This window comes from Gluconobacter sphaericus NBRC 12467 (genome assembly GCF_006539125.1).
GTDB lineage: Bacteria > Pseudomonadota > Alphaproteobacteria > Acetobacterales > Acetobacteraceae > Gluconobacter > Gluconobacter sphaericus.
The window spans coordinates 286,394-341,392 of the sequence record NZ_BJMK01000001.1; the positions used below are offsets into that span (position 1 = coordinate 286,394).

Sequence of the window (54,999 nt, forward strand, 5' to 3'; positions counted from 1 at the left end):
CGCGTTCGCAGCTTCCTCCGCTCCGCAGGCTGCGCTCCCCGCTATGCCGCCTGTGCCAGCAACCGGACCGATGCCTGCAGCTCAGCCGGCTCCGGCTTCTGCTCCCGTCGCGGCTGCCCCCGTTGCCCAGCTGACGCCTTCCACGCCGCTGCCGACGATGCCGGCTCCCAAGGCATCGCCAGCCCAGCCCGCACCTGTCGCTCCGCTTCCTGCGCACTGATCCGCTCTTCATGGCGCGCGACAGTGACGCCCAGGTAGAGAACAGGCATGTCGAGGCTTTTCTGGAGATGCTTGCCGCCGAGCGCGGCGCGGCGCTGAAAACCCGTCAGGCCTACGCCTCTGACCTTGCCGATTTCGCAACACACTGCGCGCCGCTCTCCCTTTTTGAAGCCCGGGGAGAGGAGGTCCGGTCCTATCTTGCGGAACTCTCCCGTGCTGGACTGGCGGCGCGGACAGCGGCCCGGCGTCTCTCCTGCCTGCGCCAGTTCTATCGTTTTCTGATGCTCGAGTCGGTACGCGAGGACGATCCAACTGAGCGCCAGCAGGCCCCCCGAATAACGTCCTCTCTTCCCAGGCCGCTGGATGAAGACGAAATCCGCCTCTTGCTGGAAATCGGTACGCGCGGACATGAAAATGAGCGCCGGGATATCGTCTCCCGCGCGGCGCTGGAGTTGCTCTATACGACTGGCCTGCGCATTTCCGAACTGCTGGCTTTGCCGGCAACCTGCGTGCTTGTCCGTGGACCTATGCTGCTGGTTCGTGGGAAAGGCGGGCGCGAACGACTGGTGCCTTTGTCCCAGAGTGCGCGGGAGGCGGCGGATCAACTCGTGCATTTCGATCGCGATCTCTGCAGTCCTTGGCTTTTTCCCGGACGCAATCCGCAGAAACATCTGACACGGCAGGGATTCGACAAGATCCTGCTCGCCTGCGCCCTGAAAGCCGGGCTGGACCCTGACCGTGTCAGCCCCCACGTCCTGAGGCACTCCTTCGCCAGCCATCTTCTGGCGCACGGGGCCGATCTGAGGGCGCTTCAGATGCTGCTGGGGCATGCGGATATCGCCACAACCCAGATATATACGCAGGTCATGTCCGAACGCCTGCAACAGGCCGTGGCGATGCATCATCCGCTGGCGCAGAAAGCAGTGCCCCCGATCGACGCGGACTGAACAGATCATTCCACATGTCGGAGGGACTGTTTCCGGACGCGCAGGCGTGCTATCCGGCTGGCCATGCGCCAATTCCTAGATTTCGAGAAGTCGGTCGCCGAACTCGAGACCAAGATCGACGAACTCCGCCAGATGGGCAGCCAGGGCAAGGACTCCGGCACCAGCGGCATTAATATCGATGACGAGATTGCCCGTCTGTCTGAAAAGGCCGACAAGCAGCTCCGCTCGACCTATGCCAAGTTGACGCCGCTGCAAAAAGTGCAGGTGGCCCGTCACGCCCAGCGCCCCAAGGCGCTGGACTACGTTCGTCTGTTGACCACGGATTATACGCCGCTGGCCGGTGACCGCGCCTTCGGTGACGATAACGCCATGATCGGTGGCCTGGCCCGTTTTCGTGGCGAGCCGGTTGTTGTTGTCGGAACTGAGCGTGGTCACGACACCGAAACGCGCCTGAAGCACAATTTCGGCATGGCCCGTCCCGAGGGTTATCGTAAGGCGCAGCGCCTGATCGAAATGGCCGGACGTTTTGGACTGCCGGTCCTGAGCTTCATCGACACCGCCGGCGCGTGGCCGGGAATCGATGCCGAAGCGCGCGGACAGGCTCAGGCTATCGCGAAGTCGATCGATGTCTGCCTCAAGGCTCCCGTGCCGCTGATCGTGACCGTGATCGGCGAGGGCGGTTCTGGCGGTGCCATTGCCATCGGCGCGGGCGACCGCATCCTGATGCTCGAGCACTCGATCTATTCCGTGATTTCGCCAGAAGCAGCGGCGTCCATCCTGTGGCGCGATCCGAAGCTGGCTCCGGCTGCAGCGGAAGCCCTCAAGCTGACGGCACAGGACCTTCAATCCCTTGGTGTAATCGACCGTATCATTCCAGAGCCCCTCGGTGGCGCCCAGCGTGCTCCGGAAGAAGCTGTCAAGGCGGTCGGGAATGCGATTGCTGACGAGCTCGTTTCCCTTCAGGGTCTCACCGGACCGGCACTGATCCAGAAACGCCGGGACAAGTTCCTCTCCATGACCCGCGCCCCTCTGCATTGAGGAAGCCTTCAAAAGCCGCTGCTTCCCTGCAGCGGCTTTGTTTTTTCAGGCTGGTTGCTTGTGCGCCGCTTCACCGGCCAGTGGCTCGCGTCCATGCGCCATGATGAGATCATGCAGCGCCAGGGCCGCTTTCTCGACTAGACCCGCTTCATAGCCCTTGGCGACTAGTGCCACGCCGCTTGCGCCATCAGTCAGATGGTAGGGATAGGACCCGAGATCGACCGTCGGGAATGTTCTCTGCAGCGTCGCCAGATCGGCGGCAAAATCGCCTTCCTTCAGGCCTGCGGCGTGCCAGCTGGCGGAAACGAGCGGTGCGCCCTTTTCCAGCTGCGGCACTAGCCACGCGACCATTGATGCAAAAATCGACGGTACGCCGGCCATGACATGGACGTTGCCGATACTAAAGCCGGGCGCCACTGATACCGTGTTAAGAATCGGCGTGGAGCCCTTCGGCAGATAGGCCATGCGCTGGCGGGCTGCGTTGAACCGGTCCGCACCTAGCGCGGCTTCCAGCAGTTGGAAGCTTTCCTCATGCCGGGCCAGCGGTGCTCCCATCGCGGTTGCGACGCATTCGGCCGTGATGTCGTCATGCGTGGGGCCGATGCCGCCTGACGTGAAAACGAGATCGAATGCCGCGCTGCATTCGCGGAGCGTTCGCACGATCCGCTCTTCGATGTCCGGAATGACCCGTACTTCCATGAGCCGGATGCCCTGCGCATTGAGCGCCTGGGCCAGAACCCGGGTATTGGCGTCTTGTGTGCGCCCCGAGAGGATCTCGTTGCCGATGACGAGAAAACACGCAGTTTTTTGAAGCATCTGTCGTCCGCTCCTGATAGTCTTCAGCACAGAACGTAACGGCTCCCCTCGCGTTGTCGAGGACAAACCCGCTCTGGAATTTCGTTTTCATCAGGAGGAACCATGACCAGCATCATGCTTTACCAGCCCGAATGCATTCTCGATCTGCGAACGACGCTTGGGGAGGGGCCTGTCTGGATTGAGGGTGAAAAAAGCCTGTATTTCGTGGATATCCCCGAAGCGAAGATCCATCGCTTTACACCCGCCAGCGGTGCCCATCAGACATGGTCCGCGCCGGACCGCGTGGCGTTCCTGCTTCCAGTCGCGGACGGAACATTCCTGGCCGGGATGCCGGACGGGCTGCGCCGCTTCGACCCGCGTAACGGCAGCTTCTCCGAGCATACGATCGTGGAAGCCGAAAAGCCCCGCAACCGGCTCAATGACGGCTGTGTCGATCCGCAGGGGCGCGTCTGGTTCGGTACGATGGACGATGGTGAGGAAAATCCCTCCGGCTCAATCTATCGCGTCGTTCACGACGGCAAGGGGCTGAACATCACCCATCACGACGAAGGCTATACCGTCTCCAACGGTCCCGCCGTCTCTCCGTGCGGCAAGGTGCTGTATGTCTGCGATAGCCCGGAGCAGACGATCTACGCCTTCGATATCAAAGCAGATGGCGATCTCGCCAATGAGCGTGTCTTCGCCCGACTGGAGCATGGCTACCCCGACGGGATCGTGACCGACAGTGAAGGGACCATCTGGTGTGGAGCCTGGGGTGGTGGGCGTGTGGCGCGTTTCAAGCCGGATGGTACGGAACTGCCGCCGATTCCCATGTCCGCCACGAATGTCACGAAAGTCGCTTTCGGTGGCGATGACCTGAAAACAGTTTTCGTGACGACGGCGCGCAAGGGACTGGACGCAGAGACGTTGGCGAAAGAGCCGCAGTCCGGCTCCTTGTTCACCTTCCGCACGGATGTCGCGGGTGTTCCGCAGCAGGTGTTCCGCCTGAACGGCTGACCTAGCCCAGAAGTTCCTGCAGAAGCGGGATCAGGGGAAGGTCAGGATCGGGCATGGCATAGCGGCCGAGATCGGCGGCCGCGACCCATTCCAGCGTCTGGCCTTCGCGCGGGGTGGGAACACCCCGCCAGCGTCGCACCACGTAAAGCGGCATCAGCAGATGAAACGGCCCGGCGTTTTCGCTAACGAAGGTGAAGGGCGCCAGACAGGCCCCCGTCAGATCCAGCCCCAGTTCCTCGCGCATTTCCCGAATCAGCGCCTGCTCAGGTGTTTCGTCGCGCTCGACCTTGCCACCGGGGAACTCCCAAAGTCCCGCAAGACGCTTCCCTTCCGGACGCCTGGCAAGAAGGATCCGTCCTTGAGCATCAAGCAGGGCAGCCGCCACGACCAGCAATGTCCGGGGTTTTGGCCGTTCTGCGACGACTGAAATGGCCTCAGCGGGAGGGGGAGCTGGCGCCTCGACTGGCTCCAGCGTCTTTGTGAGAAACGTTGAGCGCGGCAGCTCGAACAGATCGATCGGGCAGTCCTGCCCGCGCGAGACGAAACGTCGGCTGGATGTTCCCGTCTTCACAAAGCCGAGTTTTCCTAGAACTGCCGCTGATGCGACATTGTCCTGTGCGGCGTCGGCCGTGATTCTCTCCAGTTGCAGAACCGTTAGGCCCCATTCCACGACGCGCTGACCCGCCAGCGTGGTTAGACCCTGTCCCCACGCCGTCGGGGCCAGCCAGTATCCGAGCGACCCTGAACGCCGGTCATTAGACAGTACCAGCGCGATTGCGCCCAGCAGGGCTCCGTCGCGGGTGATGGCGAAGTGATGTGCGATGCCCTGGGCGCTGTCGCGGCGAGTGGAGTCGATCCACTGCTCCGCCAGTTCGCGGGGATAGGGGAAGGGCAGACGACTGAGCATCCGCACGACGCTCCAGTCATTGATGAGACGATGGATTGCCGGAGCGTCACCTGGCTGCAGGGAGCGCAGAACCAGTTCCCCTGCCTTGAGTTCTGGTGTCATGTCAGGATGAAGACACCTGATCGTCCGCGGGCTTGTCGGTCGGAACGCCACAGCGGGCCAGAAGCCGGCGTAGCATGTTGATGACCGGGAAGACTTCCTGATTGCGGTCGCCGCCCTGTTCGTTCCACGCAGCCTGTTCCAGCTCCACGATGTCCCGGTCTTCCTTGAAGATCCGCTCCGTGAATGCAACCAGAAACGGCCAGGCAATGTCTAGAACCAGCTTCGCCTTCGGGCGGCGGATCGAGAGTAGTCCGAACACGCGGCAGGTCTTCTGCTCCGCATCCTGCGGGACATAGACGATCCACAGATCCATGACCGGCGGCTCGTCACCCGTCGCGATGCGTAGTGTCTGGTATGGATATTCCGTCCGGATCGTCATGACGTCCTTGTGGGCGTATTTTTCGCTCGCGTCGCGGCGCTCGCCGAAAATGAATGTCTCGCCCCAGGGCTGCTTGCCGCCGGTCCGGGCAAAACTATAGCGCGCTTCGACCAGTGTGGGTTCGTCCCGCCCGCCCAGGAAGCGGGGTTTCATCTGGCCCATCTGCTTCATGTGCATGAACTGATGGTTCATATCCATCAGGTTCTCATGCATGAAACTGTAATGGCACGAGACGGTCTCGCCGAAACGGCGGGTCTTGTATTCGGGGTTGCCTACCGAGCCCAACTGCGGAAACGGTGTACTCTCGGCTTTTGCCGGATCGCCCGGGAAGATGAAGATCAGCCCGCCCTCCTCGCGGCACGGATAGGTCCGCACACCGTTCGGAAGCTTGCCCTTGCCCAGATAAGGCACGTCGATGCAGCGGCCCGAACGGCCATAGGCCCATCCGTGGTAGCAGCACTGGACCGCTTCACCACTGACCTTGCCGAGGCTAAGCGGAACCTGCCGGTGCGCGCAGCGGTCTTCCAATGCGAATACGCTGCCGTCCATGGGGCGTATGAGTGCGATCGGCTGTCCGGCATAACGCGTGCCGATGGTCTTGCCGCGCTTAAGTTCGCGCGACCAGGCAACCGGGTACCAGTAGTCAGGATTGGACAGGACGCGTCGAAGATCCCCGCTCTTCCGGATTACATCTTCTACGGGAGAATATTCACCGATATTCGGGTCGATGACCCGATCCGGGTTCGGAGATGTGCTTTCGGCGGCAGCAGAAGAGGCAGAAATAGTCTGCGACATGAGTATCCTGATCCGTGATGAAACCGCGACGTCGTCTTGTTGAGAATGAACTTAACAGGCAAAGCCCCACCACAGGAAGAGATCATTCTTCACCGACGCAGCGCGTCTTTCCCGCAACATGCGGCACAAAAACCATCTTTCTGGTGTCATTGAAACATCATCTGGCAATGCTGGCGCTTTGCGGGCGGCGCAGGCACGTTTAGGAGACCGCTTCCCAAAGTTTATAAATCCCAGTTTCCGGAGTTTCGGCCACGGTGCGAACCAGATCCCTGTTTCTTTCCTCCATCGCACTGTTTGCAGTCCGTCAGTCAGCCCTGGCTGCGGGTCATCCGCCTCTTCAGGTTGCTGATGATGCGGCGCCGGTTACGGCACATGCTCGCACGCATGTGGTCGCGCGCCATGCCGGGAATACCGCTCAGACTGCGGGAGGCAAAAACACGCCGACCTGGAACGTGCCTGCCCGCCGCCAGAGCAAGGCACTGGAATCCCATGCAACAGAAAGCGTCGCTGTTACCGGCCGTCAGTTGACGGGCCGCGATGCCGAGCAGGCCGTCTCCAAGGCGATCATGCGCCAGTATGTTCCGGGGACCAGTGCTTACAAAATGCTCGACCGCACGCCGGGCGTGAGCTTCAGTTCCACCGATCCGTTCGGAATCGACAGTTTCGGCGCCAATCTTTACGTTCGCGGCTTCTTCATGAACCAGATGGGCGTTACGGTAGATGGTGTTCCGTTGAACGACCAGACGTATCAGTCCGTCAGCGGCATGAGCCTTGCGTCGGCCATCATTCCTGACGATATCCAATCCATGCGCATGTCGCAGGGCGCAGGTTCGGTCGAACTGCCTTCAACCAACACGCTGGGCGGCACGATCCAGATTGGCTCTTCGGACCCCGAGGGCAAACGTGGGGGCAAGGTCAGCCAGTCTTTCGGCAGTTACGGCTCGTATCGTACCTATGTCCGCTTGGACTCCGGAAAGCTAAATTCGACCGGTACGAAGTTCTATACGTCCTATGCCCGCACCGATGAAGGCATGTGGATGGGGAGCGGAGACCAGTTCATGCAGCAGGTCGATGCCAAGCTCGTCCAGCCGATCAATGAACGCAGCCGCATGTCTGCCTTCTTCAACTGGTCCAGCCTGGCGCAGTGGAATTATCCGGATACATCCATCGGTATCCTGAAGAACCTTGGCTGGCGCACGCCGCATCTCTATCCGAATTACGCCCTGGCCTATGGGATTGCCAATGGGACGAGCGCGCTGCCGGCCGGTTATGGGAACGTACCGGGCATCGATGGCGCTAACATCGCCATGTATGACGGTGGTCAAGCCGAAACCAACTATATGGGCGGCCTGCATTTCGATCTTGCTCTGACCGATCATCTGACCTGGAACACCACGATCTATGGTCACAGCCAGACGGGTTACTACAGCTATACGGATTCGGACGATCCCTCGCCGAATGGTGCGCCCTTTTCCGAAGAAGTCTGGCAGAACCGTCAGGAGCGCTACGGCCTCGACACCAGCCTGCGTTACAAATGGGGCCGTCACACCTTCGAAGGGGGTGTCTGGTACGAGAATAACAACCAGCAGGCAGGGCTGTTCAATTATCAGCAGCCGCTTCTGGGGCATGGTGCACCGCTTAAGGCCGTTGGGCCTTATGATGTTTATGGTCCGGCCTTCCTCGAAGGTTACAACTTCCAGTGGACCACGAACGTCATGCAGTTCCACCTGCAGGACAGCATTCAGCTCGCCCAGGGCCTGACCCTGCATGCCGGGTTCAAGTCCATGACGGCGACGACTTCTGGCGGTGCGCAGTACAACAATGCTGACTGGACGGGTGCCGACGCCCTGCCGAACGGCTCTCTGACCGCCTCACAGGCCTTCCTGCCGCACGTCAATCTGGACTGGCACATCAACCGTCACCACGAGATCTATGTGGACGTGGCCGAGAACATGCGTGCCTATGAGGTTTCGGCCTATGGCGTCGCGAACTCGGTCTATTCCGTGCAGGATCAGGCTACGTTCCAGGCCCAGAAGAAGTCCCTAGAGCCCTCCAAGGCTTGGGTCTATCTCGGCGGCTACCGCTACACATCGAAGTTCCTTCAGGCGAACGCCACCGTCTATCATGCCAGCCTGATCCACCCGATCCTGGCGGCAGCTGTCGGCTCCCTGACCAATCCGGTCTCGCAGGTCATTGATTTCGGTCATATCTCCATGACGGGTGCGAATGGTGATATCACGGTTACTCCGATCGACGGCCTGAGCATCAGCAACAACCTGAGCTACAACAAGGGCACTTACGACCGGAATGTCGACACGGTCGGCGGCTACTACGCTCTGGCTGGCAAGAATATCGTCAATTACCCGGCCTGGATGTACAAGGCTGCTATTGCTTATAGCTGGAAGGGCATGACCGCCCATTTCGATGCGAATTACTACAGCCGCCGTTATTACAGCTTCATGAATGACACTTCGATCGGTGGATACTGGTTGGCCAATGCGGGTGCACAGTATCGTTTTGGCAAGCTGAGTGTTCTCAAGGACGTCACGGCAAGCTTTAACGTCTATAACCTGTTCAACACCAAATACATCTCCATGATGGGCGAGAACGACAACCCTGCCGTCGGCGACTATCAGTCGATGGAGCGTGGTGCCGTTCGGGAGTTCTTCGGCACCATCAGCGCGTCATTCTGACCGGTGGACGAGGCAGGCGGCTTTGGTCGTTTGCCCTTATCGTCAGGAGAAAGCTCGCAAAGCTGCCGGATCAGGGGGCGTCGACGTCCCATCAGGCATGCGCGGGCTGCACTCACAATGCGTATTTCCAGGCTCACAGTGCGTTGGAATCACTGCTGCGGAACGAGTACTGCGATTATCATAGTCTTGTGCGAGCAAAAGTAATCGTAAAATTCAGGCCTCCTGTTCGAGTGTGATACCTAGCTCCGCAGCCAGATCGCTAATGAACTGCGAGGCCACGCGACCCGAGCGGCTGCCGCGCGCCATGGCCCATTGCAAGGCTTTCCGGCGGAGCTCATCGCGTGGAACCGGTAGTTTGTAATAAGCCGCATAGGCTTCAACGATCGCCAGGTAATCGTCCTGCGTTGCGCCATACAGCCCGATCCACAGACCGAACCGGTCTGACAGGGAGACCTTTTCCTCAATCGCTTCCGACGGGTTGATCGCACTGCCTGTCTCGTTCTCGATCATGTCCCGCGGCATCAGATGACGCCGGTTTGACGTGGCATAGATCAGGACGTTCTCAGGACGTCCGCCGATCCCGCCATCGAGTACGGATTTGAGGGATTTGTAGTCCGCGTCCTGACTCTCGAACGAAAGGTCATCGCAGAACAGGATGCAGCGACGCTGCGTGGTCCGCAGAACGGCCAGCAGTTTGGGCAGGGAAGCAAGCTCGTCGCGCTGGATCTCGATCAGCGCCAGTGTTCCGCCCCCCTCCGCCCGTTGTTCCTCGTTCACGGCCGCAACGGAGGCTTTCACGAGCGAGGACTTCCCCATGCCGCGCGCGCCCCACAGCATCACATTATTGGCGCTGAATCCCTCGGCAAAATGCCGTGTATTGGCCATTACCTGATCCATCTGCCGCTTCACACCCTGCAACAGCGACAGAGGAACGCCAGAAACTTTCTCCACTGGCGTCAGCACACCCAGTGCGGCCTGCCAGAGAAAGGCGTCGTGTTTATGAAGGATATCTGCGCTCGGCGGAGGCGGGCTCATCCGTTCCAGGCTGTCGGCAATACGTTCGAGAACACTGAGCAGGGCATGGTCGGTCATGGGAAACGGTTCCGGAACGAGAGGTTGAAATCAAAAGACAACAGCGCCGTGCTTGACGGGCAGCCCCCGGACGATATGGTCCCCGCCAGCTTCACTCAAGACTGGACCCTTACATCCATGAGCAGTCTGTTCATTTCTTCCGCCCAGGCCGCCGATGGTGGTGGCCTGCTGTCTAATCCGCAGGTTCTTCAGTTCGCCCCGATGATTTTCATTTTCGTGGTGTTCTATTTTCTGCTGATCCGCCCCCAGCAGCAGCGCGCTCGCAAGCTGCGTGATGAGCAGGGCTCCCTGCGCCGTGGTGATCGCATCGTGACGGCAGGCGGCATCGTTGGCGTCGTGCAGGCCACGCGGGACGACAGCGATGAAGTGGACGTCGAAATCGCACAGGGCGTGCGCGTGAAGATCGTTCGCAGCACGATTACGAACATCACGTCCCGCGAAAAGCCGGCTAACGATTCCTGAGTAGGGTTGCAAAAAAAACCGTTCACGAAAAACGCCCCGCCCGGAGAACCGGACGGGGCGTTTTTTTGTCTGATGAACCCGAGAGGGATCAGGCAGACTTCAGTTCAGCTTCCGCAAACTCGTAGTTGGCGAGCTTGTCCAGATAGTTCGTGATGTAATCCGGACGACGATTGCGGAAATCGAGGTAATAGGCGTGTTCCCAGACGTCGAGGCCCAGCAGTGCCTTGCCCTGGCCTTCGGCCAGCGGGTTGGAGCCATTTGCCGTCTTCGTCACGGCAAGCTTGCCAGACTTGTCCAGTACCAGCCAGGCCCAGCCAGAGCCGAACTGCGTTGTGGCAGCCTGCTTGAAGAGCTTTTTGAACTCTTCGACAGAGCCGAAGTCTTCAGCGATCTTCTTTTCCAGACCGGTCGGGATCTGGCCGCCCTTGGGGGACAGGTTCTTCCAGAACAGGATGTGGTTCCAGTGCTGGCCTGCATTGTTGAAGACCGGAGCGATCTCGGGCTTGCCGTGCGAGAACGCGATGATCTCTTCAAGCGTTTTGCCAGCCAGTTCCGGCTTGCTTTCCACGAAACCATTCAGGGCCGTGACATAGGCCTGATGGTGCTTGTCGTGGTGCAGTTCCAGCGTTTCCTGGCACATGCCGGCACCGGCGAGGGCATTTTCTGCATAGGGCAGGGGGGGAAGTTCAAAAGCCATGATGTCACTCCTTGGCACAATAAGGCGAGGTGACCGTCCTCAGAGACAGCCGCTCCCGCATATCGTTCTCATTTATGGGGAAGATTGGCAACGCTGTGTTCCATCGCGCCGATCAGGGCCGAGTAGTCCTCATTTGCATGTAGACGGTTTGAAAGAGCTAGTGCCTGATCGGCGACGGCCATGCCGGGCATGAACGCGCAGACCTTGCGTCCGGCATCCAGCAGAAGTCCCATGTCCTTGGACATGAGACGTGTGGGGAACTGCGACGGGAACTCCCGGTTCTGGCCCATCTTCAGCTTGCGCTTGTGATGCGGGCTGACGACGGCCACCTGCTGAAGCGTCTCGAATACGACATCGCGGTCCAGTCCTGCGGCAAGCCCGTAAGACACGCCTTCTGCGATGATATTGAGCGTTGCCCCCATCACGCCGTTCACAACAAGTTTCAGCCGTGCAGCCGAACCAGCAGGACCGGCATGGATCGTCAGTTTGCCGATGACATCCAGAATCGGCTGCGCGCGCTTGATCGTCGCCTCATCACCGCCCACCAGCATGACGAGATCGCCGCTCTCGGCTTCAGGCGTGCTGCCGGACATGGGGGCATCCAGAAGGGAAAACCCATGTTCGACAGCAAGACGGGCAAAGGCATCGGCTTGATCGGGGGAGACGGTGGAGGTGTCGAGGACCAGCTTGCCGGGCGTCAGAGCGGCAAGCGCGCCGTTCTCACCATGCAGGGATTCGTTTTCAGCCGCATCATTCGGCACACAGAAGATGATGATCTCGGCTGCTTCGGCAATCGCGCGTGGCGAGGGGAGCATTTCCGTTTCATCCTTGCCACCCGACGGGGCGAACGCCACAACCGGATAACCGGCTTTTCGAAGATTGGCCCCCATACGCTGGGCCATGGCGCCATAACCGATAAAACCGATCTTTGGACTGGACATGGAAACTGGCTCCTTGTGATGCGTTGCAATAAACTCACGCATCATAGGTGCCAGAGTTTTGCACAGTCCGGAAATTGATCATGGCACTTTTTCGCTACCCCCGTCCCCTGCCATCCGAAATCACTCCCAAAGAGATGTATCTCTCCCGACGCAGCCTTATCGGCGGCGCAGCGGCTCTGACGACGCTTGCGGGCGCGGCAAACGCGGCTTCACTCAAAACACATCTCGGACCGTATTCCCGTAATCTCACGCCCACGCCCAAGGAAGACGTGACCCATTACAACAATTTCTATGAATTCGGCATGGACAAGGGCGACCCCGCTGCCCATTCGCAGGATTTCCATCCACTGCCATGGACGTTGGAAATCACGGGTCTTGTTCGCAAGCCGGTCCGGCTGGATGTGGAGCAGCTTCTGCGCTCCCCGGCAATCGAGGAGCGCATCTATCGCATGCGCTGTGTGGAGGCATGGTCCATGGTCATACCCTGGGATGGTATACCACTTGCCACGCTGCTGAAGGATGCCGATCCCGATCCCCGCGCCACGCACGTTGCTTTCGAGAGCATTGTACGCCCCTCTGAAATGCCCGGCCAGAACGAAGCCCTGTCCGGCATCCAATGGCCTTACGTTGAGGGGTTGCGTCTGGATGAGGCCATGAATCCGCTGACCCTACTGGCGCTCGGCATTTACGGTGAGACCTTGCCGAACCAGAATGGCGCCCCTCTGCGGCTTGTTGTGCCATGGAAATATGGGTTCAAGGGTATCAAATCGATCCAGCGCATCCGGCTGTTGGACCATGAGCCTCCGACAACGTGGAACAGGCTCGCTCCTGACGAATACGGCTTCTACGCCAACGTCAATCCGCAGGTCGATCATCCCCGCTGGAGCCAGGCGACCGAGCGGGTCATTGGCGCGCATTCCCTGTTCGGCGCCAAGCGGCAGCCAACCTTGATGTTCAACGGTTACGGGGAGCAGGTTGCAGATCTTTATCGTGGCATGGATCTGCGGAAAAATTTCTGATGCAGGCGCTTCCTCCGCATGCTGTTCCAGAGATATCCGGTGTTCTGAAACGGCACTGGCGTCTGGTTCTGTATCCGATTGGCATGATCCCGGCAGTGTGGCTTGTCTGGCAGGGGCAACACGGTGCGCTCGGTGCTGATCCCGTTAATGTATTTGAACGCTCACTGGGTCTCTGGGCATTCCGGTTCCTGCTGGTCTGCCTTGCTCTCGTGCCGCTGAGGCGCTTCACAGGCCTGAACCTGCTTCGATACCGGCGCCTGACCGGTCTGTTGACGTTTTTCTATGCCAGTCTGCACCTGCTGGCCTATGTCGGCCTCGATCATGGCTTTGACTTGTCAATCCTGTGGGCGGATATGACGCACCGCTATTTCATCATTCTGGGAATGAGTGCGCTCATTCTGCTTATTCCGCTTGCCCTTACGTCTAATGCCTTGTCCCTGCGTTTGCTCAAGCGGCGATGGAAGTTTCTGCACCGGCTGATCTATCCCGCTGCAATTCTGGCGGGTATCCACTTCTTCCTCTCCTTCAAGACCCTGAACAGTGTGTCCGCTCCTTATCTTGCAATATTGGCCCTGATTCTGCTGATCCGTTTCCTGCCGCGTTCACAGACAGGAAACGGGATCTAGCTATTTAGTCCGGAGTTTGATGGCGTGATATTTTTACGTGAATTGTAGGGAAGTATTATTAAGGTAGGTACGTCGCGGCGTTGAGTAAGGAGTGGGGGTAATCCGAAAACCGTTGCAAAATGGCGCAAGAGTCAAACGGTTGAGGATCAGAAGACAGGCCCTGAAGGGCTGCGATCAACGGTCCTTGCCGAAACGGACGAAGCGTCGAAAAAGCCGATCGGAAGGCAACCCTGTCGCGTCCCTTGCGCTTCGACATGATCTGCGAAGCCCAGGGGATCGAACACCGTCTGACAAAACCCAATCATCCCTGGACCAATGGTCAGGTTGAACGGATGACCCGGACGATTAGGGAAGCAACTGTCAAACACTTCCATTACGATAGTCATGAGCGCTTGAGGACACATCTCAACGACTTCATGGCGGCTTATAACTTCGGGCGAAGGCTCAAGACGCTGAATGGCCTCACCCCTTACGAATGCGTCTGCAAACTTTGGAATTCAGAGCCAGAAAAAGTCATCGTCAATCCAAGTCACCAAAGCATGGGACTAAACAGCTAGGCACAGAAGCGGCAGACTGTCGGCCGCAGGGCTGCACGGATTTTTGGGGAAAGTTCCGTCAGGGCAGAGCGCCGCTGTGTCAGTATGTCAGCCGGGATGGGGTGGGTCGGGAAGTGGCATCCGTCCGCCATAAGTAGTCCGTCCGGCAGATAAGTGATTTCGCCGGGCCGAAAATCAAGCCGTGAAAGTGGAATTCCGCATGCTCCGAGAACGGCGATATGCGCGCTAATCCCGAGCGTCAGGACCAGTTTGAGCCTGTGCATGTTTTGCAGTTCGGTACACAGAGCCGCGCTGCACTCCTCAAGTTCGGAAGGAAGGGCCAGCGGCTGCGGAGAGAGAGGCTGCATCACGGTGGTGATGCGTCCTACGATTGCGTTTGGCGATTCGGGTGCTGAATCGAAAACGATATTGTTGGTCCGTAGAAAGGAGCCCAGAGTTTCCATGGCGTCTTCCGGATCAAGGCACACGATCAGCATCTCAGCTGAAAGTGGCCCAATCCCTGACCGCGCCCCTTCTGAAGCGGGAAGAGGCGGCGGCGGGGAAGCGGTCGGTCCGGTAGAAGCCAGAGCTGTCATGAATCGCTGGTCTCGTCACTGTTGATGTCGGCAGGATGACGGACAGGTCCCTGTCTGGGGAGATTGCGCGGTTCCGCAGGACGGCGCGTGAACGAGTGCGCAATGTCGGCTAGTTCCACGAACAGGTCAGCCTGACGGCGCAGGTCGTCCCCGATCATGGGGGGCGTCGAGCGCATCGAGGAAATGACCGTGACCCGGACTCCCCGCGCCTGTACTGCTTCCACGGCGCGCCGCAGGTCGGAGTCACCGCTTACGATCACGGCATGATCGAGGCGGCCGGCCTGTTCCAGAAGATCTACTGTCAGTTCGACATCCATGTTTCCCTTTATACGCCGTCTTCCTGAATGATCCGTAAACTCACGGGCATTTTTCAGAACGAGGTGATAGCCGTTATAGGCCAGCCAGTCGGTCAGGGGGCGAACGGGGGAATATTCGTCCGTCTCGGGTATTGCAGCGTAATAGAAGGCACGCTGGAAAAGGCACTGACTTTCAAACAGGTTGCGCAGGCTGCGGAAGTCAACTTCAAACCCCAGATTGCGGGCTGCATGATGGAGACTGGCGCCGTCGATGAAAAGGGCTGTGCGTTCGTTCTGGCGCAGAAGCATAATGGTAATCCTGGTATGTAAAATATGTTTCCCTGTACGGCAGGGACAAAGGCTGCCTTCCAGCTACGAACGAGCTTGGATGCACTCAGGTTCAATTCCGGGGGTGAGGCAGGTGCGGATTGCAATCGCATGAACCGCATGTTATTGCCAGCATTCTCTCTTATTTTATTCCTAGTCTTACCCGAAGGGGGGCTGTCGCATGGCGCGTGTAACCGTCGAAGATTGCATCGAGAAGGTTCCTAACCGTTTCGAACTGGTTCTGCTTGCTGCACAGCGTGCACGCGGCCTGTCTCGCGGTGAGGAAATTCGTCTGGATCGTGAAAACGACAAAAACACGGTCGTCGCCTTGCGCGAAATCGCTGAAGACAAGGTAAGTCTGCCGGTTCTGCGCGAAGGTATCATTCGGTCCCTGGCTCGTGCGCCGGAGCCGGAGCCCGTCGACGAGGAAGTGCTGGATCTTATTCCGACAGACCAGAACATTTTCGGTCTACAGGATGTCTCCGCCGAGGAAGAGCACGCCCACATGGCAGAGAATATGTCTGCTGACGAGGCTGCCGCGATCGAAGCTGAACTGGGCGGTCGGGGTCGTCGCTGATTTCTGCCCAATTCTACTGAAAGGGGGATATGCTTCATGCCTGATGCATCTTCCCCGATTGCGCCTCCACCCGTAGCGAGCGGGGACTTCAAGCCGCCCATCGCCGGACTGCTCCGCCGGATTGAAAGCTACGATCCGTCCGCCGATCTGATTCGGATCGAAGCGGCCTATGATGTGGCTGCCAATGCCCATAACGGGCAGCGTCGCGATAATGGCGATGCCTACATCACTCATCCTATTGCTGTCGCCAATATCCTTGCTGGTTTTCGCATGGATGCGACCTCAATCATGGTGGGGCTGCTTCACGATACCGTCGAAGATACGGGCGTTTCCTGTGATACGCTAAAAGCCCGTTTTGGCGAGGATGTCGCGGCCCTTGTCGATGGCGTGACGAAGCTTACCCGGCTTGAACTCCAGTCCGATCGCACCAAACAGGCTGAGAATTTTCGCAAGCTCGTTCTGGCCATGTCGCGGGATATCCGTGTCCTGATTGTCAAGCTGGCTGATCGTCTGCACAATATGCGCACGTTGCATTACGTGCAGCGCACAGACCGCCGGCAGCGTATCGCCCGTGAGACAATGGACATCTATGCGCCTCTGGCTGAGCGCATCGGTATGGATCGCGTTAAGACGGAGCTTCAGAACCTTTCCTTCGCCCAGCTTGAGCCCGAAGCCGACGCTACGATCCGTGCCCGCCTGAACTTCCTGCGAGGGCAGGGGGCGGATGTCATTGAGCAGGTCCGTCAGGAACTGATGGCCCTGTGCGCCGAAAGCGGAATCGATAAGGTTGAAGTGACCGGGCGTGAAAAATCGCCTTATTCGATCTGGGAAAAAATGCAGCGTCGAAATGTAGCGTTCGAGCAGCTCTCGGACATTATGGCGTTCCGTCTGCTCGTTCCCACACGCGACGCTTGCTACATGGCGCTTGGCGCGATTCACGGCGCTTATCCGATGATCGCCGGGCGCTTCAAGGATTACATTTCTACACCCAAAGCCAACGGATACCAGAGCCTTCATACTGGTGTGACTCTGCGTCATCCACGCAATCAGAAAATCGAGGTCCAGATCCGGACCGCCGAAATGCACGATCTGGCTGAAAACGGAGTGGCGTCACACTGGGCGTACAAGGAACATGCGACACCGAGCGAGCGTGAAGCTGCTGCACTGTCGTCTGCGTTTGGGGCGCCGACCCGCAAGCTCCGCTGGGTTCAGGATCTGCTGGAAATCCTCGAGGATAGTCAGGCTCCCGACGAGTTTCTCGAAAATACCAAGCTTGAACTCTATCAGGACCAGGTTTTTTGCTTCACCCCCAAGGGGCAGCTGATTTCCCTGCCACGTGGTGCAACGCCCGTTGACTTTGCCTACGCCGTGCACAGTCAGGTCGGCGATACCTGCGTGGGGGCGAAGGTCAATGGCCGTCTGATGCCATTGCGGCACGAATTGCAGAACGGCGATCAGGTCGAGATCATGACGGCCCGCGGTGGTACGCCATCCCCGTCCTGGGAGCGGTTCGTCGCAACTGGCAAGGCCCGCGCCCGTATCCGACGTTTCGTGGCGCAGCAGCAGCGTCAGGTCCATCTGGACAACGGCCGCGCCGCCATAGCCAAGGCGTTCCGTCAGGAAGGTGTGGATGGTTCCGAAAAGATCCTCGATGGGATTCTCAAGGAGTTGCGTCAGGCGTCGGTAGAAGACCTGTACGTCTCGGTCGGAAACGGACAGCTTGGCCCCAAGGATGTGGTCAATGTGGCCTATCCGGAGCTGCGTCAGAGCGTCCGGGCACCGAGAATGGTGCCTGGCCTGTCCCCGCGCTTCGGGCAATCCCTCATGCTTGGTGCTGGACATGTCGGGGCCAAGAATGCGGCGGCCCATTCGGGAAGCACAATCAAGGGAATCGGTTCGGGCATTGCCGTCAGCTTCGCAGGATGCTGCCGACCTTTGCCGGGTGATCCGATTGTTGGCATCATTGCCCAGGGCAAGGGTGTCACCATTCATCGTCGTGGCTGTCAGAATCTGTCCAGTTTCGCTGATACGCCCGAGCGTTTTCTGGAAGTGGACTGGGACTACGAGGCTCTTGGCCGCCGTCAGGGCGCTGAGCCCTATACTGCCCGGCTTTCGGTCGTGGCCGCGAACGAACCCGAAGTTCTGGCAACGCTTACCAACGCCGCAGCCAAGCATAATGGTAGCGTCATCAACCTCAAGATCGTCAACCGGCAGCTCGATTTCATGGAAATTCTGGTCGATCTTGAAGTGAAGGATCTGCGTCATCTCTCGTCCATGATTGCGGCGTTCCGGACGGCGGTGGGCGTCATGCAGGTCGAGCGGGCCAAGGGATGACGTCATGATCCTCGGCATGGGTACGGACCTGTGCATGATTTCGCGCATTGAAAAAAGTGTAGAACGCTTTGGGGACCGTTTCCTGAAACGCGTCTTTACCGAAGCCGAGCGCGCCTATGCCGACCGCTTTAAGGGGGTTGCGCGCATGGGTAGTTACGCCAAGCGCTGGGCGGCCAAGGAGGCCTGCGTGAAGGCGCTGGGCACAGGCTTCGCTAATGGGGTCATGCTTCAGGATATCGGGGTCTTCAATGGGCCGGGCGGCGCGCCGGAACTACGGCTTTCAGGTGGCGCGAAAGAGGTCCTTCAGCGCCTGACGCCCCCAGGGCAGGTGGCCCAGATTCTGGTCAGCATGAGCGATGATCCGCCCTTTGCTCTTGCTCAGGTCATCATCCAATCGATCCCTCTGGCGGTCGTACAGTCCGCGTCACAACCCTTCGTCCGGATTGAACCGCTCGCCAACGCCGTCAAGCTGCGTTAAGAGCGTCTCATGACCAAGGAGAACAGGCCCGTGCAGGGTTCAGAAAGTGCCGGCGACAAGCCTGCGCGCCGCGAAGAGTCGCTTGGCGAGAGCATCCGTTATTTCTGCGTACTGCTGCTGGCCGTATTTGCAGTGCGATCTCTCGTGGTGGAGCCTTTCAACATCCCGTCCGGCTCGATGATCCCGACGCTGCAGATCGGCGATTTCGTTTTGGTCTCGAAGTTCAGCTACGGCTATTCGCGCTTCTCGTTTCCGTTTTCGCCGAATGTCTTCAGTGGCCGGATCCTGAACTCCACGCCTCATCGTGGTGACGTTGCGGTTTTCCGTTTCACGCGTGATACGTCAGTCGATTATATCAAGCGTATCATTGGCCTGCCCGGAGACCATATTCAGGTCACGGGAGGCAAGCTGATCCTCAATGGCATCGAAGTTCCGCGTACGGCGCTTGGTCATTACGAGGTGCTGGACGAAAACAACCGTCTTCTCAGCGGAGAGCGTTATCGCGAGAGCCTTCCCGGAAGCGCTGGTCGTCCCACTGTCGAGCATGATATTCTCAAGCTGACGGATGAAGGGTTCGCCAACGATACGCCCGAATATGTCGTGCCGGAGGGTTCCTTTTTCGCTATGGGCGATGACCGTGATGACAGTGCCGACAGCCGTTTTCAAGGCGATGGCCCGGATGATCTCGGCTTTGTCCCTATGCAGAACCTTGTCGGCCGCGCGCCTATCGTCTTGTTCTCCATGGATATGCGTCATCCCGCCTGGCAGTTTTGGTATTGGCCGACCGAGATTCGTTGGAACCGCTTCCTGCATCCCGTCAGATGACACTTTCCTCCACAGAAGCCCTGGCCTCGATGCAGGTTGCCTTGGGGCATGATTTCAAGAAGCCTGAACTGCTGAGCGAGGCCCTGACGCACCGTTCTGCCGTCTCCGGGCGTGACCCGCGTCGTGCCCGCCGGAACCAGCGTCCCAAGGGGAGTGGATCGAACGAGCGCCTCGAATTTATCGGGGATCGTGTCCTAGGCCTATTGATGGCTGAGTGGCTGCTGGAGCGCTATCCGGACGAGCAGGAAGGGGCTCTCGGTCCCCGTCACGCTCATCTGGTATCGCGAACCGTCTTGGCCGAAATCGCCGATCAGGTCGGTCTTTCGGCCTCGCTCCAGATTTCGCCACATGAGGAAGATGCCGGTATCCGGCGTTTATCCAGCATCCGTGCGGACGCAATGGAAGCCCTTCTCGGCGCGTTGTATCTCGATGGCGGTCTGGAACCGGCCCGTCGTGTGGTCCACCAGTATTGGCAGTCCCGCATCGAAAGCGCCGACCGGCCCCACAAGGAGCCCAAGACGTTGCTGCAGGAATACATGCTCTCGCAGGGGTTGCCGCTTCCCCGTTACGAACTCCTGTCTTCGGATGGCCCCTCACATGCGCCGGTCTTTCGCGTCAGCGTCACGACTATGGGGCACACGGGAACGGGAGAAGCCGGCAGTAAGAGGCTGGCAGAAAGCGCAGCGGCAACCGCCCTGCTGAAACACCTCGGTCAGAATGTGGCGTCCTGAGATGTCATTAATAAAGGATCAGAACATGACCACGCGCTGCGGTTTCGTGGCTCTCGTCGGCGCCCCGAATGCGGGGAAATCCACCTTGCTTAACCGGATTGCCGGAGCCAAGCTGTCCATCGTCAGCCCTAAGGCCCAGACGACCCGTTTTCGGACGCTGGGCATCGTCATGCAGGACAATGCTCAGATCATTCTCGTGGATCTGCCAGGTATCTTCAAGCCGCGCCGCCGTCTTGACCGGGCGATGGTCAACGCAGCCTGGTCTGGGTCGCAGGATGCGGATTTGACCTTGCTGCTGGTGGATGCAAAATCCGGCCTGCGCGAGGATGTCCGCGAGATCATCGCCAAGCTGGCCGAAAGTAAGAATCGCATCTGGCTCGTTCTGAACAAGACGGACCTCGTCGAGCGTGGTGAACTTCTGCCTCTGACGCAGGAAATCAACGGTCTCATCAATGTCGAGCATGTCTTCATGCTGAGCGCCCGTTCGGGTGAGGGCGTGAGCGATCTGATGGCCCGTCTGGCTGCCGAACTGCCCGAAGGTCCTTTTCTCTATCCCGAAGACGACCTGACGGACCTTCCGGACCGTCTGCTCGCCGCCGAACTGGTCCGTGAGCAGATCTTCATGCAGACGCATGAGGAAATTCCCTATCAGGCCACTGTCGAGACCGAGAGCTTCAAGGAACGTCCGGACGGATCGGTACGGATCGAGGTGACGATTTACGTCTCCCGTCCTGGACACAAGGCCATCCTGATCGGGGAGGGCGGTCACAAGATCAAGTCACTCGGTGCGCGGGCGCGTATGGAGCTTCAGGAGCTTCTGGACCGCAAATGCCATCTTTTTCTGAACGTCAAGGAACGTGCGGGATGGGACGAGGAAAAGGCCAGGCTGCGCGCCATTGGTCTCGACGATTGAAAAAGACAGGTGCCGTAGTGTTTGAAATCCGGCATTCTGACATCGCTTGTTCCAATCCCGCCACGTCTGTATGACAGGCGCACTTCAAGACACATCCAGCCAGAGACGGGCATGATGACCGAAATTCGAGAACAGAGCCCCTCCTACAAGCGCGTCCTTCTCAAGGTGTCCGGTGAGGCACTTATGGGTAACGGACCGTCAGGGGTAGACCCCGTAATGGTGGACATGGTTGCCGCCGACATCGCCGATGTGGTGGCTTCCGGAGTGGAAGTTTGCCTCGTCGTCGGCGGTGGCAACATCTTCCGCGGCCTCGCCGCCGCCGCCAAGGGTATGGACCGCGCGCAGGGTGACTATGCCGGCATGCTGGCTACCGTCATCAATGCGCTGATGCTGCAGAACGCGCTTGAGCGTCGCGGTATGGAGACGCGCGTGATGACCGCCATCCAGATGGCCTCCATTGCAGAGCCCTATATCCGCCGCCGCGCCGTGCGCCACATGGAAAAGGGGCGCGTCGTTATTTTTGCAGCCGGTACTGGTAATCCCTTCTTCACGACGGACACGGCCGCCGCCCTGCGCGCCAACGAGATGGAGTGCGATGCCCTCTTCAAGGGTACGCAGGTGGACGGCGTATATTCCGCCGACCCGCGCCGCAATCCGGACGCACAGCGCTATGACCAATTAACTTATCTCGAGGTCCTGGCCCGCGATCTGAACGTTATGGACGCCGCAGCCATCAGCTTGGCGCGTGAAAACAGATTGCCCATCGTGGTCTTCAACATGCATGCTCCCGGCTCCTTCGGGGCCGTGATGCGTGGGGAAGGGCTCTTTACCAAGATCATCGAAGCGGATTGATCTCCGTATTTTCAACGAAATCTTCAGGCTCTCTCCTGAAAACCACGCCGAACTGAAAGGAACAGCTTATGTCCGCTGCCCTGAATGACCTTCTCACCGACCTGACCCGCCGTATGGACGGTGCGATCGAAAGCCTGCGTCGGGACCTTTCCGGTCTGCGCTCGGGCCGGGCAAGCCCAAATCTCCTGGAGCCGGTACGCGTCGAAGCCTATGGCTCGGAAGTTCCGCTGTCGCAGGTCGGGTCCATCGCCGTTCCCGAAGCCCGTATGCTGACGGTGTCCGTCTGGGACCGTACGGTTGTCGGCGCCGTCGAGCGTGCCATCCGGGACAGCGGTCTTGGCCTCAATCCGTCCACGGACGGTCAGACGGTCCGCGTTCCCATTCCGGCCCTGACCGAAGAGCGCCGCAACGAACTGGCCCGTGCCGCCAGCCGTTATGCCGAGAACGGCAAAATTTCCGTGCGTGGCGTGCGTCGTGACGGCATGGAGCAGACCAAGGCCCTGGAAAAGAAGAGTGAGATTAGCCAAGACGACATGAAGACTTGGACCGACGCCATCCAGAAGCTGACGGACCAGTACATCAAGAAGGTCGACGATATTTTCGCGGACAAAGAACGCGAGATCAAACAGGTCTGATTGCGCATTTGTCTGCAGGATCTCTTCCCCGTCACGACCGCATCGTCTCCTCTTCATCCGGGGGCGGCGTGAGCGTCGTTCCCGTCCATATTGCCATGATTATGGACGGGAACGGCCGCTGGGCACGCGCACGCAAACTCCCTGTGGCCGCAGGGCACCGTCAGGGTGCGGAATCCGTACAGCAATGCGTTCGCACGGCCATCCGGCAGGGCGTACGATACCTGACGCTCTATGCGTTTTCGTCGGAAAACTGGCGCCGCTCCGCAGAGGAAGTTGGGGATCTGACGTCCCTGCTGCGCTTCTATCTGCGTCATAAGATCAACGAGCTTCATACCCAGGGTGTGCGCCTGCGGATCATCGGTGAGCCCGAGCGTTTCGAGGGTTCCCTGCGCGAAGAACTGCGCCGCGCCGAATCCCTGACGCTCCACAACACGACCCTGACCCTCACGCTCGCGTTGTCTTATGGTGGCCGTGCAGATATCGTGCAGGCTGCCCGCCGGCTGGCTGAAGATGCCGTTGCCGGTAAAATCGCGGCCGAGAGCATCAGCGAAGCCATGCTCGACGATGCGCTCCAGACCTCCGACATGCCCGATCCCGATCTGGTCATTCGCACCAGTGGCGAGTGTCGTCTGTCTAATTTTCTGCTCTGGCAGAGCGCCTATGCCGAGCTGGTTTTTATGGATGTGCTCTGGCCCGATTTTGGCGAAGTCGAGTTTCTCGAAGCTCTCTCTCGCTTTGCGAGCCGTCAGCGCAGGTTTGGCGGCCGCCCCGCATGAGTGCCTCTTCTAGATGGTCTGACCTGCGCCTGCGCCTGCTGTCCGCTGCGGTCCTGATCCCGATTGCGGCCTTCTGCATCTGGCAGGGTGGTCCGGTCTATGATGCTCTGATCCTGCTGGCGATGTTTGGTCTGGCCTGGGAAGGCGAAACCCTCATCCGCCAGCCCCTCAAGACATGGCGCGGCTGCCTTCTGTTGGCCTGGCCCGTCATCGCCGGTTTCGCGGCGCTGAAAGGGGAGTGGAGCGCAGCTTTCTGGATGATCTGGCCAACCCTGATTTTCGGCTTTCCGGCCAGCGTTCCCGTCGTTGTTGCCATCATCGGGGGGCTGTCGCTCCTGTGGCTGAGACACCTGCCGCTTGGTATGGCGTCAGTTCTGTTCGTCATCTCCGTCGTGGTCGCGAGCGACAGTTTTGCCTATCTGGCCGGTCGTATTTTCGGCGGCCCCAAGCTGGCGCCTTCGATTTCACCGGGCAAGACACGCTCTGGCGCAATCGGTGGCCTCGTTGGTTCGGCGCTTGCCGGTGGCCTGGTCGCTTGGCTGACTGTGCCGGGCACCCAACTCGGTGGTCTGCTATGTGGCGCTATCCTTAGCGTATTTTCCCAGAGCGGAGACCTTCTGGAAAGCGCCGCCAAGCGTCGTCTCGGCGTCAAGGATTCAGGTCGTCTGATCCCTGGACATGGCGGTCTTCTGGACCGCTTTGACGGTCTTCTCGCGGCAGCGCCTGCCGCGGCACTGCTTTCGCTCGCGGTTGCCGCGCAGCCTTTCTGGTCCATCCTGCCTGCAGATCTGACAGGCGGTTCTGTACATCCACCCATTCTTCAGGGGAGTTCTTCTCATGACTGACGGTTCTGCGGGCCAAACACGCCGCCGCATTACGGTGCTCGGCAGCACTGGCAGTATCGGAACTTCGACGGTCGATCTTCTTGCCCGGATTCCTGATGAGATCGAGGTGCGGGCTCTGGTCGGCGGCTGCAACGCCGCGCTGCTGGCCGAGCAGGCGCGTCGTCTGAACGCCGAAGTCGCCGTCATTCATGACGAGAGCCGTCACGAAGAGCTGAAATCTTGCCTCGCTGGGACGGGCATCCGGACCGCGGCTGGTCGTCAGGCCGTCATTGAGGCTGGCGCTATGGAAGCCGACTGGACCATGGCAGCCATTACGGGTGCTGCGGGCCTCGAACCTACGCTCGCGGCTACCCGCAACGGTCATGCCGTGGCGCTTGCGAATAAGGAAGCGTTGGTTTGCGCCGGTGATGTCATGCTGCGCGCCGTTGCTGAAGCGGGTGCGACGCTGCTACCAGTCGATTCGGAACACAATGCTATCGCCCAGTCTCTGGGCGCCTGTGACATGGACAGCGTCGAGAAGATCATTCTGACGGCTTCGGGCGGACCGTTTCGCAAATCCTCGATTGAGGAAATGCGTGCCGCCACGCCAGAAAAGGCTCTGAAGCATCCGACTTGGACGATGGGGGCGAAGATCACGATCGATTCCGCCTCCATGGCGAACAAAGGTTTGGAAGTCATCGAGGCAGCCCGTCTTTTTGGCCTGACCGAAGACCGGATCGATGTTCTGGTTCATCCCCAGTCGGTTGTGCACGGACTGGTGCAGTTCCGCGACGGCAGCCTCGTTTCCCAGATGGGCTCTGCTGATATGCGTATTCCCATCGCCCACACACTCGCCTGGCCGAAGCGCATGGTGACACCCTGCGAGCGTCTTGATCTTGCCGCCTACGGGCGTCTGGAGTTCGAGGCGCCGGATGAAGTGCGCTTCACTCCCTTGTGTCTTGCCCGTCAGGTTCTCCGAGCCGGTGGTGCGGCACCAGCCGTTTTCTCCGCTGCGAACGAAGTTGCCGTTGATGCTTTCTTAAACAGACGCATCGGCTTCCTCGGTATCGGTGAGACAATCGACGCTGCGCTGCAGGCCATGGATGAAAATCCGGAACTCAATACCCTCGATGACGTGCTGCACTGGGACGCGCGGGGCAGGGCCCTCGCCGAAGCCTATATCCTGAGGCAGAGTGGGGGACTGCGAAATGACGTGAGCGAGAACGCCCTGAATGCATGATCTTCTGCGGACCATTCTGGCCTATGTCCTGATTCTGGGGGTCCTCGTCTTCATCCATGAACTCGGGCATTACCTCGCGGCACGATGGCGTGGTGTGAAGGTCGATACCTTTTCCATCGGCTTCGGGCCTGCCCTGCATCGCTGGTACGATCGTTCAGGCACGGAATGGCGTATCAGTGCCATTCCCCTGGGCGGGTTCGTCAAGCCGCACGGCTTTGAAGGTCCGGAGGATGCAACTGACGAACAGAAAGCTGCCTGGATTCCGGGCCGGACTTTCCATGACAAGCCCGTAGGATCCCGGGCCATCGTCATCCTCATGGGGCCGGTCTTCAATTTCATCTTCGCGATCCTGGCCTTCACGGTGCTGTTCGCGGTGGTGGGCAAGCCTGAGATCCGCGGGGATATCTCGCAGGTCACAGCCGGAAGTCCTGCGGACCGTGCGGGCGTAAGGCCTGGTGATGTGATTACCCGGATCGGCAATACGCATATTCTCGGTGCCGAGGATGTCATGGCGACTGTCGCATCCCATCCCGGTCAGCATACGGTTCTGGGCATCCATCGTGGCACGGAAGACCTCAGTCTTCCGGTTACGCTCGACACCCTGAAGAACGGTGGCCACGACATGGGGAGTCTCGGCGTGGCATTTGCCGTCTCGAGGGGACGTCCCGTTTCCTTGCCTTCGGCCTTCATCATGGGGATGCAGGAGACCTGGGACAAATCGGTCATGACGCTTCAGGGTGTCTGGCAGATCCTCAGCGGGCAGCGGAGTGCGAAGGAACTGGGAGGGACGATTCGCATCGCGCAGCTCTCAGGTCAGGTCGCCAGTTACGGTCTGCCCAGCATCATTTCCTTCATGGCGCTGCTTTCGATCAATCTTGGGCTGATTAATCTTTTCCCAATTCCCGTGCTCGATGGGGGGCGTCTTGTGTTTTATGTCTGCGAGGCTATCCGCGGCCGCCCGGTTTCACGCAGGGTGCAGGAGGTGAGTATGCAGGTCGGAATGGCTCTGATCGGCGCTCTTTTCCTATTCTCAACGTTAAACGATCTATCCAACATCGGACTGTTTCACTGGCTTTTTCACGCGGTAAGCTAAATATTCTGAAAAGACTTGTGATACAGTTGAACACGTCAGGGCATCTTGCGCGGGACAGGGGTTATCGGATACCTCCGCAAATGGCGTAACGTGTCAGTCGCCTGCAAAAAATATGTTACAAGGAAAGCCGGTTTGTCAGGATCACGGTCAAGAGGTTCCCGGTCTTCGAACAAGCGTCTGGTGCTTTTCGCATCAGCCTGTCTGCTGCCCGTTGTCCTCGGAACGGCTCAGGCGCGTTCCGTTCGTCATCAGGCCCCGGCATCAGTCCCCGGTGGAAACATCATCCAGGCCATCTCGGTAAAGGGAAACACCCGCATCGAGACGAGTACGGTGCTATCCTATATGGTCGCCCAGCCTGGTGACACGTTCAATCAGGATGACCTCGACCGCTCGCTGAAGACACTTTATGCCACGGGTCTGTTCAAGGACGTGACGTTGCATCGTGACGGCAACACGCTTCTGGTGGACTTGGTCGAGAACCCGATCGTCAACCGTATCGTGTTCGAGGGGAATCACGCGCTGAAGGACGAGGACCTCCGTAAGGAAATCAGCCTGCGTCCTCGCGCCGTGTTTTCTGCTCAGACGACTGCCGCCGATCGCCAGAAGATACTGAACCAGTATGCCTCCAAGGCCCGCTTCGGTGCGACCGTCACGCCGCAGATCGTCAAGCTTTCCCATAACCGTGTCGACGTAATCTTTAACATCAACGAAGCGCAGCAGACGCTCATCAAGAAGATCGTTTTCGTTGGAAATCATGCCTTCAGCGAAGCACGCCTCGCACAGGTCATCTCGTCCAAGGAGACGATCTGGTACCGCTTTTTCTCGTCTTCGGATGAATACAACCCCGAGCGCGTGAAGTACGATGCAGAGCTGCTGCGTCGTTTTTACCTGCACAACGGCTTCGTCGATTTCCACATGGTGGATGCCACAGGAGAGCTGGCTCCCGACCACAAGTCGTTCTACATCACCTTCACCATTCATGAGGGCGACCGCTACCGTCTGGGCAAGATGGATGTGCGTTCCAGCGTGAGACACGTGACGCCCGAGATGCTGCGCCCGCATATCGAGCTGTTTCCGCATCAGATCTATGACGGCACGGCGATTCAGAATAACACGAAGAATATGCAGGAATGGCTCCAGGCATCAGGCCATCCCTTTGCGATGGTTCGTTCAGAGATCGCCCGAAATCCGGAAAAGCACATCGTTGACCTGCTGTTCGACGTCACGGAAGGTCCGCATGTCTATGTCGAGCGTATCGACATCAACGGTAACACCATCACCCATGATGACGTGATCCGACGGAACCTTCCGATGGCCGAAGGGGACCCGTACACTCCGTTCGACCGCAAGTATTCCAAGCTTGGTCTCCAGGATCTTGGTTATTTCAGTTCGGTCTCCGTCGATCAAACGCAGGGTTCTGCACCCGACCGTGTGAACGTTTCCGCAAACGTAGTCGAAAAGCCGACCGGTGAGTTTTCCCTTGGCGGCGGTTACTCGACGGACGTTGGTATTCTTGGTAACGCCTCGATCAAGCAGCACAACCTGCTCGGAACGGGTGTGGATGCCGGTATTTCGGGGACGGTCGCCTACTATGAAAAGCAGGCTGACATCTCCGTCACCGATCCGTACTTCTTGAACCGTAACCTTGTGGCCGGTGCGGATTTCTACTTCATCCAGAACAATTACCAGACGTATCAGAGCTATAAGGAATCCCAGTACGGCATGAGCTTGCGTCTGGGGTATGCCTATAACCGATACCTATCCCAGTCCTGGAACTATACGCTCGTTGACCGTCAGGTCGGCAATTTCTACGACGCCGCTGCCGTTGCTGAAGATCCGAGTCTGATCCAGTACGTTCCGTCGATCTACGTTCAGCAGTCGGCCGGCTGGTCGCTTCTCTCGCAGATCAGTACGTCCGTGACGTATGATCGTCGTGATCGCCGCATGAAGCCGCATTCGGGGTACATGTTCAAAGTCGGTGGCGATTTCGCAGGTCTGGGCGGTAACTCGAAATATGCTCGTGTGAAGGCGGATGGTGCTTATTATCTGCCGCTCGATGACCTGACAGGAAACCATGACTGGACCTTCCAGTTCAAGGGTGGCGTCGGCTACATGGGTGACTGGAGTTCGAGCGGAAACCGCAACATTATCGATAACTTCTATCTTGGTGGTGAAAACCTGCGAGGCTTCCTTCAGGGTGGTGTCGGTCCGCGTTCAGGCCATCTCAAGATCAACGGTGTCTATATCCCGGCCCAAGGTCAGGAAGATCTGCTCGGTGGCCGTTTTATGTATACAGCTTCCGCACAGCTCAACTTCCCGCTGCCCATGGGGGACGATCTTGGGGTTTCGGGCCGTGGATTCATTGACGCAGGCAGCCTTGCGGGCGTGCGCGTTAAGCATCTTTATACGAACCGTACGAATGATGGGGACAACTATACCCCGATCACTGGTGACAACCTGATCCCACGTGTCTCTGGTGGTCTCGGTGTGTCCTGGAAGAGCCCGTTCGGCTTGGTTAACATCGATGGTGCCGTGCCGATCCGTAAGGAACATGGTGACCGTCTCTATCCGCTGCGTTTTGGTTTTGGTCAGCAGTTCTGAACTGTTCGAGGCCTTGTCGTCCTGTTTCTCAACCCCTTGCCGAGAGGTGGTCATGACCCTCAATTCCCTGATGCGCACGGTTTCGGCCGGCGCGCTTCTGGCAGCGACGATTCTCGTCTCTGCTCCGGTCGCTCAGGCTCAGGCCGCCGGCGGCAATGGTGGCTGGTTTGTTCCCAAGGCTGCTCATCCTGACGCCCCTCCGCCGCGGCCCATTCAGCGCCGTGTTCCGGAAGCTACGCCAGATGAAGAAGAAGACTCTGCACCGGCCGAACAGCAGCAGGCTCCGCCGGTCCTTCCGCTGCCGCCGATCCCGGCTCCTCCGAGCATCGCAAAGGCCTCTCCTCCGCCGGCTGCCGTCATTGGCGTGATTAATGTCCAGGCCGTTATGCAGATTTCCAGCGCTTGGCAGGAAATTCAGCAGGTTCTGGGTGCCCGCCGTGACCGTCTCGCGCAGGCCGTTCAGCGTGAGGAGGCTGCCTGGCGTGGCGAGCAGCAGAAGCTTCAGGCCCAAGCTCGCAGTCTGACGTCCGACCAGATCCAGCTGCGTGAGCGTCACCTGCAGGAACGCCGTGCCAAGGATCAGCACGATTTCGGCAATCAGGCTCGTATCATCCAGGAAGCGGCACAGGTTGCCATGCACCAGATCGAGCGTGAGTTGGAAGAGCCAAACGGCATTATCGCCGCTGTCGCTGCTGCCCATAACATGAATCTGATCCTGCATGCGGAGCAGGTTGTGCTTCACGTTGGCGGTCAGGACATCACCGAGGAAGTCGGCACGCAGCTCAACAAGACGCTGCCACATGTCTTCATTCCCGATGATGGTGTGGACCCCGAGCAGCTCGCCCGTTCCGGTAAGATGCCCACTACGGCTGACGAACAGCGGCAGGCCCAGGGTCAGCAGCCTCTTGGGCCTCAACAAGCTGCGGCGTCCGCTCCGAGCGAGTCCGTTCTGCGTCAGCATCACTGAGGCGACGGGCCGTGTCTGACATGACAGCAAGTGACAGCCGACCGGGCGACAGCCGTTTCTTTCAGCGTTCCGGACCTTTCGGTTTGGAACGGCTAGCAGAGGTCTCGGGTAGCGACATCATTCCGGCTTCATCAGGGAAGGGGCAGTCCGAGTTTCGTGGTGTTGCGCCCCTCCATGTTGCAGGGCCGGATGAAATCAGCTTCCTCGACAATCGCCGCTACCTGCCACTTCTGGCGGAAACGAAGGCCGGAGCGGTTATTCTCTCCCCGGCCTTCACCGACAAGCTGCCGCCTGATACGGCGGGGTTGGCCTGCAAGGTGCCTTATCTGGCTTGGGCACGTGTTGCCACGCTGTTCCACCCGGCCTCCGCGTCCACGGGTGTCCGCCATCCGAGTGCCTGGATCGCGGAAGATGCCGAAATTGGCGAAAACGTTGAGATCGGTCCTTTTGCCGTGATTGGTAGTGGTGTCCGTATTGGTCGTGACAGCATTGTCGCAAGCCATGCCAGTATAGGCCAGAGTGTTGAGATCGGGGCGCGTTGCCGGATCGGCGCTCATGTCGCCATCTCTCATGCCCGGATCGGTGATCGCGTCACGCTCTATCCTGGTGTGCGTATCGGGCAGGATGGTTTCGGGTTCGCCGTCGGCCCCGAAGGTTTCGAAACGGTCCCGCAACTTGGGCTTGTTGTGTTGGAAGACGGCGTAGAAGTGGGGGCGAACTCCACCATCGATCGTGGTTCCATGCGTGACACCCTGATCGGAGCCGGAACCCGGATCGATAATCTCGTGCAGATCGGCCATAATGCCCGTCTGGGACGCTGTTGCATCATCGTCTCGCAGGCCGGAATTTCCGGCTCTACGGAATTGGGTGATTTTGTCACCATTGCTGCACAGGCTGGCCTGATCGGACATATTAAGATCGGCGCGAAGGCCCGGATCGGCGCTCAGTGTGGCGTTATGTCGGATGTAGAGGCTGGCGCCGATGTCATCGGCAGCCCCGCGATGCCGTTCCGTGAATTTTTTCGTAATGTTGCGACCTTGCGAAAACTTTCTCGTAAAAGCGGGGACTAGCAGTCTTGCGGCGCGGATGGTAACTCCCCCGCAGGTTTGCTAAGGGAAGCCATTCGTGCTGCCACAGGGCAGAGATTGACAGACTAACACCGCTTGAAGGGCATGGTGAAACGATGGACCGAGTGGACGCTCCAGCCGAACAGATGACTCCCGCGACAGACGCCGCTGCTGACAGCCATCAGGTTCCGCAGAGCATCGACATCCTAAAGATCATGCAGTCGATCCCGCATCGCTATCCGTTTCTGCTGATCGATAAGATGGTCGAGATCCACGCCGGGCAGTCCGCCATCGGCATCAAGAATGTGACGGTTAACGAGCCGTTCTTTCAGGGACATTTTCCGTCTCATCCCGTCATGCCGGGCGTGCTGATCGTCGAGGCTATGGCTCAGACGGCAGCGACGCTAGTGGTCATGACGTTGGGTAAGGCGTTTGAAGGTAAGCTGGTCTATTTCATGACGATCGAAAATGCGAAATTCCGCCGCCCGGTCGGTCCTGGTGATCAACTCCGGATTCATGTCGATAAGGAGCGCTCTCGCGCCAACGTCTGGAAGTTCAAGGGTGTAGCCCGCGTTGACGACGTTGCCGTTGCCGAAGCGACCTTCAGTGCGATGATCATGGGTTGACCCTGATGCAGATGGCAGGAAATCGCCCCGAGACAGCTGAAATTCATGCGACCGCCATCGTCGATCCACGCGCGCGCATCGGGGAAAACGTGCGCATTGGCCCCTGGTGTCAAGTCGGTCCCAATGTCACGATCGGCGACGGGGTCTGTCTGCATGCGTCCGTTCTCGTGGATGGCTACACGACCTTGCGTGAAGGCGTGGAAATCTATCCTTTCGTGACAATCGGCCTGGCCCCACAAGACCTCAAATATGCTGGCGAGCCGACGCTGTGCGAGGTCGGTGCCAATACTGTTATTCGTGAAAATGTGACGATTCACCGTGGCACCGCGCAGGGGCATGCCCTGACGCGGATCGGTGCGAACTGCCTGATCATGGCCAATTCACATGTCGCCCATGACTGCGTCCTCGGTGACCGTGTTATCATCGTCAACAATGTCGTCATGGGTGGCCATGTCGAGATCGACGATGACGCCAAGATCATGGGATCTGCCGCGTTGCACCAGTTCGTTCGAATCGGCCGTGGCGCCGTTGTTGGCGGTGTCTGCGGTGTGGAAATGGACGTCATTCCTTATGGAAGCGTTCTGGGAAATCGCGCCCGTCTAGTTGGATTGAACTGGATCGGCCTGAAGCGTTCTGGCGTAGGTCCAGAGGAAATGCGGGCCATGCGGCGCGCTTTCCGGACGCTTTATCCGCGTCATGGTGCGACAGAGTCTGTCTTGGAAACCCGGATTGCCGAAGTCCGGCAGGAATATGGGCATCTCCCCCGCATTGCCGAGATGCTGGACTTCATGGAAGCTCCCAGTCGTCGAGGCCTGACCCGCGTTGCGCGTCAGGAAGGGCAGTTCGAAACCGAAGGCGCCTGATCGTGGGGGATCGTGGTTGTATCGGTATTCTGGCAGGCTCGGGGCCGCTTCCCGCGCAGGTCGCCGCCGCAGCCATCGCCAAGGGGCGCAAGGTTTTCATTATCGGGTTTCGAGATTTTGCCGATCGTGTACTTCTCGAACCTTACCCGCATGAAATCATCCGTCTTGCCGCCGCCGGTGACATTCTTGGTGCTCTCAAACGGAACAACTGTCGCGAACTGGTTCTGATCGGGCCGGTGCGTCGTCCCGCCTGGCGTGACCTGCGTCCCGATGCCGAAGGAGCGCGTATCTTGGCCAGACTGGGCCGCGCTATTTTCTCGGGGGATGATGGACTGCTCGGAGCAGTCGTTCGTGTTCTCGGTGAGGAGGGCTTCCATGTGCGGGGCGCCCACGAATTCCTCGAACATGCCACCGGCCGCTCCGGAACCCTCGGACGCGTACTTCCTGATATTCAAGCTAAACAGGATATTACTCGTGGTGTCGAGGTCCTGAAGGTAATGGCAGCTCTGGATATTGGTCAGGGTTGCGTTGTTCAGAACGGTCTTGTGCTGGCTGTGGAGGCTCTGGAGGGGACGGATGCCATGCTGGGACGCTGTGGGCGCCTCATGCAGGCGGGAAGTGGGGGCGTTTTGGTGAAGATGCCGAAGACAGGGCAGGACCTTCGGGCAGACATGCCGACGATCGGGCCGGAGACGCTGGAAAATGCCGCCCGGAACGGACTGCGGGGCGTTGCGTTTCAGCCCGGAGTGACCCTCATGACGGACCCCGCTGGCTGCGTAAAGCTAGCGGATCGTTACGGGCTGTTTTTATATGGACTGACGCCGGAAGATCTGAAGGATAAGTGATGAGCACGTTTCTGCATACGATGGTGAGAATCCGGGATATCGACCGGAGTCTGGCGTTTTACAAGCTGCTCGGGATGAAGGAACTTCGTCGCAAGGAAGTGCGTGAAGGGCGTTATACGCTTGTTTTCATCGGATTCGATGACAACGAACACGGACAGGCCGAGATTGAACTGACCTATAACTGGGACCAGGAAACCGACTATGAGGTCGGCACCGGTTTCGGGCATTTCGCGATTGGCGTGCCGGATGTGGCTGCTCTTGTGGAGACGGTCCGCAGCGGAGGCGGCAAGGTGACGCGTGAGGCCGGGCCGTTGAAATTCGGAACGATCATCATTGCGTTCGTCGAGGATCCCGACGGCTACAAGATCGAGCTTATCGAGAAGACGTAAAGTTTTTCAGCAGCTTCAGGGCATTTTCCAACGCATCGACGATCGTCTTTGCGTTCTGCTGGACTGCCTTGTCCTTGTGCGTGCCGAGAATGTCGGCACAGAGCAGGGCAGGGGCGAGCGCGTTGCGCATGTCGTGGCGGAAGGTCGCGACGTCCTGGGGGGAGTTGCTGGCGGGGAGAGTATTGCTGGACTCGGGCATAGGTTGAAGTTCCTGTAGGTCTGGCATTGACATGAGGGGCCTGCGTGCTTACAAGCCCGGGTCTCAATCACCGGGCGTTTCGTGCGCCCGATCGACGCGGATGTCCAGCAGTTGAGGCGTCCGCCTGGTTTTTAAGGATCAACGTCATGAAGCGCACGTATCAACCCTCCAAGCTGGTTCGCAAGCGTCGTCACGGTTTCCGTACGCGTAGCGAAACCGTCGGTGGCCGCCGCGTACTGGCCAACCGTCGCTCCAAGGGTCGCAAGAAGCTCTCTGCCTGAGTTTGACCCGATCGGTACGATCCATACAACAGGCCACACTCCGCGCCGTTTGAAAAAACGGCCGCAGTTTCTGCGTGTGGCCGGGAAGGGGCGCAAGGTCGCCACTCCCGGTATGGTCGTGCAGATCCTGCCGGATGACACAGCGACCGAAACCCGCGTCGGTTTCACGGTCACGAAAAAAGTCGGTAATTCTGTCATCCGTAACCGCACCCGCCGTCGCCTCCGCGAGGCCCTGCGCCTCGTTGCGCGGGAAGACGGTCTGCCTTCCGGCGATTTCGTCCTCATCGGACGGGACAAGACCCGGGAGCGCGATTTTTCCCTTCTCAAGGATGATCTGCGTCAGGCTCTTCGCAAGGGGCTGGACGTTAATTTCCGGGAAAGCCCCCGCGGGCCGTCCGGCAAAGGCCGGTACCGGGCGAAATGATCGCGTCCGTGATCAGGAAAGCCGTTACGGCCCTGATGCTGTCGCTCATCGACGCCTACAAGCTCTTCATCAGCCCGTTCATTGGCAGGAACTGCCGGTTCGATCCGACATGCAGCACCTATGCGCTGACGGTCATCCGTGAGCATGGGCCTGTACGTGGGGGATGGCTTGCACTGCGCAGGATCGGGTGCTGTCATCCTTGGTCAGAAGGGGGTGTGGACCTGCCTCCAAAGCCACACCAGCATTAAAAAAGCCCTCCGCCTATTGTTTTGAATGCGGTTTTCGGCCACTTGAGGCGCAAGCCCTATTCAGTGAGACGAAAGACCGGCATCCGCCCGATGGACACCAAACGCATTATTGCGGCCACACTTCTCTCGGCCCTTATCCTGATCGGTTTCGACTATTTTATGCCGAAGCCCCATCAGGACGATCCCCATTCCGTCACACATGCGCCTGCAGCACAGGTTCAGAACAGCGCGCCGACCACGGCTGCGCCACCTGCCGAGGCTGCTGCTGAAACGCAGGCGACTGCGCGGCGCATTCCGGTGACGGGGCCGGACGTGCAGGGCTCCCTTAACCTCAAGGGTGCGGTGCTGGATGATCTGATCCTTACGAAATATCGTGAGACCCTGGCCAAGGACAGCCCGCTGGTGCGGCTGCTGGACAAGGCGGGGAGTGCGCATCCCACGTTCGTCGTGATCGGCTGGACGAATGCTCCGGGCTCCAATGCCCGCCTGCCGGATCTGAACACGGTCTGGGAGAGCTCCGACGAGATGCTGACGCCGGACCATCCGGTGACGCTGCACTGGGATAACGGGCAGGGGTTGGTGTTCTCCATCCAGATCGCACTGGACGAGCACTACATGTTCGCCGTGAGCCAGACGGTCGAGAACCATTCGGGTCAGCCGGTGGCTCTGGTACCGTTCGAGCGCGTGCAGCGTGACTATGATGCACCTGAAGGGGCTTTCACGGCGCATGAGGGGCCGATCGCCGTTATCGGTGGCCGGATGCAGGATGAGAGCTACAAGAGCCTGCGCAAGGGGGCTGACCATCCGGATCACGTGTCCTGGTCGTCCACGGGTACGAATGGCTGGGATGGCATCAGCGATAAGTTCTGGCTGACGGCCGTGGCCCCTGCTGACGGCACGCCGGTTGCGGCAAGCTTTGCTTACGTGCCGGGAACGCCGGGGTCATATCAGGTGGGTATGTCCACCCAGAACGCCCAGCAGATCATGCCGAACGGTTCCATCACCGAGAAGAGCCATGTCTTTGCAGGTGCGAAGGTTGTCAGCCTGCTTCAGGGCTATAGCAAACAGCTCGGCATTCCGGATCTGGACAAGGCGATCGACTTCGGCTGGTTCAGCTTCCTGACCCGTCCGCTGCTGACGCTGCTGCACTGGCTGTATCTGCATCTGGGTAATTTCGGTCTGGCGCTGATGGCGCTGACGCTGATTGTCAAGATCGTTCTATTCCCGCTGGCCTCCAAGGCTGCCCAGTCCTCGGCGCGGATGCGTCTACTGGCGCCCAAGGTCAAAGAGATCCGGGAGAAGAACAAGGACGATCCGATGGCCATGAACCAGAAGGTCATGGCGCTGTATCGTGAAGAGAAGGTGAGCCCTGCGAGCGGCTGTCTGCCGATGCTGATCCAGGCGCCGATCTTCTTTTGCCTATACAAAATCCTGAACATCAGCATTGATGCGCGCCATGCGCCGTTCTTTGGCTGGATCCATGATTTGTCGATGCCGGACCCGACGAACGTGTTCAATCTGTTCGGGCTGCTGCCGTTTGATCCGACGCATTACTCGTCGTTCCTGCATGTCAGCATCTGGGGCACGGCGCTTGGCTTGACGTTCTGGCTGCTGCAGCGCCAGACCAGCTCGACGGCGAGCCTTGATCCGGCACAGGCACGGATGATGCAGTTCATGCCGCTGGTCTATGTGTTTTTTATGTCCGGCTTCCCGGCCAGTCTTCTGGTCTATTACACTTGGAACAACCTGCTGACGGTTGCGCAACAGATGTTCATCCAGCGCCGGACGGGTCTGCCCGTTCCGGTCTCGCGGACCTGAGGCCCGGCAAAGGCATGATGAAAGAAATTCCGGGGCCTCCGACCGAGGCCCAGATCGAGGATGGGCGGCTTCTGTTCGCGGGGGAATGTGAGTTCTTCTTCGGCTCGCAGAAGATTGACCAGCTTCCGCCCGTCGGCCGTCCCGAAGTAGCATTTGCCGGTCGGTCCAATGTCGGCAAGTCGAGCATCATCAATGCGCTTACGGGGCGTCGTGCGCTGGCACGGGCCTCGTCCGAACCGGGCCGGACCAAGCAGCTCAACTTCTTCAATCTGGCTGACCGGCTGTCTCTCGTGGACATGCCGGGTTACGGGTTTGCCAAGGCGGCGAAGTCGGTCAAGGAAGACTGGCAGGACATGATGTTCGCCTATCTTCGTGGTCGGACAACGCTGGAGCGGGTCATCCTGCTTCTGGATGCGCGGATCGAGCTTAAGGCATCGGACAAGGATGTCATGGAGTTGCTGGACCGGGCCGCCGTGGTGTTCCAGATCGTGCTGACCAAATGCGATCAGGTGAAGCCGAAAGCGCTGGCGGCGAAAATTGCGGAAGTCGAGGCGCTTGCGCTCAAGCATGCCGCAGCCTATCCGCGCATCATTGCCACCAGCAGCGAGACCGGTTTCGGAATCGAGGATCTGCGGGCTGAAATTGCCCGTTTTGCCGTGCCACTCCAAGCGTCAGGGGAAGGATAGTCCGGATCATGACCAGTAAGACCCCCATTGAAAACAACAGCCGGACGCACAGCGACAAGCTGCCGGATGTGGCACCTGTCGTGAATGCGGAGGAAGCGCAGCAGCAGGCTGCCATCCTGTCTAGCGCACTGCCGTTCCTGCGGCGCTATGCCGGTGACACGATTGTCGTTAAATATGGTGGTCATGCCATGGGCGAGGGCAAGCTGGCGCATGCCTTTGGCTATGACATTTCCCTGCTCAAGTTGGTCGGAATCAATCCGATTGTGGTGCATGGCGGTGGGCCGCAGATCAGCGCCATGCTGGACCGGCTGAAGATCCGTTCGGAGTTCATCGACGGGCTGCGTGTGACCGACAAGTCCATGGTCGATGTGATCGAGATGGTTCTGTCCGGCAGCGTCAACAAGCAGGTGGCGCAGTTGATCAACCGGGCCGGAGCACTGGCTGTCGGCATTTCCGGCAAGGATGGCGGGCTGATCCAGGCACGTCGTCTGACGCGCACCAAGCGCGATCCGGACAGTGAGATCGAGAAGGTCATTGATCTGGGATTTGTCGGACAGCCGGAAAAAATCGATCCGCGGGTGCTGTATGCGCTGCTCGGCGCGGGCCTGATCCCCGTGATCGCCCCTGTGGGTGTCGGCGAGGATGGGGAGACCTACAACATCAACGCTGACACTGCAGCTGGCGCGATTGCCGGTGCGGTGCATGCTTCGCGTCTGCTGATGCTGACGGATGTTCCGGGCGTTCTGGACGAGAACGGCAAGCTCATCGAAGAGCTGAGCGCGGAAGAGGCCATGCGCCGGATTGCGGACGGGTCGATTTCGGGCGGCATGATCCCCAAGGTCGAGACCTGCCTCGAGGCAGTCCGCAAGGGGGCGAAAGCTGCAGTCATTCTGGACGGGCGCGTGCCGCATAGCTGCCTTCTGGAGCTGTTCACACGGGCCGGACCGGGGACGCTTATCAAGGCGTAACCAACTGGTAGCAGGACTGGACCGGGATTATGGCGCTTCGTGTGAGAAGCGCCATTTTCTATTTTCGGCCACCCCTTCCTGAAGGGCCTGCATGCCACGTTCGAGCAGGCTCTCGGGGGTTTCTTCGGCATTGGCTTCGCGGGAGACAAGTCCTAGCTGAAGCGGCAGGTGGACCGGCGGGTCGATCAGGATGGGAATGCCATGGGCCGTCATGCGCTCGGCCCGTTCGGCTGCGGCGAAGCGGTCCCCGCCATCCATCCAGAGTCCGAATGTGTTGTTGCTGATCCGGCCGATGGCATCTGTCGGACGAATTGCTTTTCGCAGAAGAGCCACGCACTGACGCAGCGCTTCCTCGCCAGCCTCGAAGCCCTGGGTCTTTGAAAGCTCTGTCAGGCCGGGCACGCGGGCGATGATTAGGGTTGCGGCCATCGCCTCCTGATCCAGCCGGCGGCTGCGGCGCTCGATTTCCGATTTCAGGCCGTTCCAGTTCAGAAGGTTCGACGCGATGTCGTAGTCGGAATCTGTCAGGATCCGGCGGTGGATGCTGTCCAGTTCCCAGAATCCGGCCAGCAGGGAGCAGGCCGTCTCGCAGAGCTGCTGGTCCTGCGTAGACCAGGGCTCGGAGCGCCAGAGGACGAGGCAGAGCTGTCTGAGGCTGCGGATGTTTTCGCGGCAGATCATGACATGGCTGTTGCCGCTTCTGAACAACTCCGTGCCCGCTGGGGGCGCTGGCGTCGATAGGGCGGACTGGATGTCCTCAGGCAGGGCGGACGATTTGAAAAGAAAGGTTTTCGGCGCCGAAGTATCCAGCAATGCGCCTTCTGCGAGAAGGGGGATGAGCAGGGCATCTATCGCGGCGGCAGAAGCCAGTCTGGGAACGATGGCCCTGCGAAGTGCGGTAGTGATGGTAGCGAGAATCGCGATCCCGGTGGTGGTGGCGGGGCTACCTGTGACAGGAGTGGTATCGGGCTGGGGAGCAGAAATGCTTTCGACCGGGGCCGTCGTAATGACGGTGGATGTTCCGGGCAGCGTCTGTGAGACCGCCTTGAGAGTGCCGCGTATTCCGGTGGCCCGGCCTTCGGTGTCCTGGAAAGGGCATGAGGAGAGGATGACGGTCAGGGGCTCGCCCTGCGGGTTCGTGATCTGGGCGGGTGTGCCGGTATGGGGCTGAAGGATGTCCACGGTGTCGCACAGCGCGCTGAATGGCTGGCCGATCAGGGGCGTCGTGGGCTGTCCAAGCCATGTTTCGGGGGAAATCAGGATGATCCGACCCCGGTTATCAGTCTCGAAGACCAGATCCACCGCTTGATAAAGCAGGGAGCGCCAGCGTTCACGGCTTTCGAGAGTCGACGCCAGCATGTTTCTCAGGTCCTGCGGGATCCTGTCCGGGGACGAATTACTCATGAACTGGGAGAGTAAGGAATGCAGATCAGGCAAGGGTGACATATCCCGCAGAAAACTCTCGGTCGGGCCAGTCATTGAGAGTTTCTGGTTTTCATAAGCGCGATTAGTTAAAAAGTCATTAACAATGCTGGGGCATAGGCAGAAGGGCCGTCAGGAGTAAAGATCCGTTGACATGAAACCCCTGGAACCGCATGGTCCGGCGGATTTTTGCTTCTTTTTTACCGGACCGACCTGATGCCGAATGCACCCCTTCGTACCGCCATTGAAGCTCTGTGGGAGCGTCGTGCGACGCTCAGCGCCCGTACGGAAGGCGAAGACCGCGATGTCGTGGAGAAAGTCCTGTCTGCTCTGGATGCCGGAACGCTGCGTGTCGCTGAGCCGTTTGCAGATGGCTGGACTGTTCATGAATGGCTGAAGAAGGCGGTCCTGCTGTCGTTCCGTCTGAATGACAGCAGGGTCATGGAGCGCGGTTGTGGTGGTGAGCCGGCCTTTGACAAGGTTCCGCTGAAGTTCGATGGCTGGGACCAGTTCCGTTTTGCCGAGGCCGGTTTCCGTGCGGTTCCGGGTGCGATCGTACGTCGCTCTGCGTTTATTGCGCCGAATGTGGTGCTGATGCCGAGCTTCGTGAATGTTGGCGCGCGCGTCGATAGCGGCACAATGATCGATACCTGGGCGACGGTTGGCTCCTGCGCCCAGATCGGCAAGAACTGCCATATCAGCGGCGGTGCGGGCATTGGTGGCGTTCTGGAACCGCTGCAGGCTGCCCCGGTCATCATTGAAGATGACTGCTTCATCGGGGCGCGTTCGGAAGTGGCCGAGGGCGTGATCGTTGAGAAGGGTTCCGTTCTGTCGATGGGCGTATTCCTTGGCGCCTCCACCAAGATCGTAGACCGTGCGACGGGCGAAGTTTTCATGGGCCGCGTCCCTGCCTATTCCGTCGTTGTGCCGGGCACGCTCCCGCCGAAGGAGCCGGGTATGCCGTCGCTGGCCTGTGCGGTAATAGTCAAGCGCGTGGACGAGCGGACCCGCTCCAAGACCTCCATCAACGATCTTCTGCGCGACTGATCCCGTGACGGGGTCAACCTTTCCAACGGATCCTGTGGCGCTGGCCCGGGATCTGTTACGTTGCCAGTCGGTCACGCCCGCCGACGGAGGGGCTCAGGCGCTTCTGGCTGGTGTGCTGGAAGGGATGGGATTTGAGACGTTTCATCTCCCGTTCGGGCCTGCTGACGCGCCGACACCCAATCTTTATGCACGGTTGGGGAAAAAGCATCCCGCGCTTTGCTTTGCGGGGCATACAGATGTCGTGCCGCCGGGCGAGGGCTGGGCGCATGATCCTTTTGCAGCAGTTATAGAGGGTGACCGGCTTTATGGACGCGGGATTGCGGACATGAAGGGCGGGGTGGCCTGTTTCGTGGCGGCTGTTGCTCGCCGTTTGGCGCTGGGGGCACTGAAGGGTTCCGTCTCACTGCTGATTACGGGAGACGAAGAAGGTCCGGCGCATTTCGGGACGAAGCCGGTCATTGAATGGCTGGCAGAGCGGGGTGAACTGCCTGATTTCTGCGTTCTGGGTGAGCCTACGAATCCCCAGGCACTGGGGGATGTCATCAAGATCGGCCGTCGGGGCAGCATGAATGCTGTCGTGACCGTCCATGGAATGCAGGGGCATGTGGCCTATCCGCATCTGGCGGATAATCCGGTCCATCGCCTTCTGGCAGCGTTTTCCGAACTGACGGCGCGAGAACTGGATACGGGGAGCGAGTGGTTTGATCCATCGTCCCTTCAGGTCACGAGCATCGATGTCGGGAACGGGGCAACCAATATTATTCCTGGAAGTGCTGTCGGCCGGCTGAATATCCGGTTCAATGATCTACACACCGGGGCTGCTCTGACAGAATGGATCGAGGACGTGGTGCAGCGTCATGCGCCCCGGGCTGACGTGCAGGTGTCTATCAGTGGCGAGGCCTTCCTGACACAACCGGGCGATGCGGTGACGTGTCTGTCCGAGGCTGTACGCAGTGTCACGGGACGGACGCCCCGGCTCGATACCGGCGGCGGGACGTCGGATGCTCGGTTTATTTCGCAATACTGCGAGGTGGCCGAGTTCGGGCTTGTCGGTGCGACCATGCACAAGCGTGACGAGAACGTGGAGCTTGGGACGCTGGAGGATCTGACACGGATTTATCTCGCGTTCATGGAAGGATACGGGCTGTGACTTCGGGACGCCCGGGGCCGCTCCCTCCCACCGGAAATATGGCCATTCCGCTGGGCGTATGGCTTTTGGGGCGGGGGCGGTCCGAAGGGATCAACTGTTTTGCACCAGGAGCGGGAGCCCTGTTCGCAGCTCTGGCGCCGACGGTTGCGCTGGCGGTCATCGGTGTGTGGATGGCGTTTATGCTCTCACCTGCCGAAAGGATCATGGGGCTGGTGCGGGCTGTGGTGCCGCTGGTCTGCACACTGTTGCAGCTTGTTGTGTCGGAGCTTTATGCGGACGTCCTGAAGCGCAAGGGTCTATGGACGCGTTATGCAACGGCATCGCTTTGGTGCGGGTGGCTGCCACTGGCCATGCTGATCATGGCGCAGGGTGTGTTGCATCTCATGATTCCGGGCACTGAGGCCTCCAGCCAGGCGCTGGGCGGTCTCGCTTTCGGGGCGCAACTCTATACACTGTGGCTGACTTGGTATGTGACGAAGGTCGGGCTTGTGACGACCAGCTGGCAGGCTTTTGTAATGACCGTCCTGCAAACCCTGCCGGTAGGAGGGTTGCTCTGGATCTTGTGGCTGCTGCCGCCGCATTACAACGCGGTTGTCGATCTGCTCGGGCTGTCGTCCTAGGAGCGGTTGAAAGGATCGTCGGGATAGCCGACATCCATCAGGCAGAGTCCCTCGGGAGGAGCTGTCTGCCCGGCCGCGCAGCGGTCTTTTGCTTCCAGAATTTCAATAATCTTTTCGACTGGCCACTGACGTGAGCCGATCATCATCAGGGTGCCGGCCATGTTGCGGACCTGATGATGCAGGAAGGAGCGCGCCTTCGTGTCGATCATGACCAGTTCGGCATCACGGTGGACGTTCAGGACGTCCAGCGTGCGGATGGGGCTTCGGGCCTGACAGGCGACGGCACGAAAGGATGTAAAGTCATGCGGGCCGAGGAGATGGTTTGCGGCCTGCTGCATGAGGTCTACGTCCAGCGGGCGCTTGATATGCCAGACGCGGTTTTCCATTAACCCCGGACGGGCGGGGCGGTTGAGGATGGTGTATCGGTAGCTGCGCCATGTGGCGGAGAAACGCGCGTTCCATTCTGGGCTGACTTTCGCGGCTTGCAGCACAACGACGCGGTGTGGCTTGAGATGATAGCCCATGCCGTCGCGGATTTGCCGGGCGTCGATCAGGGCGTCATCCGGGAAATCAAGGTGGATGACCATGCCAGCCGCGTGGACGCCGGCATCCGTGCGGCCAGCGGTGATGCTGGGAACGGGGCGATTGCGGACCAGCTTCGAGGCGGCAGCTTCGATCAGGCCCTGAATGGAGGTGCCGTCGTTCTGCTTTTGCCAGCCGAGATAGCCGGTGCCGTCATATTCGATGCGCAGGGCCCAGCGGTTCAGACCGGTAGGCTCAGCGAGAGGCTCCGCAGCCTTCGTATCAGACAAGGCGGGTGCCTTTCGGCACGGGCTGACCGCGCAGGAAGTCGGAAGTGGATATCATGCTACGACCGGGTTTCTGCAGGCGATTGATACGTAGGGCACCGGTACTGCAGGCGATGGTGAGACTGTCATCAAGCGTAGTGCCGGGGGCAGCGCTATGGCTTTCGGCGGGTAGCCGGGTAGCTGCGCCGATCTTGAGGACGACATCGTTGAGCGTGGTGAACGCGCCGGGCCACGGCGTTAGACCACGGATCTGACGGTCGATCTCCGCGGCGCTGCGCGTCCAGTCGATACGTCCGTGATCGCGGGTCAGACGTTCGGCGTAGGTGACGCCGTCTTCGAGCTGCGGCATGGGTGTAGGCTGTTCGGCTAGCGCACGTACGACCAGACGGCCGCCGATTTCGGACAGGCGATCATGCAGCGTGCTGGCAGTATCGGTCGGGCTGATGGGGGTGGCTTCTTCCAGCAGCACCGCGCCGGTGTCGAGGCCTTCATCCATCTGCATTATGGAAACGCCGCTCTGCGTGTCTCCAGCGATGATGGCGGACTGGATGGGTGATGCGCCACGCCAGCGGGGCAGGAGGCTCGCATGGATGTTCAGGCAGCCCAGACGCGGGGCGTTCAGCATTGCTTTCGGCAGGATGAGGCCATAGGCGGCGACCACGGCGGCGTCGGCATTCAGGGCAGCGAAGGCTTCGTGTTCAGCTGCGTCGCGGCGGACGCGTGCGGGCGTGCGTACCTCGATTCTGGCAGCTTCGGCGGCTTCATGAACCGGCGAGCGGCGAAGCGCTTTGCCACGTCCTGCCGGACGGGGCGGTTGCGTGTAGACCGCGACCACCTCGTGACCGGCGTCGAGCAAGGCATGCAGCGCCGGGACTGAAAAGTCCGGCGTTCCCATGAAGATCAGCCGCATCGGGGATCAGCGCCTTCCGAGTTTCTGCTCTTTGGCCAAGCGGCGCATGATCATGTTGCGCTTGAGCGTCGAGAGGTGATCGACGAACAGGATGCCGTCAAGATGGTCCATCTCATGCTGGATGCAGGTGGCAAGCAGGCCGGATGCATCGCGCTCGATCGTCTCGCCCGCAAGGTTGCGGTAGCGCACGCGGATCGATTCGGGGCGGACGACTTCGGCATACTGGTTCGGCAGGGAAAGACAGCCTTCCTCACGCGCGGCAAGCTGATCGGAATCAGAAATGATTTCCGGGTTGATCAGCAGCATGGGCTCACGCGGTGCGTCTTCCTCGGCCACGTCCACCAGGGCGAAGCGCATGCCCAGACCGACCTGCGGGGCGGCGAGGCCGATGCCCGGTGCCTTGTACATGGCGGAAAACATGCCCGGAAGCTGTTCGCGGATAAAGGCAATGTCTTCGGGACGCACGTCACGGGTGACCTCCCGCAGCACGGGCTGGGGGGCAATCAGGATCGGGGTGGGCGGCACCGCGTCGATGCCGGACAGGAAATCGAATTCGCTCATGTCCTGCGATGTAGCGAGCGCGGGCGCCAAATGCCAGTCTAAGATCAGGTCTGAGTGCAGGTTTTGCGTTGCGTTCTGTAAGGGTAGAGCTTGCATCTGTGCGGATGGACACCATATCGTAGGGTCAGCCGGTTGCCGCATGTATGGGACCGGCCCTGTGTATGTCTCGCTCATGGAGGAGGCTTTAGCCCTATGTCCGGTCGCTTGTTCACATCCCCGATGTTTCTCGGTTTCGATCACCTTGAGCAAATGCTCGAACGTGCTGCCAAATCGACGTCTGACGGGTATCCCCCCTATAATATCGAGCAGCTCAGCGCCACGGCCCTGCGGATTACGCTGGCTGTCGCGGGCTTCGTAATGGACGATCTGCAGATCACGCAGGAAGATAACCAGCTTGTGATTCGCGGCCGTCAGGCGGATGACAGTCAGGGACGCATCTTCCTGCATCGCGGGATTGCGGCGCGGCAGTTCCATAAGGCATTCGTGCTGGCCGAAGGGATCGAAATTGGCGGCGCCTGGCTTGATAATGGCCTACTGCATATTGATCTCCTGCGTCCGGAGCCGGAAGTGCGCGTCAAGCGAATTGCCATTTCGCAAGGGCGACGCAGCCCGGCACCCGGGCCAACGGTCCATCATGAAGTAGTGCCCCCTGTCGTGAAGGCGCGGCGTACGACGCGGCCGGCTCGCGATATCGATGACGAATAGATCCGGCACGTGCTTCTGCCGGTCACACTTTCTACAGATTGAACCCAAAGGCCGGGCGGCATGAGCCGCTGTGGCTTCAGAAGGAACCTGAATTGAACAATCCCTTCGAAAACGGTGATCGTTCGGACGACAAACTCCCTGCGGATCTGCGCCGCATCACGGGGCCGCAGCTCCTGACGCTGGGCATGTCGCATCTCGCTTACGTCAAATCCGTCATGCATGACGGGGAGCTGGTCGTGGCCATCCATGCCGCCGACGGGACGCCCATGGCGGTCGCGGAAGACGAGGAAAGTGCACTCGATGCGATTCTCGAGCATGAGATGATCCCGACCCTGCTTCAGTAAATCCAGCCAGAAAGTCCACGCCCGTGAGAAAGAATGCTGATATTTCCCGTCACCTCGAAGAAGAGCGCCTTGCGGGCGTGGTCGTCCATAATGGGCTAGCCTATCTGGCAGGTCAGGTTACGGATGACGCCAGTCTCGATACGGAAGGGCAGACGGTCGACGTTCTGCGCCAGATTGATGCGCTGCTAGCCTCTCTGGGGACAGACAAAAGCAGGATCCTGTCGGTGCAGATCTTCCTGACGGATATCGGAGAAATCGGTGCGATGAACCGTGCCTGGGACGCATGGCTCGATCCGGCGAGCAAGCCAGCACGCGCTACGGTCGAGGCAAAGCTGGCCGTGCCGGAATGGCGTGTTGAGATGACGGCGATTGCGGCGTTGAAATAAGGGCCTGCTATTGGAGCACTGAAAAGCCGCCTTTCGATCGGGAAGGCGGCTTTTTTGTGCCGATAAGGGCCGGTTCAGGCAGAGAACAGAAACTCTCTTAGTCGCCTGTCCAGTTCCTCGTGCAGGGACAGACCATGCTCGTCGATATCCGATACGGCGGTCAGCGATAATGCATTGACCAGCCACACGCCTGTGACCGTTTTGAGATCTTCAGGCAGAAGACTACATTCCGTGCAGAAGCCGCCTTCCAGAAGCCGGGCCCGGGATGTTCCCGGCAACGCGCCGTCATGGATGGGCGGCGTGTGCAGACGTCCTTCCCTCAGAAACAGGATGTTCGCAGCGCTGGCTTCGGCAACAGCTCCCGTCGTTCCCAGAAGAAGCGCATCGTCCAGTCCTGCTGCGCTGGCTTCCATACGACTCATAATGGAGGGGAGGAAAGCAAGTGATTTGACACGCGCCAGTGGAGAATTTCCGTCCCGCCGGTAGCGACTGAGACCCAGCCGGACCGGAGCCGACACAGTCATTGTGGAAGCCGTGCCCTGAATGAGAACTGTCGGATTCGGCATAGCGGGGGGCACAAGGCCACGCGGCCCGGTGCCCCGTGTGACCGTTAGGCGCAGCGATCCGTCTGATAGATTCGTGGCGTGCACCAGGTCGGATACGGCCTGTGTCAGTAGCATTCGATCCGGCGCAGGCAGGCGAAGAATCGCGCATCCTTCCTCAAGCCGTGTGAGATGTCGCGTCAGATGAGGCGTTTGTCCGTTCGCAACGCGGATTGTTTCAAACAGACCATCGGAGAGCAGAAATCCTCGGTCATTCGGAGCAATATATGCATCTGTAATGCCCAGAAGGCGTCCATTGAGCCAGACTGTAGCGCTCATGCTTCAAAGGCCTTCAGGATCGGGGCGGCTTTCAGGAGCATTTCCGCATATTCCCGCATCGGATCGGACAGCACGGTAATGCCGCCTCCTGCACCGACGGAAATGGTGTTGCCCGACCGGGCCATGCTGCGGATGATGACGGAGCTGTCCATGGCCCCATCCTCGCCAATGCGGAACAGGCTGCCGCAATAGGATCCACGGGCAGAGGCTTCCAGAAGGTCGATGATCTCCATAGCGCGTTTTTTCGGAGCCCCCGTGACGGAACCTGGCGGAAGCGTGGCCTGAAGCAGATCAATAGCGTCCAGTTCGGGACGAAGCTGTCCCTGAACGGCCGAGACCAGATGCAGGACATGTGGGAACCGTTCAACCTTCGATAACTGTGGAACGCGCACGGAGCCGATCTGCGAGACGCGACCAATGTCGTTCCGCATCAGATCCGTAATCATCAGGTTTTCGGCGCACTCCTTTTCGTCTGCAGCCAGGAGGCGGCTGTTCCTGGCCGTTTCTTCCGCCGTCTGCCCCAGGGAAATGGTGCCCTTGATGGGGCGCGTTTCGATCAGCCTGTTCCGTGAAAGGGAAATGAATCGTTCCACAGAGGCACTAAGCAGCGAAAAATTCGGCGTTTTCAGATAGGCCCCGAACGGTGCCGGGGAGGTCTGCCGCAGTGTCTGGTAGGCAGTCAGTTCATTGAAATCGTCACCACAGTTCGCAATCCAGCGCATCGTCAGATTGGCCTGAAAAATATCGCCGGCCCGGATGAAGGCGATGATTCTGCGAACTGCGTCCATCCAAGTGTCCCGTGGCTGTTCAGGCCGAAAATGCAGGAAGGGTTTGGCAGGTCGTATTGCGGGTGAGGTCAGATCAGGGAGCGGGTTTCCTTGCTGGCTGATCCACCAGCAGCGTTCTTCATGCCGGTCGAACGCCAACACATCCTTAAAAGAAGCAGCCACCAGTCTGGGCGCAGAAGAAACATGTCGGGACGGAACGTTTTCAAGCGCCATGCCCGCTTCATAACTCATCATACCAATCACCCCGCCGGTAAAGGGGATGATGCTTTCTGCTCTGGGGCAGCGGTTCGAGGCGGCGGCCATATCGCGTATATGCGACCAGACATCGCCTTTTACGGACATGTCGTTTCTGCGGAGGCTTACCGCGTTCCAGTCGAGGGTCTCGGCAGGAGACAGGCACAGAAAGGACCAGCGGGCACGTTCGTTCGTGTCTGGACCTCCACTATCGAGAAATGCGGCCCAGGGAGCGGATTCCATGGCGGAAAGCGCCTGTTCAGGCGGTCTCCAGGGAATTTCAGTGAGAGGCGGAGGAACGCGGGACATTCAGGCTCCGTAAGGGAAGTTCTGCCAGCCTGTCAAAGCCTTGCATCTCTGCTTGATGCGTCAGGACGTGCGGCGCAGCCGCTTGCGCTGGCTGGATTTCGCAATACCAAGCCCCTCGCGATATTTCGCAACGGTGCGGCGCTGGATGGAGAAGCCTTCCTTTTGGAGGAGAGCTGTCAGGGCATCATCGGACAGGACGTCGTCGCCTTCTGCTGAGATCAGTCCCTGAAGACGATGCTGGATGGCGTGGGCGCTCTGGGTCGTGCCGTCTCCGGATGGAAGAGCGGTTGAAAAGAAGAGCTTCAGTGGGACGGTTCCCTGCGGTGTGTCGATGTATTTGTTGCTGACAATGCGACTGATGGTGCTTTCATGCAGCTCCGTGCGCTCGGCGATTTCGCGCATGGTCAGGGGACGCAGGGCGGCTGGACCGTCGCGCAGGAAGGCGGCCTGATGCTGGACGATGGCATAACCGACGGTGAGGAGCGACTGTTTGCGGTTTTGCAGGGCACGGATCAGCGCTGTGGCTTCGGTGGCATAGGTGAGGAGTGTTTTTCCGGCGTCCGTATGGCTGTCAATCTGCGCACGCAGTGCATCGTCGAAGCGGAGTTTGGGAAGCAGGCGCGTGTTGAAGGTCAGGCGAAACCCGGAGCCGTTAGCGCGAACGATCAGGTCGGGTTCAATAGGTGGCGCGGGTGGCGGAAGGCTGAGGCCAGGGTGTGGATCAAGGGCCTGAATCTCGGACAGCATGTCCAGCAAGTCTTCCTGATCGAGGGCGCATTTTTCGCGGAGTTTGCGCCAGTCCCGTCGGGCGAGGAGATCCAGATTGTCGAGCAGGATCTGCATCGCGGGATCGAGCCGGTTCCGGACCCGGAGTTGTGCGGCCAGACATTCTTCAAGGGAGCGGGCGAAAAGACCCGCTGGCTCAAAATGCATGAGGATCTGTCGGATTTCTTCGAGCCGGGAGGCATCCATACCAAGTGCGGTCGCGAGATCCGTGACAGACACAGTCAGACGACCGGTTTCATCGAGCGTGTCCAGTAGATGGAAAGCGGCGTTCTGCTCATCTGGAGGAATGGAAAGGCGGATCTGAAGGACCAGATCGTCACGGTCGGACGGGGGCGGCGCTGCGGCTTCCGGACGGTCGGGCGCTATGGTGAAATGGTCCGGGTCGTCATCGTGGAACTCGTCTGACGCAGGCAGGGCGTCAGGGACTGAGACATCGGGCTCCAGAATGAGGAGTGGGTTGGTCTCACAGACCTGCCGGAGATGCTGGGCGAGATCGGTCTGCGTATATTGCAGTAGGGCGATCGCCTGGCGCAATTGAGGCGTCATGACGAGAGACTGCGACTGACGCTGGATCAGGCCCGGGACAAGCATCCCGGTATGTTACAGCGAGAAATTCTCTCCGAGATAGACCCGGCGGACATCTTCGTTCGCAACAATGGCTTCGGGTGTCCCTTCCATCAGGACTTGGCCGCCATGCATGATATAGGCGCGGTCAATGACTTCGAGCGTTTCGCGGACGTTATGGTCCGTGATCAGCACCCCGATACCGCGATCCTTCAGATGCGAAACGAGATCGCGGATTTCACCGACGGCAATCGGATCAATGCCGGCAAGCGGTTCATCAAGCAGGATGTAGTTCGGCTGGCTGGCGAGTGCACGGGCAATTTCCAGACGGCGGCGTTCACCACCGGACAGGGCGAGCGAAGGCGAGCGGCGTAGATGGGTAATGCCGAACTCGGCCAGCAGGCCGTTAAGCATCAAGTCGCGCTTTTCCGGGTCGGGCTCGACGACCTCAAGTGCCGCCATAATGTTCTGTTCGACATTCAGGCCACGGAAAATGCTGGCTTCCTGCGGCAGGTAGCCAACACCGAGACGCGCACGGCGATACATCGGAAGTTGCGTGATGTCCGCGCCATCCAGCGTGATGGTCCCGGTGTCGGGCTGTACGAGGCCGACGATCATATAAAAACTGGTCGTCTTGCCCGCACCGTTCGGGCCGAGGAGGCCAACGGCTTCGCCGCGCTGCACCTGAAGCGAGACGTTCTTGACGACTGCACGTTTCTTGTAGGATTTGCCGATGCCACTTGCGACCAGACCGGTCGGGGGTGGCGGAGAGGGGATGTAGCTGTCTGTCACTTGGGTGCCTGGCTGCTGTTGGCCTCGTTCGGCACGACGAGCCCCTGAATGGGCGAATCCGTGCCCGGCAGCATGGTTGCAATGCCGGTCTTCATGTTCACGATGGCCTGCGAACCATTATTCTGGTTTTGGCCCTGCGTGACATGCACATGCCCGATCAGGCGTGCGATCTGGGTGTCGAAAACATAGACGCCGCGGTCGCCGGTAGCGGTCTGGGTCGGGGTACGGAGGACAACGTGTCCCCAGCCGTAGGCGCGGTCGAGCTTTGAGGCGCCGCCGCCCATCGGATTGGAGGAATCGGTGGCCTGGGCCGGCTTGGCCGACTGTGGCTGTCCTGGTGCAGGTGCGTCGCTGGGTTTGCTGAAGGAGACCAGAACGTCCGCCTTGACCTGCTTGCCATCATTGGTGGTTACGGTGGCATCACCGCGACCGACCGACATGCGTGTCTTCGAGTGATACTCCATCACGTCACGTGCAGTCAGGACGTCCTGCGGGGTCGTCAGTTTGAGATGCTTTCCGGTCATGACCATTACGGCCTGATCCATGTCGTACAGGGCATGATCGCCCCAACCCTGATCGGTCTGGTTGTAAATATGGACGTTGCCGCGAGCCTCGATCCGATACAGCTCAAGAGAACCTCCCATCGGGTCGCCGCTGTTATCCTTGGCGTTAGCCGGGGAAGGAGGAGGAGCAGGCTGTCCCGGAGGTGGAGTTTTCTTGCGCAGATATCCGATCAGCGTGTCCGCATCGACCGTCACATCTCCACGCACGGCCCGTGCGCCTCCCGTAAGCGTCACGGTCTGGGCGTTGCGGTCATAGATCTCTTCTTTTTTCCAGAAGAGCTGGACGGCTTCGCCGTGGGACATGTCCAGTCCGTCCGCATGTGCCGGGGCTGGGGGAAGCGCGAGCGGCAGGGCGATGAGGAGGGGGAGGAGGGCTGCGGGGCGGGGGGTCATTTTTCGGTCTTCAGTCCTTGCAGGTGCAGGCGGGCCGCCGCACTCGGAGGGCCGTTGTCATCGTTGCGGACCGTCAGTCCCGGTCCTGTAAACTGCATGATACCTGCATGCTGGTCCAGAAAATAGCCTTGGGCGTCCTGCCGGCCGAAGGGACCTTCAGCGTGGACCCAGTCGCGGGATGCGATCACGCCGGCTTTAAGGTCCAGATCGGCGGAGGGGCCGTTCAACAGCAGGCCGTCGTCACGGTAGAGCACGACGTTGTCGTCGAGATCCAGCGTCTGTTCGTGCTGCATGTAAACGCCGCGATCGGAGCGGATATGGGCCCAGGAGTTGCCGGAGAGTTGGATGTCGGCGACCGGGTCGATCAGATCCACGCGATCAGGGCCCTGTTGGTGGGTGGTGCGGGCGGTGATCATGTAGGGGTGGTTATGGGCATCGAGGCCGCGATAGGTGGCCTGTTCCATGTTGCCGCTTTCCACGCGCAGACGAGCCATCTCCTTCAGGGCGGCGCGGTTCTGGTTCACGAGATGGGATATCTCGGGCCAGGCGGCGATGGAACTGAGCAGGACGAGGGCAAGGCCTGGCAGCGCCCATTTGGCGAATCCCAGGAGGGAGCGGCGGCGGGCAAGCTGTTCGGCGTCGGGGGCCTGACGGATGCGCTGGAAGGCTGCGCGGCGCAGGCTGTCGAGACGGGCGAGACTCTCGGCGCGGTCGGGATCGAAATCTTCGCGGCGGATGCGGGGCTCGCCGTTTTCGGGGGGCGGAGCATTGGGGCCGGGAACGTTCGGGGTAGGGCCGTTCATGACAGGCCGCTTCGCAGGAGGTCGTGGACGTGGACGATTCCCGTGGGGCGCCGATCTTCATCCACGATGAAGAGGCTCGTGATGGGGCGTTCGCGCTGGTTCATGAGTTGCAGCACGTCCTGCGCCAGTGTCGTGGGGGTGGCGGTGACGGGGGCGGCGTTCATGACGTCCTTCGCCGTGGTTGTGTCGAGGTCACCGGAGAGGGCGCGGCGCAGGTCGGCGTCCGTGATGAGGCCCTGAAGTACACCATTGTCATCAGTCACACCCATGCACCCGAATGACTTGCGTGTCATCTCGAGAATAACGGAGCGCAACGAGAGGCTGCTCTGTCCGAGAGGGAGGGCGTCACCTGTGTGCATCAGGTCACTGATGGGGCGCAGGCGGGCACCGAGGAGGCCGCCGGGGTGGAAAACTCCGAAGTCACGGGCGGTAAAGCCGCGTTTTTCAAGCAGTGCGAGGGCAAGTGCGTCGCCCAGGGCGAGTTGCAGCAGGGTGCTGGTCGTCGGCGCCAGCCCCATCGGGCAGGCCTCGGTGCTCGTGGGGAGGACCAGTGGGATCTCGGAAGCGCGGGCCAGGGCGGAGGTGCCGACCGAAGTAATGGCGATCACGCAGTGCTTCTGTCGGGCGGCATAGGCCAGAATCGCGGCGAGCTCGGTGCTTTCGCCGGAATTGGAGAAGGCCAGGATCAGGTCGCCCGGGGCCACCATGCCCAGATCGCCGTGGGCGGCTTCTGCGGGGTGTAGGAAAAGGGAGGGCGTGCCGGTGGAGGCAAGGGTGGCCTGAATCTTGCGGGCGATATGGCCGGATTTGCCGATCCCGGTGACGATCAGGCGGCCTTCGCTCTCGGCGATGCGGTTCACGGCCTCGCAGAAGGCTTCTCCGAGCGGGCCGGAGAGGGCGTGTTCGAGGGCCTGAAGGCCTTTGCGCTCGATAGAGACGGTCTGGAGTGCCGAATCGAGCGCAGTACGGAAGGGGCGGGGCGACGGACGGTGCATGTTCAGGCCAGGCGGGAAATCAGGCGCGATGCGAGAAAATGTCGGGCTCTTCGTAGCCCATGAGGTCCAGTCGGCAGCGGGCCGGAAGGAAATCGTAGCAGGCCTGCGCAAGGTCACGGCGGTTTTCACGGATCAGCATGGCTTCGAGCTTATCCCACAATGCGTGAAGATACAGCACGTCCGAAGCGGCATAGAGGAGTTGGTCAGGGGTGAGGGTTTGTGCGCCCCAGTCTGAACTCTGCTGGTGTTTGGAGATTTCGACGCCAAGAAGGTCGCGGCACAGATAGGCCAGGCCGTGGCGGTTGGTGAAGGTGTAGACCAGTCGGGCGGCGATCTTGGTGCAGATAACCGATGGGATTGTGATGTCGAAGGCGTTCTGCAGGACTGCGACGTCAAAGCGTGCGAAATGCATCAGCTTGGTGACGGAATCGTCTGTCAGAAGAGCTTTGAGGTTCGGGCAGTCATAGCCGCGGCCACCCATGGAGGCCGGCTTGATCTGGACGAGATGGGCTTCACCGTCGCCGGCTGAAAGCTGGACGAGGCAGAGGCGGTCACGATGGGGATTGAGACCCATAGTCTCGGTATCGATGGCGACGAGAGGGCCTAAATCAAAGTCATCCGGCAGATCGCCGTCATGAAGATGGATGGCGCTCTGCGAACTCATTTGTCGTCACCAAATTTTTTTGATCACCAGAGGATCGAGGCAGTATGTTGCCTGATCGTCTGTGGTGCCCAGAAGAAGACTCGAACTTCCACGTCCTTTCGGACACAGGTACCTGAAACCTGCGCGTCTACCAATTCCGCCATCTGGGCTCAGAAAGCACCGGGTTTTTTCAGTTTCCTGGAGCATCCCGGCTCGGTGAAGAGGCGTTTACCCCTGCACGTGTGGGGCGTCAACAGCTAAACTGAAAGAAAAACAACAATGCGTACAAATTTTTCCGTAGAGGGGACTGGCGGCGGCATGAGTGACGGGATTTGTGAAGGGAGCGGGCCGGACAGGGGCGTGCAGTCCGTGGGGCGGGTTGTGGCGGTTCTGGGCGGTGGAGGCTTTGTTGGTCGCGAGCTGGTGGGGCGGCTTGTGGCGTCGGGGCATGTGGTGCGTGTTGGCAGTCGCAATCCCGAGGGCGATCAGGCGTTGGCCCGCTTTCCGGGTGATGGGCGTGTGGAGTTCATCAAAGCGTCCGTGAATGACG

General features: G+C 59.7%; 61 protein-coding genes, 1 tRNA gene and 1 pseudogene (2 of these 63 only partly in view). 41 read left to right on the plus strand and 22 right to left on the minus strand.

What is annotated here, in order from left to right; all coding sequences use genetic code 11:
* From GSP01_RS01310 to GSP01_RS01320, 3 genes are all read left to right on the plus strand, one after another.
* Positions 1-220, plus strand: partial view of a hypothetical protein gene (locus tag GSP01_RS01310; protein ID WP_141349846.1) — the 3' portion only. It extends 155 nt beyond the left edge of the window; only the last 220 of its 375 coding nucleotides appear in the window; the start codon falls outside the window, past its left edge; the stop codon is at positions 218-220.
* 10 nt (positions 221-230) lie between these two features.
* The gene (locus GSP01_RS01315) at positions 231-1,166 is read left to right on the plus strand and encodes a tyrosine recombinase (RefSeq protein ID WP_141349848.1); all 936 of its coding nucleotides are present in this window, start codon (positions 231-233) and stop codon (positions 1,164-1,166) included.
* Positions 1,167-1,229: 63 nt separating this feature from the next.
* Positions 1,230-2,204 (plus strand): acetyl-CoA carboxylase carboxyltransferase subunit alpha, encoded by a 975-nt coding sequence (locus tag GSP01_RS01320; protein WP_141349851.1) that lies wholly within the window; start codon positions 1,230-1,232, stop codon positions 2,202-2,204.
* 45 nt (positions 2,205-2,249) lie between these two features.
* Here GSP01_RS01320 and GSP01_RS01325 read toward each other — a convergent pair whose 3' ends face one another.
* Positions 2,250-3,020 (minus strand): competence/damage-inducible protein A, encoded by a 771-nt coding sequence (locus GSP01_RS01325; RefSeq protein WP_141349853.1) that lies wholly within the window; start codon positions 3,018-3,020, stop codon positions 2,250-2,252.
* A gap of 102 nt (positions 3,021-3,122) precedes the next feature.
* Here GSP01_RS01325 and GSP01_RS01330 point away from each other — a divergent pair, with 102 nt between their 5' ends.
* Complete coding sequence (locus tag GSP01_RS01330; protein ID WP_141349856.1) at positions 3,123-4,016, plus strand: SMP-30/gluconolactonase/LRE family protein; 894 nt, start codon at positions 3,123-3,125, stop codon at positions 4,014-4,016.
* A 1-nt stretch (position 4,017) separates the two neighbouring features.
* Here the strand turns inward: GSP01_RS01330 and GSP01_RS01335 are convergent, their stop codons facing one another.
* Positions 4,018-5,025 (minus strand): bifunctional GNAT family N-acetyltransferase/(deoxy)nucleoside triphosphate pyrophosphohydrolase, encoded by a 1,008-nt coding sequence (locus tag GSP01_RS01335; RefSeq protein ID WP_141349858.1) that lies wholly within the window; start codon positions 5,023-5,025, stop codon positions 4,018-4,020.
* A gap of 1 nt (position 5,026) precedes the next feature.
* On the minus strand, positions 5,027-6,199 hold the full coding sequence (locus GSP01_RS01340; RefSeq protein WP_225199039.1) for a Rieske 2Fe-2S domain-containing protein: 1,173 nt from the start codon (positions 6,197-6,199) through the stop codon (positions 5,027-5,029).
* Between the two features lie 452 nt (positions 6,200-6,651).
* Here GSP01_RS01340 and GSP01_RS01345 point away from each other — a divergent pair, with 452 nt between their 5' ends.
* The gene (locus tag GSP01_RS01345) at positions 6,652-8,892 is read left to right on the plus strand and encodes a TonB-dependent receptor (protein WP_373320104.1); all 2,241 of its coding nucleotides are present in this window, start codon (positions 6,652-6,654) and stop codon (positions 8,890-8,892) included.
* A gap of 213 nt (positions 8,893-9,105) precedes the next feature.
* Here GSP01_RS01345 and GSP01_RS01350 read toward each other — a convergent pair whose 3' ends face one another.
* A complete protein-coding gene (locus tag GSP01_RS01350; RefSeq protein ID WP_141349864.1) occupies positions 9,106-9,984 on the minus strand; it encodes an ATP-binding protein in 879 nt (292 codons plus the stop codon).
* Positions 9,985-10,101: 117 nt separating this feature from the next.
* Between GSP01_RS01350 and yajC the strand changes: the two genes are divergently transcribed.
* Positions 10,102-10,446 (plus strand): preprotein translocase subunit YajC, encoded by a 345-nt coding sequence (gene yajC, locus GSP01_RS01355; RefSeq protein WP_099285371.1) that lies wholly within the window; start codon positions 10,102-10,104, stop codon positions 10,444-10,446.
* A gap of 88 nt (positions 10,447-10,534) precedes the next feature.
* Here the strand turns inward: yajC and GSP01_RS01360 are convergent, their stop codons facing one another.
* A complete protein-coding gene (locus tag GSP01_RS01360; RefSeq protein ID WP_141349866.1) occupies positions 10,535-11,143 on the minus strand; it encodes a superoxide dismutase in 609 nt (202 codons plus the stop codon).
* A 68-nt stretch (positions 11,144-11,211) separates the two neighbouring features.
* Positions 11,212-12,084, minus strand: coding sequence for an NAD(P)-dependent oxidoreductase (locus tag GSP01_RS01365; protein ID WP_141349869.1), 873 nt, complete (start codon positions 12,082-12,084; stop codon positions 11,212-11,214).
* Positions 12,085-12,164: 80 nt separating this feature from the next.
* Between GSP01_RS01365 and msrP the strand changes: the two genes are divergently transcribed.
* The 3 genes and pseudogenes from msrP to GSP01_RS01380 all read left to right on the plus strand — a co-directional run.
* Entirely contained in the window at positions 12,165-13,103 is a 939-nt protein-coding gene (msrP, locus tag GSP01_RS01370) for a protein-methionine-sulfoxide reductase catalytic subunit MsrP (protein ID WP_141349871.1), read from the plus strand.
* The gene (gene msrQ, locus GSP01_RS01375) at positions 13,103-13,729 is read left to right on the plus strand and encodes a protein-methionine-sulfoxide reductase heme-binding subunit MsrQ (protein WP_174787509.1); all 627 of its coding nucleotides are present in this window, start codon (positions 13,103-13,105) and stop codon (positions 13,727-13,729) included. The genes msrP and msrQ overlap by 1 nt, the downstream gene beginning before the upstream one ends.
* Positions 13,730-13,977: 248 nt before the next feature.
* Positions 13,978-14,286, plus strand: a pseudogene (locus tag GSP01_RS01380) (integrase core domain-containing protein); the annotation flags it as partial.
* On the opposite strand, the gene GSP01_RS01385 reads toward GSP01_RS01380, so the two are convergent.
* Together GSP01_RS01385 and GSP01_RS01390 are read right to left on the minus strand one after the other, a co-directional pair.
* Complete coding sequence (locus GSP01_RS01385) at positions 14,283-14,861, minus strand: uracil-DNA glycosylase family protein (protein WP_141349873.1); 579 nt, start codon at positions 14,859-14,861, stop codon at positions 14,283-14,285. The pseudogene GSP01_RS01380 and the gene GSP01_RS01385 sit on opposite strands and share 4 nt — an antisense overlap.
* Complete coding sequence (locus GSP01_RS01390) at positions 14,858-15,466, minus strand: LabA-like NYN domain-containing protein (RefSeq protein ID WP_141349875.1); 609 nt, start codon at positions 15,464-15,466, stop codon at positions 14,858-14,860. Before GSP01_RS01390 ends, GSP01_RS01385 begins: the two co-directional genes overlap by 4 nt.
* A gap of 199 nt (positions 15,467-15,665) precedes the next feature.
* On the opposite strand from GSP01_RS01390, the gene rpoZ reads away from it, so the two are divergent.
* From rpoZ to gloA, 19 genes are all read left to right on the plus strand, one after another.
* Complete coding sequence (rpoZ, locus tag GSP01_RS01395; RefSeq protein WP_141349877.1) at positions 15,666-16,061, plus strand: DNA-directed RNA polymerase subunit omega; 396 nt, start codon at positions 15,666-15,668, stop codon at positions 16,059-16,061.
* 36 nt (positions 16,062-16,097) lie between these two features.
* Positions 16,098-18,395, plus strand: a complete 2,298-nt coding sequence (locus tag GSP01_RS01400; protein WP_141349879.1) for a RelA/SpoT family protein — start codon at positions 16,098-16,100, stop codon at positions 18,393-18,395.
* A gap of 4 nt (positions 18,396-18,399) precedes the next feature.
* Complete coding sequence (acpS, locus tag GSP01_RS01405) at positions 18,400-18,873, plus strand: holo-ACP synthase (RefSeq protein WP_141349881.1); 474 nt, start codon at positions 18,400-18,402, stop codon at positions 18,871-18,873.
* A gap of 9 nt (positions 18,874-18,882) precedes the next feature.
* Positions 18,883-19,698: a signal peptidase I gene (gene lepB / locus GSP01_RS01410; RefSeq protein ID WP_228123659.1), complete on the plus strand. Its 816-nt coding sequence runs from the start codon at positions 18,883-18,885 to the stop codon at positions 19,696-19,698.
* Positions 19,695-20,429 (plus strand): ribonuclease III, encoded by a 735-nt coding sequence (gene rnc, locus GSP01_RS01415; protein WP_141349883.1) that lies wholly within the window; start codon positions 19,695-19,697, stop codon positions 20,427-20,429. Before lepB ends, rnc begins: the two co-directional genes overlap by 4 nt.
* Before the next feature lie 25 nt (positions 20,430-20,454).
* Positions 20,455-21,342 carry a GTPase Era gene (gene era, locus GSP01_RS01420; protein WP_141349885.1) on the plus strand — a complete coding sequence of 296 codons (888 nt, stop codon included), beginning with the start codon at positions 20,455-20,457 and terminating at the stop codon, positions 21,340-21,342.
* Positions 21,343-21,453: 111 nt separating this feature from the next.
* Positions 21,454-22,194: a UMP kinase gene (gene pyrH / locus GSP01_RS01425; RefSeq protein WP_373320082.1), complete on the plus strand. Its 741-nt coding sequence runs from the start codon at positions 21,454-21,456 to the stop codon at positions 22,192-22,194.
* A gap of 68 nt (positions 22,195-22,262) precedes the next feature.
* Entirely contained in the window at positions 22,263-22,829 is a 567-nt protein-coding gene (gene frr / locus GSP01_RS01430; RefSeq protein WP_141349887.1) for a ribosome recycling factor, read from the plus strand.
* 95 nt (positions 22,830-22,924) lie between these two features.
* Positions 22,925-23,605 carry a polyprenyl diphosphate synthase gene (gene uppS, locus GSP01_RS01435; protein ID WP_237469079.1) on the plus strand — a complete coding sequence of 227 codons (681 nt, stop codon included), beginning with the start codon at positions 22,925-22,927 and terminating at the stop codon, positions 23,603-23,605.
* A complete protein-coding gene (locus tag GSP01_RS01440; protein ID WP_141349891.1) occupies positions 23,602-24,450 on the plus strand; it encodes a phosphatidate cytidylyltransferase in 849 nt (282 codons plus the stop codon). The genes uppS and GSP01_RS01440 overlap by 4 nt, the downstream gene beginning before the upstream one ends.
* The gene (gene dxr, locus GSP01_RS01445) at positions 24,443-25,669 is read left to right on the plus strand and encodes a 1-deoxy-D-xylulose-5-phosphate reductoisomerase (RefSeq protein WP_141349893.1); all 1,227 of its coding nucleotides are present in this window, start codon (positions 24,443-24,445) and stop codon (positions 25,667-25,669) included. The genes GSP01_RS01440 and dxr overlap by 8 nt, the downstream gene beginning before the upstream one ends.
* Positions 25,662-26,762 (plus strand): RIP metalloprotease RseP, encoded by a 1,101-nt coding sequence (gene rseP, locus GSP01_RS01450; RefSeq protein WP_141349896.1) that lies wholly within the window; start codon positions 25,662-25,664, stop codon positions 26,760-26,762. The genes dxr and rseP overlap by 8 nt, the downstream gene beginning before the upstream one ends.
* Positions 26,763-26,894: 132 nt before the next feature.
* Positions 26,895-29,363, plus strand: coding sequence for an outer membrane protein assembly factor BamA (gene bamA, locus GSP01_RS01455; RefSeq protein ID WP_141349898.1), 2,469 nt, complete (start codon positions 26,895-26,897; stop codon positions 29,361-29,363).
* 52 nt (positions 29,364-29,415) lie between these two features.
* Positions 29,416-30,330 (plus strand): OmpH family outer membrane protein, encoded by a 915-nt coding sequence (locus tag GSP01_RS01460; protein WP_174787510.1) that lies wholly within the window; start codon positions 29,416-29,418, stop codon positions 30,328-30,330.
* Between the two features lie 20 nt (positions 30,331-30,350).
* Positions 30,351-31,400 (plus strand): UDP-3-O-(3-hydroxymyristoyl)glucosamine N-acyltransferase, encoded by a 1,050-nt coding sequence (gene lpxD, locus GSP01_RS01465; protein ID WP_141350171.1) that lies wholly within the window; start codon positions 30,351-30,353, stop codon positions 31,398-31,400.
* A gap of 113 nt (positions 31,401-31,513) precedes the next feature.
* Positions 31,514-32,023 (plus strand): 3-hydroxyacyl-ACP dehydratase FabZ, encoded by a 510-nt coding sequence (fabZ, locus tag GSP01_RS01470; protein ID WP_011253341.1) that lies wholly within the window; start codon positions 31,514-31,516, stop codon positions 32,021-32,023.
* A gap of 5 nt (positions 32,024-32,028) precedes the next feature.
* Positions 32,029-32,886: an acyl-ACP--UDP-N-acetylglucosamine O-acyltransferase gene (gene lpxA / locus GSP01_RS01475; protein WP_141350173.1), complete on the plus strand. Its 858-nt coding sequence runs from the start codon at positions 32,029-32,031 to the stop codon at positions 32,884-32,886.
* A 2-nt stretch (positions 32,887-32,888) separates the two neighbouring features.
* Positions 32,889-33,731 (plus strand): LpxI family protein, encoded by an 843-nt coding sequence (locus GSP01_RS01480; protein WP_141349900.1) that lies wholly within the window; start codon positions 32,889-32,891, stop codon positions 33,729-33,731.
* On the plus strand, positions 33,731-34,120 hold the full coding sequence (gene gloA / locus GSP01_RS01485; RefSeq protein WP_141349902.1) for a lactoylglutathione lyase: 390 nt from the start codon (positions 33,731-33,733) through the stop codon (positions 34,118-34,120). The genes GSP01_RS01480 and gloA overlap by 1 nt, the downstream gene beginning before the upstream one ends.
* Here the strand turns inward: gloA and GSP01_RS01490 are convergent.
* Complete coding sequence (locus tag GSP01_RS01490) at positions 34,104-34,319, minus strand: hypothetical protein (RefSeq protein ID WP_226986562.1); 216 nt, start codon at positions 34,317-34,319, stop codon at positions 34,104-34,106. The two genes, gloA and GSP01_RS01490, sit on opposite strands and share 17 nt — an antisense overlap.
* Before the next feature lie 146 nt (positions 34,320-34,465).
* On the opposite strand from GSP01_RS01490, the gene rpmH reads away from it, so the two are divergent.
* From rpmH to argB, 6 genes are all read left to right on the plus strand, one after another.
* Positions 34,466-34,600 carry a 50S ribosomal protein L34 gene (gene rpmH, locus GSP01_RS01495; RefSeq protein WP_011253345.1) on the plus strand — a complete coding sequence of 45 codons (135 nt, stop codon included), beginning with the start codon at positions 34,466-34,468 and terminating at the stop codon, positions 34,598-34,600.
* Between the two features lie 49 nt (positions 34,601-34,649).
* Entirely contained in the window at positions 34,650-35,024 is a 375-nt protein-coding gene (gene rnpA, locus GSP01_RS01500; RefSeq protein ID WP_141349904.1) for a ribonuclease P protein component, read from the plus strand.
* An 8-nt stretch (positions 35,025-35,032) separates the two neighbouring features.
* On the plus strand, positions 35,033-35,272 hold the full coding sequence (gene yidD / locus GSP01_RS01505; protein ID WP_237468764.1) for a membrane protein insertion efficiency factor YidD: 240 nt from the start codon (positions 35,033-35,035) through the stop codon (positions 35,270-35,272).
* A gap of 90 nt (positions 35,273-35,362) precedes the next feature.
* On the plus strand, positions 35,363-37,090 hold the full coding sequence (gene yidC / locus GSP01_RS01510) for a membrane protein insertase YidC (RefSeq protein WP_141350176.1): 1,728 nt from the start codon (positions 35,363-35,365) through the stop codon (positions 37,088-37,090).
* 17 nt (positions 37,091-37,107) lie between these two features.
* Positions 37,108-37,776 carry a ribosome biogenesis GTP-binding protein YihA/YsxC gene (gene yihA, locus GSP01_RS01515; protein ID WP_141350179.1) on the plus strand — a complete coding sequence of 223 codons (669 nt, stop codon included), beginning with the start codon at positions 37,108-37,110 and terminating at the stop codon, positions 37,774-37,776.
* Positions 37,777-37,784: 8 nt separating this feature from the next.
* Positions 37,785-38,744 carry an acetylglutamate kinase gene (gene argB / locus GSP01_RS01520; RefSeq protein WP_041112086.1) on the plus strand — a complete coding sequence of 320 codons (960 nt, stop codon included), beginning with the start codon at positions 37,785-37,787 and terminating at the stop codon, positions 38,742-38,744.
* Positions 38,745-38,771: 27 nt separating this feature from the next.
* On the opposite strand, the gene GSP01_RS01525 is transcribed toward argB, so the two are convergent.
* Positions 38,772-40,103, minus strand: coding sequence for a sensor domain-containing diguanylate cyclase (locus GSP01_RS01525; RefSeq protein ID WP_228123657.1), 1,332 nt, complete (start codon positions 40,101-40,103; stop codon positions 38,772-38,774).
* Positions 40,104-40,382: 279 nt separating this feature from the next.
* On the opposite strand from GSP01_RS01525, the gene dapD reads away from it, so the two are divergent.
* Genes dapD through GSP01_RS01540 form a run of 3 tightly spaced genes read left to right on the plus strand, consistent with a single transcriptional unit; the run spans position 40,383 to position 42,983 of the window.
* Positions 40,383-41,213 carry a 2,3,4,5-tetrahydropyridine-2,6-dicarboxylate N-succinyltransferase gene (dapD, locus tag GSP01_RS01530; RefSeq protein ID WP_141349908.1) on the plus strand — a complete coding sequence of 277 codons (831 nt, stop codon included), beginning with the start codon at positions 40,383-40,385 and terminating at the stop codon, positions 41,211-41,213.
* A 4-nt stretch (positions 41,214-41,217) separates the two neighbouring features.
* On the plus strand, positions 41,218-42,363 hold the full coding sequence (gene dapE / locus GSP01_RS01535) for a succinyl-diaminopimelate desuccinylase (RefSeq protein ID WP_141349910.1): 1,146 nt from the start codon (positions 41,218-41,220) through the stop codon (positions 42,361-42,363).
* A complete protein-coding gene (locus GSP01_RS01540; RefSeq protein ID WP_141349912.1) occupies positions 42,360-42,983 on the plus strand; it encodes a hypothetical protein in 624 nt (207 codons plus the stop codon). The genes dapE and GSP01_RS01540 overlap by 4 nt, the downstream gene beginning before the upstream one ends.
* Here GSP01_RS01540 and truA read toward each other — a convergent pair.
* From truA to def, 3 genes are read right to left on the minus strand one after another with little or no spacing between them, the layout of a single operon-like run.
* Entirely contained in the window at positions 42,980-43,795 is an 816-nt protein-coding gene (truA, locus tag GSP01_RS01545; protein WP_141349914.1) for a tRNA pseudouridine(38-40) synthase TruA, read from the minus strand. The two genes, GSP01_RS01540 and truA, sit on opposite strands and share 4 nt — an antisense overlap.
* A complete protein-coding gene (gene fmt, locus GSP01_RS01550) occupies positions 43,788-44,702 on the minus strand; it encodes a methionyl-tRNA formyltransferase (protein WP_141349916.1) in 915 nt (304 codons plus the stop codon). The genes truA and fmt overlap by 8 nt, the downstream gene beginning before the upstream one ends.
* A 6-nt stretch (positions 44,703-44,708) precedes the next feature.
* On the minus strand, positions 44,709-45,263 hold the full coding sequence (def, locus tag GSP01_RS01555) for a peptide deformylase (RefSeq protein ID WP_141349918.1): 555 nt from the start codon (positions 45,261-45,263) through the stop codon (positions 44,709-44,711).
* 192 nt (positions 45,264-45,455) lie between these two features.
* Here def and GSP01_RS01560 point away from each other — a divergent pair, with 192 nt between their 5' ends.
* The 3 genes from GSP01_RS01560 to GSP01_RS01570 all read left to right on the plus strand — a co-directional run bounded on the left by GSP01_RS01560 (position 45,456) and on the right by GSP01_RS01570 (position 46,698).
* Complete coding sequence (locus GSP01_RS01560; protein ID WP_141349920.1) at positions 45,456-45,968, plus strand: Hsp20 family protein; 513 nt, start codon at positions 45,456-45,458, stop codon at positions 45,966-45,968.
* 92 nt (positions 45,969-46,060) lie between these two features.
* Positions 46,061-46,312, plus strand: coding sequence for a DUF1150 family protein (locus tag GSP01_RS01565; RefSeq protein ID WP_011253358.1), 252 nt, complete (start codon positions 46,061-46,063; stop codon positions 46,310-46,312).
* 23 nt (positions 46,313-46,335) lie between these two features.
* On the plus strand, positions 46,336-46,698 hold the full coding sequence (locus GSP01_RS01570; RefSeq protein WP_141349922.1) for a RidA family protein: 363 nt from the start codon (positions 46,336-46,338) through the stop codon (positions 46,696-46,698).
* Between the two features lie 74 nt (positions 46,699-46,772).
* Here GSP01_RS01570 and GSP01_RS01575 read toward each other — a convergent pair whose 3' ends face one another.
* From GSP01_RS01575 to GSP01_RS01615, 9 genes are all read right to left on the minus strand, one after another.
* On the minus strand, positions 46,773-47,579 hold the full coding sequence (locus GSP01_RS01575) for an aminotransferase class IV (RefSeq protein WP_141349924.1): 807 nt from the start codon (positions 47,577-47,579) through the stop codon (positions 46,773-46,775).
* Entirely contained in the window at positions 47,576-48,910 is a 1,335-nt protein-coding gene (locus GSP01_RS01580) for an anthranilate synthase component I family protein (RefSeq protein WP_141349926.1), read from the minus strand. The genes GSP01_RS01575 and GSP01_RS01580 overlap by 4 nt, the downstream gene beginning before the upstream one ends.
* A 60-nt stretch (positions 48,911-48,970) precedes the next feature.
* A complete protein-coding gene (gene rpoN, locus GSP01_RS01585) occupies positions 48,971-50,287 on the minus strand; it encodes an RNA polymerase factor sigma-54 (RefSeq protein ID WP_141349928.1) in 1,317 nt (438 codons plus the stop codon).
* Positions 50,288-50,296: 9 nt separating this feature from the next.
* Positions 50,297-51,052: an LPS export ABC transporter ATP-binding protein gene (gene lptB, locus GSP01_RS01590; RefSeq protein WP_141349930.1), complete on the minus strand. Its 756-nt coding sequence runs from the start codon at positions 51,050-51,052 to the stop codon at positions 50,297-50,299.
* The gene (locus GSP01_RS01595; protein WP_141349932.1) at positions 51,049-52,008 is read right to left on the minus strand and encodes an LptA/OstA family protein; all 960 of its coding nucleotides are present in this window, start codon (positions 52,006-52,008) and stop codon (positions 51,049-51,051) included. Before GSP01_RS01595 ends, lptB begins: the two co-directional genes overlap by 4 nt.
* Positions 52,005-52,811 (minus strand): LPS export ABC transporter periplasmic protein LptC, encoded by an 807-nt coding sequence (gene lptC, locus GSP01_RS01600; protein ID WP_228123656.1) that lies wholly within the window; start codon positions 52,809-52,811, stop codon positions 52,005-52,007. Before lptC ends, GSP01_RS01595 begins: the two co-directional genes overlap by 4 nt.
* Complete coding sequence (locus tag GSP01_RS01605; protein ID WP_141349934.1) at positions 52,808-53,806, minus strand: KpsF/GutQ family sugar-phosphate isomerase; 999 nt, start codon at positions 53,804-53,806, stop codon at positions 52,808-52,810. The genes lptC and GSP01_RS01605 overlap by 4 nt, the downstream gene beginning before the upstream one ends.
* A gap of 19 nt (positions 53,807-53,825) precedes the next feature.
* Positions 53,826-54,470, minus strand: coding sequence for a ribonuclease D (locus GSP01_RS01610; RefSeq protein ID WP_141349936.1), 645 nt, complete (start codon positions 54,468-54,470; stop codon positions 53,826-53,828).
* 62 nt (positions 54,471-54,532) lie between these two features.
* A tRNA-Leu gene (locus GSP01_RS01615) sits at positions 54,533-54,619 on the minus strand.
* 109 nt (positions 54,620-54,728) lie between these two features.
* On the opposite strand from GSP01_RS01615, the gene GSP01_RS01620 reads away from it, so the two are divergent.
* Positions 54,729-54,999, plus strand: the beginning of a protein-coding gene (locus GSP01_RS01620; RefSeq protein WP_228123655.1) for a complex I NDUFA9 subunit family protein. Its footprint extends 755 nt past the window's final position; only the first 271 of its 1,026 coding nucleotides appear in the window; the start codon lies at positions 54,729-54,731; its stop codon lies off the right edge, out of view.

Bases quoted from the DNA above. Each gene is read 5' to 3' on its own strand.
- GSP01_RS01315 (WP_141349848.1), top strand. From the start codon at position 231: ATGGCGCGCGACAGTGACGCCCAGGTAGAGAACAGGCATGTCGAGGCT.
- GSP01_RS01320 (WP_141349851.1), top strand. From the start codon at position 1,230: ATGCGCCAATTCCTAGATTTCGAGAAGTCGGTCGCCGAACTCGAGACC.
- GSP01_RS01325 (WP_141349853.1), bottom strand. From the start codon at position 3,020: ATGCTTCAAAAAACTGCGTGTTTTCTCGTCATCGGCAACGAGATCCTC.
- GSP01_RS01330 (WP_141349856.1), top strand. From the start codon at position 3,123: ATGACCAGCATCATGCTTTACCAGCCCGAATGCATTCTCGATCTGCGA.
- GSP01_RS01335 (WP_141349858.1), bottom strand. From the start codon at position 5,025: ATGACACCAGAACTCAAGGCAGGGGAACTGGTTCTGCGCTCCCTGCAG.
- GSP01_RS01340 (WP_225199039.1), bottom strand. From the start codon at position 6,199: ATGTCGCAGACTATTTCTGCCTCTTCTGCTGCCGCCGAAAGCACATCT.
- GSP01_RS01350 (WP_141349864.1), bottom strand. From the start codon at position 9,984: ATGACCGACCATGCCCTGCTCAGTGTTCTCGAACGTATTGCCGACAGC.
- yajC (WP_099285371.1), top strand. From the start codon at position 10,102: ATGAGCAGTCTGTTCATTTCTTCCGCCCAGGCCGCCGATGGTGGTGGC.
- GSP01_RS01360 (WP_141349866.1), bottom strand. From the start codon at position 11,143: ATGGCTTTTGAACTTCCCCCCCTGCCCTATGCAGAAAATGCCCTCGCC.
- GSP01_RS01365 (WP_141349869.1), bottom strand. From the start codon at position 12,084: ATGTCCAGTCCAAAGATCGGTTTTATCGGTTATGGCGCCATGGCCCAG.
- msrP (WP_141349871.1), top strand. From the start codon at position 12,165: ATGGCACTTTTTCGCTACCCCCGTCCCCTGCCATCCGAAATCACTCCC.
- msrQ (WP_174787509.1), top strand. From the start codon at position 13,103: ATGCAGGCGCTTCCTCCGCATGCTGTTCCAGAGATATCCGGTGTTCTG.
- GSP01_RS01385 (WP_141349873.1), bottom strand. From the start codon at position 14,861: ATGACAGCTCTGGCTTCTACCGGACCGACCGCTTCCCCGCCGCCGCCT.
- GSP01_RS01390 (WP_141349875.1), bottom strand. From the start codon at position 15,466: ATGCTTCTGCGCCAGAACGAACGCACAGCCCTTTTCATCGACGGCGCC.
- rpoZ (WP_141349877.1), top strand. From the start codon at position 15,666: ATGGCGCGTGTAACCGTCGAAGATTGCATCGAGAAGGTTCCTAACCGT.
- GSP01_RS01400 (WP_141349879.1), top strand. From the start codon at position 16,098: ATGCCTGATGCATCTTCCCCGATTGCGCCTCCACCCGTAGCGAGCGGG.
- acpS (WP_141349881.1), top strand. From the start codon at position 18,400: ATGATCCTCGGCATGGGTACGGACCTGTGCATGATTTCGCGCATTGAA.
- lepB (WP_228123659.1), top strand. From the start codon at position 18,883: ATGACCAAGGAGAACAGGCCCGTGCAGGGTTCAGAAAGTGCCGGCGAC.
- rnc (WP_141349883.1), top strand. From the start codon at position 19,695: ATGACACTTTCCTCCACAGAAGCCCTGGCCTCGATGCAGGTTGCCTTG.
- era (WP_141349885.1), top strand. From the start codon at position 20,455: ATGACCACGCGCTGCGGTTTCGTGGCTCTCGTCGGCGCCCCGAATGCG.
- pyrH (WP_373320082.1), top strand. From the start codon at position 21,454: ATGATGACCGAAATTCGAGAACAGAGCCCCTCCTACAAGCGCGTCCTT.
- frr (WP_141349887.1), top strand. From the start codon at position 22,263: ATGTCCGCTGCCCTGAATGACCTTCTCACCGACCTGACCCGCCGTATG.
- uppS (WP_237469079.1), top strand. From the start codon at position 22,925: ATGATTATGGACGGGAACGGCCGCTGGGCACGCGCACGCAAACTCCCT.
- GSP01_RS01440 (WP_141349891.1), top strand. From the start codon at position 23,602: ATGAGTGCCTCTTCTAGATGGTCTGACCTGCGCCTGCGCCTGCTGTCC.
- dxr (WP_141349893.1), top strand. From the start codon at position 24,443: ATGACTGACGGTTCTGCGGGCCAAACACGCCGCCGCATTACGGTGCTC.
- rseP (WP_141349896.1), top strand. From the start codon at position 25,662: ATGCATGATCTTCTGCGGACCATTCTGGCCTATGTCCTGATTCTGGGG.
- GSP01_RS01460 (WP_174787510.1), top strand. From the start codon at position 29,416: ATGACCCTCAATTCCCTGATGCGCACGGTTTCGGCCGGCGCGCTTCTG.
- lpxD (WP_141350171.1), top strand. From the start codon at position 30,351: ATGACAGCAAGTGACAGCCGACCGGGCGACAGCCGTTTCTTTCAGCGT.
- fabZ (WP_011253341.1), top strand. From the start codon at position 31,514: ATGGACCGAGTGGACGCTCCAGCCGAACAGATGACTCCCGCGACAGAC.
- lpxA (WP_141350173.1), top strand. From the start codon at position 32,029: ATGCAGATGGCAGGAAATCGCCCCGAGACAGCTGAAATTCATGCGACC.
- gloA (WP_141349902.1), top strand. From the start codon at position 33,731: ATGAGCACGTTTCTGCATACGATGGTGAGAATCCGGGATATCGACCGG.
- GSP01_RS01490 (WP_226986562.1), bottom strand. From the start codon at position 34,319: ATGCCCGAGTCCAGCAATACTCTCCCCGCCAGCAACTCCCCCCAGGAC.
- rpmH (WP_011253345.1), top strand. From the start codon at position 34,466: ATGAAGCGCACGTATCAACCCTCCAAGCTGGTTCGCAAGCGTCGTCAC.
- yidC (WP_141350176.1), top strand. From the start codon at position 35,363: ATGGACACCAAACGCATTATTGCGGCCACACTTCTCTCGGCCCTTATC.
- yihA (WP_141350179.1), top strand. From the start codon at position 37,108: ATGAAAGAAATTCCGGGGCCTCCGACCGAGGCCCAGATCGAGGATGGG.
- argB (WP_041112086.1), top strand. From the start codon at position 37,785: ATGACCAGTAAGACCCCCATTGAAAACAACAGCCGGACGCACAGCGAC.
- GSP01_RS01525 (WP_228123657.1), bottom strand. From the start codon at position 40,103: ATGCTGGCGTCGACTCTCGAAAGCCGTGAACGCTGGCGCTCCCTGCTT.
- dapD (WP_141349908.1), top strand. From the start codon at position 40,383: ATGCCGAATGCACCCCTTCGTACCGCCATTGAAGCTCTGTGGGAGCGT.
- fmt (WP_141349916.1), bottom strand. From the start codon at position 44,702: ATGCGGCTGATCTTCATGGGAACGCCGGACTTTTCAGTCCCGGCGCTG.
- def (WP_141349918.1), bottom strand. From the start codon at position 45,263: ATGAGCGAATTCGATTTCCTGTCCGGCATCGACGCGGTGCCGCCCACC.
- GSP01_RS01560 (WP_141349920.1), top strand. From the start codon at position 45,456: ATGTCCGGTCGCTTGTTCACATCCCCGATGTTTCTCGGTTTCGATCAC.
- GSP01_RS01575 (WP_141349924.1), bottom strand. From the start codon at position 47,579: ATGAGCGCTACAGTCTGGCTCAATGGACGCCTTCTGGGCATTACAGAT.
- GSP01_RS01580 (WP_141349926.1), bottom strand. From the start codon at position 48,910: ATGTCCCGCGTTCCTCCGCCTCTCACTGAAATTCCCTGGAGACCGCCT.
- rpoN (WP_141349928.1), bottom strand. From the start codon at position 50,287: ATGCTTGTCCCGGGCCTGATCCAGCGTCAGTCGCAGTCTCTCGTCATG.
- GSP01_RS01595 (WP_141349932.1), bottom strand. From the start codon at position 52,008: ATGACCCCCCGCCCCGCAGCCCTCCTCCCCCTCCTCATCGCCCTGCCG.
- lptC (WP_228123656.1), bottom strand. From the start codon at position 52,811: ATGAACGGCCCTACCCCGAACGTTCCCGGCCCCAATGCTCCGCCCCCC.
- GSP01_RS01605 (WP_141349934.1), bottom strand. From the start codon at position 53,806: ATGCACCGTCCGTCGCCCCGCCCCTTCCGTACTGCGCTCGATTCGGCA.
- GSP01_RS01610 (WP_141349936.1), bottom strand. From the start codon at position 54,470: ATGAGTTCGCAGAGCGCCATCCATCTTCATGACGGCGATCTGCCGGAT.